Below are 57,671 nucleotides of genomic sequence, written 5' to 3' on the forward strand. Positions count from 1 at the left end.
TGCCAGCTGGGCCAACGCGAAGTCGTCCGTCACATCCTCGAGCGTCTCGACCGCACCGCCCCACGCGTTGGACTTGGTCGGGACGTAGTGCAGTGCGAGGTACTTGTCGAGCGACGGCCGCTGTCCGATCGTCATGACCGGCTTCCCGGCGGAGCTGAGGTCCTTCGCGGTCGGTACGGTCGCCGCCTTCACCAGCGAGCGCAGTGCGCCGCGAGCGTCGAAGTTCGTACCACCGAACGCGTAGATGCCGGCCACAGCAGGCGCGGACGGGTCGCCGGTCATCACCGACGTACTGCCGGACGCATGTGTCCAGCGGTCCCAGATGCCGTCGTTCTGCGTGGCCTGGTTGAGCAGCGATTGTGCGATGTCCCCTGCCCGCTCCGGATCGAGCAATGTAACTAGTTGCAGCTGCGACCTGTAGACATCCCACCCAGAGAACGTCGCGTACTGCGCCACCTGTCCGCGCGACACGCGATGTGGCTTCTGGTCGAAACCCCAGTACTGCTGGTTGACGTCGCTGAACACGTTCGGGTGCAGCGACGCGTGGTACAGCGCGCTGTAGAAGGTCGTGCGCTGGTCCGTCGTACCGCCGGTGATCTCGATCCGGTCGAGCTGCTTCCGCCAGGCCTGCTTGGCTTTCGCGGCGGTCATCGCGACCGACGTACCGCGCGGGTTCTCGGCCCGCAGGTTCGCCAGGGCGTTTGCGGTGCTCACGTAGGAGATGCCGATCCGCATCGTCACGTTGTCGTTGTCGAATCCGACGTACCCGCCGGACCCTTTGTTCGGCGGCATCCAGCCATCCGTGCCGTACGTCGTACCGCCGCTCGCCTGAGTGCTCCCCGGCGTGACCGTGGTGTCGGTCCAGGTGCCCTGGTTCTTGAAGGGCTGGTCGAACTCGGCGACGAAGTGCAGCGTGTAGTAGCTGCGCTGCCCGACGCTGGCCAGATAGCCGCAGAAGTTGCCGCTCGTCACCGATCCGCTGACCGTACGGTGCGCCGGGTCGATGCTGATCTGTGCGTCGCTCGATCCGACCTCGGAGTTCGACGTACGGAACATCAGCGTCTTGGCCTTGTCGGCCGGGAACGTGAACGCCGCCGACCCGGTCCGCGTCGTCGCGGCCAACTCAGCCGTCACACCGGAGTCGAGGCCAACCTTGTAGTACCCGGGCTTGGCGACCTCGTTTGCGTGGCTGAACGTCGACGCGTAGGTCTCGTCCTTCGCATCACTCTGCGGCGAGCTCGTCACCTCACCCGCCAACGGGAAGATCGGGATGTCCCCCGAACCACCCGCACATCCGGTCCCGCTCATATGCGTGAGACTGAACCCGCGGATCTTGGTCGCGTCGTACAGATACCCACCGGGCGCGGCCGTCCGATAAGCATTCCCCCGACTCGTCTCCGGACTGAACGAAAACATCCCGAACGGCAGCACGGCGCCCGGAAACACGTTCCCGGCATTCGTGGACCCGATCAACGGGTCCACGTGCTCGGTGGGATCCAGGGAGCTGGTGGTGATCCGGCTGCTCCCGACGGCGTCGGCCCGGAACCCACTGACGGCGGGATCAGGCGGTGTCGCGGTCGTCGGATGGGCGCCGGAGCCGGCCGGTGATGGAGTCGGCACGGCGTGGGCCGTGGGAGCGAGAGCTGCGATCAGGACGCCGGCAAGCAGCAAGCTCGCACGACGGGACCGCAAAGCGGGACGGGACAGCAGGGCGCGACTGGACAGCACAGGACGACGCATGGGCGGGACCAACCTTGGGCGGAGTGAGGTGGCGTGACATCGTTGTCAGCAACAGATACCCTCACCCACCGCAGCGGGTCAAGACCTCCGCGTAGTTCCGGTACTTCAGCGGTCCTTCGCCGGCCACGGGGAGTCGGCGGGGCGGAGGGTGTCGAAGCCGGGGCCGTTGAGGGCGGTCCAGGTGGCTAGCGAGCCCATGACGAGGATCGGGTTCTGGAGTTGGCCGGCCAGGACGGCGCCGACCACGTCGATGAGCGGCGCCCAGACGGTCTCCATGTCAGCCTCCTCGTGGAGGCGTTCGAAGGACTCGTTGGCGGGCGACAGGTCGCGGGCCAGGAAGATCCGGACCGCCTCGTTGGTGAGGCCGGGCGAGGTGAACGCGTCGACCAGGATCCGCCAGTCGGCGGCCTTGGTCGCGGTCTCCTCCCACAGCTCGCGCTCGGCGCCCAGGCGGTACTGCTCCCCCTGGACGTCCAGCAGCCCGGCCGGCGGCTCGAGCAGCTTGTAGCCGACCGGATGCCGGTACTGGCGCACCAGCAGCATCCGGTTCGCCGAGTCCAGCGCCACCACCCCGACCGCACCGGGATGTACGACGACGTCCCGGACGAACGGCTCGGCACCAGCCGGGGCGACAGTGTCCCGGCGTACCGAGATCACCCGGCCGGTCTCGTGCACAACCTCGGACGAGGAGACCGGCCAGTGCTCCGGCTGATCGGCGAGCCCCGCGCCGAACCGCAGCTCGGGATGGTCCGTCATCGGGTCTTGACCGGCGTCTTCTTGGCAGCAGCCGCCTTCGGCTCCTCGACCGGGAGCCGGGACTCGCGCTGCCGGTCCAGAGCCGCCGCGACCAGGCCGGAGAACAGCGGGTGCGGCTTGGTCGGCCGCGACCGCAGCTCCGGGTGCGCCTGCGTGGCCACGAAGTACGGGTGAACGGACCGGTCCAGCTCGATGAACTCGACCAGCTCGTGGTCCGGCGACAGACCGCTGAACACCAGGCCGGCGGTCTCCAGCTTGTCCCGGTACGCGTTGTTCACCTCGTAGCGGTGCCGGTGCCGCTCCTGGATCGACGGTGCGCCGTACAGGCCGCGGACGATCGAGCCGTCGGCCAGATTCGCCGGGTAGAGCCCGAGGCGCATCGTGCCGCCCATGTCGCCGGTGCCGGAGACGATGTGCTTCTGCTCCTCCATCGTCGCGATCACCGGCTGCTCGGCGTCCGGGTCGAACTCGCTGGAGTTCGCGTCCACCAGGCCGGCCAGGTCGCGGGCCACCTCGATCACCATGCACTGCAGGCCCAGGCACAGCCCGAGGATCGGGATGCCCTGCTCGCGGGCGAACCGGATCGCGCCGATCTTGCCCTCGATACCGCGCACCCCGAAGCCGCCGGGGATGCAGATCGCGTCGACGTCACCGAGCAGCCGGGCCGCGACCTCGGGCGTGGCGCACTCGTCGGAGGCGATCCAGCGCAGGTTCACCCGGGCGTCGTTGTCGAACCCGCCCGCGCGCAGCGCCTCGGCGACCGACAGGTACGCGTCCGGCAGGTCGATGTACTTGCCGACCAGCGCGACGGTGACCTCGTCCTTCGGGTGGTGCACGACCCGCAGCAGCTCGTCCCAGCGGGTCCAGTCGACGTCCCGGAACGGCAGGTTCAGCCGGCGTACGACGTACGCGTCGAGGCCCTCGGCGTGCAGCACCTTGGGGATGTCGTAGATCGACGGCGCGTCCGGGGCGGCCACCACGGCCTCCTGGTCGACGTCGCACATCAGCGAGATCTTCCGCTTGACGCTGTCCGGGATCGGCCGGTCCGCCCGGCAGACGACCGCGTCCGGCGCGATACCGATCGACCGCAGCGCGGCGACCGAGTGCTGGGTCGGCTTGGTCTTCAGCTCACCGCTCGGCGCCATGTACGGGACCAACGAGATGTGCAGGAAGAACACGTTGTCGCGGCCGACGTCGTGCCGGACCTGCCGCGCGGCCTCGAGGAACGGCAGTGACTCGATGTCACCGACCGTGCCGCCGATCTCGTGCAGTACGACGTCGACGTCGGCGCTCGCCATCGCGAGCATCCGTTCCTTGATCTCGTTGGTGATGTGCGGGATAACCTGCACGGTGTCGCCGAGATACTCGCCGCGACGCTCCTTGGCGATGACGCTGGAGTAGATCTGTCCGGTGGTGACGTTGGCGACCTGGGAGAGGTCGCGGTCGAGGAAACGCTCGTAGTGCCCGATATCCAGGTCGGTCTCGGCGCCGTCGTTGGTGACGAACACCTCGCCGTGCTGGAACGGGTTCATCGTGCCGGGATCCACGTTCAGATACGGATCCAGCTTCTGCATCGTGACGCGGATGCCCCGAGCCGTCAGCAGACTGCCGAGGCTGGACGCTGTCAGTCCCTTTCCGAGACTGGATGCCACGCCACCGGTGACGAATACGTGCTTGGTCTGCTGGGAAGTCGAAGCCCTGTCCACGGGTCTCCAGCCTACCTCTTGTCAACCACCGGTCGCGACGAGACCCGCGTAGATGTCGAGCAGATTCTTCGCCACCGCGTCCTCATCCATCCATCGGGAGGACAACTCCCGGCCTCGTGTCCGCATAGCGTTCGCGGTCTCCGGCTCGGCCAGGACCGCCCGGACCCCGTCCGCCAGCCCGTCCGCATCCCCCGGAAACGCCAGTACGGCGCTGTCCCCGACCAGCTCGGGTACGCCGCCGACCGCGGTCGCCACGACCGGTACGCCGACCTGCATCGCCTCCTGGAGGACCAGCGCGCGAGCCTCCCAGTGCGAGGTGAGCAAGAACACATCGGCCGCACCGAGCAGGTCAGCCACGTTGTTGCGGTGACCCAGCAGCCGGACCGGTAGCTGCTCGGCGTCGATCCGCGCCTGCAGGTTGTCCCGCAACGGTCCGTCACCCACTACGACGAAGACGGCGTGCGGAGTGGACTCGTGGACCCGCGCGGCGACCGACAGCAGCGTCGGATAGTCCTTCTGCGGCGCCAGCCGACCGATGGTGAGCACCATGGGCCGGTTGCCGACACCTAGCTCGTCCCGGACCTCTGCGCGCGGCGTACGGATCCTGGGCATCGCAGGAGCGGCCACCGGAGCCAGCTGAGCGTTGCGAGCGCCAAGGCTCTTCGCCAGCTCCACCAGGTCGCTGGAGGCGCCCAGCGTCAGATCCGCGCCCCGGGCAACCAATCGCTGCCCCATCCGCATCATGAGGCCACGCGGCCCGGGCGCGATCACCGCGTTGTGCCAGGTGACGACCAGGGGACGCAGTCGCGAACGGTCCCGCAGCGCAGTCATCCCGGCGCGGTAGCCGTGTGCGTGGATCACGTCGCAGCCGCGCAGCCCGGCCGCCTGCGTGACGACCGTCGCCGGACCGAACTCGAAGTGCTCGGCCGTGCCGGGCGGCGCGCACAGGATCACCTCGTGACCGGCGCTCACGAACCGCGGCACCAGCGAGGCGACGTGCTGCCCGATGCCGCCCCGCGACTCCGCGAGCAGCAGCCCGATCCTCATGGCTTCTCCCGTCGAACCAGTGCGCGAGCGTCCGCGCGATCCAAGACAAGCACCACACCGGCGTACACCAGGACGACGGCCAGGCCGGAGAGGAGTGCGAACACGACTGCCTTCGCCGGTCCTGCGTCGCCGGCCGGCACCGAGACCAGCCAGCCTGCCGCTCCTGCCAGAGCGGCTCCGACCAACGCAGCAAGGGTCGCACGGGCGAATCCAGCCAGCACAGTGGGGCCCGCCTCCCGTCGCAGTACTCCGAGCAGCACAACCGCGCCGATCACCATGCCGACCGACATCGCTGCCGCCAGTGCGGGCACCGCAGCCCACCGCGCAGTCAGCGCCACACCGGCAAGGGCCACCAGTACCCAGGCCGCAGACGTCACAACAGCAACCTCGCGACCGCAGTGCCGCGCATATAGAACCCGGCCGACATGCATCAGTACTGCGAAGCCGATCGCCGCTGGAGCGAACAACAACAGCCCGTCGACGAGCAGGGTGGCTCTGGCCTCCTGTACGGCGCCGTCGTCGTACGCGAAGATCCTCGCGACCGGTACGGCGGTGCCGACCAGCAGCGCAGCACCCGCGCCGCCCGCCAGCATCACCGCGCGGGTGGAGGTCGCCGCGTAGTGCTCGAACCGCTCCCCCGCGTCGAACGCGGCCGCCAACCGCGGGAACACAGCGGTCGTGATCGGAACGGCGAGAACCGCGTAGGGCAACAGGTAGACGGCGTTGGCCCACGTGTAGACCGCGATGCTGCCCGGCACGCCGCGATGGTTGGCGAGGTACGTCGTCACGACGAAGGTCAGCTGCTGCGCGACGAGTACGGCGAGACCCGCGAGCGCGAGCCTGCGCAGGACCGGGCCGACGCCGGGATCCAGGCGCAACGTCGGCCTGATCGGAAGCCGGAGGAACAGCATCGGGATCAGCACCGTGAGGGCGAGCGCCGCGACGCCGGCCGTCGTACCCCAGGCCAGCAGGTCGGTCGCTGCACGCGCGGCCGCGTCGGCGTCCGGAGCGGTCGCCGCGAAGACGAGGTAGGTGGCGACGACCACCAGGCTCGAGATCAGCGGCGCCATGGCACCGGCCGCGAAACGCTTGTGGGACTGGAGAACCGCGGTCGCGATCACTGCCACGGCGTACCCGAAGACCTGCGGCACGAAGATCGCCAGCATCCGGGTCGCGGTCGCCGTCGTGCTGCTGCAGTCGGCGCCGGGGTCGAGCATCGCGTCGGTGTAGCGGCCCGCCAGAAGCCAAGCCAGCAAGGCAACCGGCGTCAGCAGGACGAACGACCAGGACAGCAACGCCCCGATGATCCGCCCCTGCGCGGCCCGATCTCCACGAGCCACCGGCCCCGCGAGGACAGGGATAACGGCCCCGGCCAGCGCTCCGCCGGCGACGACTTCGAAAAGGATGTTGGGTAGCTGATTCGCCGTTGTGTAAGCCTCGGCCAGGCACCCGGCACCGACGGTCTTCGAGAACACCAACCACCGAGCGAACCCGACCACCCGCGCCAGAACAGTGATCGCCGCGACAACCAGCGCGGCGCGGGCGACCCGACTCACCTGGGTCGTCGGCCCCACTGGTCGATCTTGTCGAGGACCGGGGTGTCGGCGATGACCTTGGTGAAGCTGACCTTCTCGCTCGCGAGGTTCAGCCCGACGACCGCCGCCAGGACGAGGGTCTTCAGCGGGCGCGGCAGCGACGCGGCCAGCGCCGTACCGGTGATCGCGCCGAGGCCGTTCGCGCCGCAGTCGCCGAGCATCGAGCGCTCGCCGAGGTCGGAGGGTGCGGACGCACCGGCGGCGCCGACAACGGCGCCGGCCGGACCGCTCACGACAGCGAGCGGAGCGTTGATCGCCGTGACCGCTTTGAGCGCACGGCCCGGACGCAGGTCGAGCAGGTTGGTGAGGTTCGCAGTACCGGCGATCAGCGCGCCGTCGGCAACGACTCCGGCGAAGGCCTTCACACCGCGGGACTTGCGCGGCAGCAGCGCAGCGGCCGCGAGACCGGCGGCGCCGACGCCGAGGATCTTCACCGCGCCGCTGGTCACCTCGCCGCGCTTCAACGCGCTGAGGTGGCCGCGGAAACCCTTGGCCTGCGTGGTCCCGCGGAGATCGTCGTAGGCACCGACCGCACCCGACACCGCTCCGGCGACCAGCGCGGCGGCCTTCACCTTGCCGTTGCCTCGCGACGCGGCGACGCCCGCAAGCGCGCCGAGAACCGCGACCGGGCCCTCGAGCAGCGTCACCGACTCACCGCGGTGGTTGGTGCGCTCGAACGGCGCCCGGTTCTCCTTCGGCAGCTTCTCCGCTGCACGCTCGAGCCCGGTAGTAGCGGCCGCCGCAACGACGGCGCTCAGAATTCCCACGTCAGTTGTCCTTCGTCTGTACGGCCGACGGCGCGATGCCGTCCTTCGCGTTGATCGCGCCGTACTGCCCCGCCTTCCCGGTGGCCTGCTCGGCCAGCGCGAAGACGACCGTCATCTGCCCGGCGGGGAGATCGGCCACGTCCACCGAGGAAACGATCTTGGTGGCCTCGGAGTCACTCCGCAAGGCCTTGATCAGTCCGCCGTCGGCCGCGCTGGCCGGCGTACCCGCGAGGACGACCCCGCCGCTGCCGATGTCGAGGCCCTTGATGAAGTCGACCGCGTCGTTGTACGTCGAGTTGTCCGGCGTCGGGGTCGGCGGCTTGGCGGCGATCACCACGATCAGGCTGGCCCGGTCCTTGGGCTGCGACGGCTTCAGCGACAGCAGCTTCGCGCCGGTCAGCCCGCTGAGCACCTTGGTCGAGTCCGCGTCGGCGGTCCTGCCCTCTTCCTTCGCCGCGATCCCGCGCGCCAGCAGCAGACCGGCCCGCTGGTACGTCGTGCTGTCCTTCGGGAAGTCCATGTCCGCGGTGACGAGCTGGTTGACCAGCGACTCGACCAGCTGGCGCTGACCGGTGTCGAACAGCTTCGCGTCCAGCGCGACCTTCGTGTTCACCACGCCGCCGGCCTTCTCCAGCTCGCCCTGCACACCGTCGCTCAGGTCGCTGTCGGCGTTCGGCATCGTGACGATCGCGATCTTCTTGTTCGCCAGCTTGCCGTGGGTCAGCCCGGCGGTGACCTTGGCGACGTAGTCGTCGCGGTACTTGTCCAGGGCCTTCATCTGGGTCAGCTCGTCCCGCGCGTCGGCGAGTTGCTGGCGGTCCTTGTCGGCCTGCGCCGCGACGACCTCGCTGGCGGTGCCCTTCAGCGGGCCGGCGCCGAGCACCACACCGGCGCCCAGGGCGAAGAAGATCGCCACGATCGAGACGATGTGGTAGCGAAAGTCGATCACGTGAACAGCTCCCGGATCCAGTAGACGAAGTCGCCCCAGCGCGCCCGCAGGATCGACCAGAGCACGTCGTCGGCGCCGATCGCGACCAGCGCCATGCCGAGTGCGAACAGACCGGCCGCGGCGAGCGCGACGACCTGAAGAGTAGAGACCCGGCTTCGGTACAGCCGGCCGACGCCCTTGGCGTCCACCAACTTGGCACCGACCCGCAACCGGGTGATGAAGGTGCTGGCCATCCCGGAGCGGCCCTTGTCCAGGAACTCCACCAGCGAGTTGTGGGTGCCGACCGCGACGATCAGCGAGGCGCCCTTGGAGTCGGCCAGCAGCATCGCGACGTCCTCGCTGGTGCCGGTGGCCGGGAACTCGATCGACTCCACCCCGAGTCGTTCGAGCCGCTCCGAACCGGGCGCGCGGCCGTCGCGATACGCATGCACAACCACTTCGGCGCCGCTCTTCAGCGTCTCGTCCTTGACCGAGTCCATGTCGCCGACGATCAGGTCCGGGACGTACCCGTTCTCGACCAGCGCATCCGCGCCGCCGTCGACGCCGATCAGGACCGGCCGGTACTCACGGATGTACGACTTCAGCGCGACCAGGTCGTCGCGGTAGTCGTACCCGCGGACCACGATCAGGACGTGCTTGCCCTCCATCGACGTGTGAATATGCGGTACGCCGACACCGTCCAGCAGCAGGTCCTTCTCGCGCCGCAGATACTCCAGCGTGTTCGCGGTGAAGGCCTCGAGCTGGGTCGACAGCCCGGCGCGGGCGTCGTCCATCAGCTCCGCGACCGACATGCTGTCCTGGGCCATGCCCTTCGCGACCGCTTCGCTACCGCGGTACAGCGTGCCGTCGTCGAGCCGGACCTGCTCGCCCTCGTGCAGGACCGAGAACACCTCGCGGCCGACGCCGTCGACGAGCGGGATACCGGCCTCGACCAGGATCTCCGGGCCGAGGTTCGGGTACCGGCCGCTGATCGAGTCGGCCACGTTCACCACGGCGGCGACCTTGCAGTCGACCAGCGCCTCGGCGCTCACCCGGTCCAGATCGACATGGTCGATGACCGCGATCTCGCCCGCTTTGAGACGTTTGGTGAGATTCTTGGTACGTCGATCCAGCCGGACCACTCCGGTGACGCCGGGCAGTTCAGTGGGTCGTGCTCTCCGCAGGCTGGGCAGTTTCATCGCCCTCTCATCCTGCCATGTCAAGAGCCCCCTTCCGGTTCATTGACCCGGGCAGGCCCTTGTTAACGCACTGAAATAACAGTGACTGTGCGTCAAATCATCCTTTGGAACGACTCTTCTTGCGTGGTTTGTGCCGTTCGGCGGCCAGTGCGAGCAGCTCCTCGGCGTGGGCCTGGGCGGCGTCGGAGTTCTCCAGACCGGCCATCATCCGGGAGAGTTCCTTCAACCTGGCGTCGTCGTCGAGCGCTACCAGACCGCTGGTGGTGACCGAGCCGTCGTCGCTCTTCAGCACCACCGCGTGACGGTCCGCGAACGCCGCGACCTGCGGCAGGTGCGTGACCACGATCACCTGTGCCTTCTCGGCCAATCGCGCCAACCGCTTGCCGACCTCGACCGCGGCACGCCCGCCGATGCCGGCGTCGATCTCGTCGAACACCAACGTGGGCACGGGATGCGTGTCGGACAGGATCACCTCGAGCGCGAGCATCACCCGCGACAACTCACCGCCGGACGCGGCCTTCTGCAGCGGGCGGGCCGGGCTGCCCGGGTTCGCCGCGAAGCAGAACTCGACCTCGTCGATGCCGAACGGTCCGGCCGCGGTCTCGTGCACCTCGACCGAGAGCTTCGCGTGCGGCATCGCCAACCCGGTCAGCTCTTCGGACACCGCGACGCCGAGTCGTTGCGACGCCTCGACCCGCGCTTCCCGGATCTGCGTGCCGAGGTCGGCGAGCTTCGCGTCCAGCTCAGCAAGCTCTGCGGTCAGTTGCTCGACCCGCTCATCGCTGCCGTCAAGATCGGCGAGTCTTGCCGCGGAGCGCGTCGTCCACTCCAGTACTTCGTCCACGGTGCCTTGCTCTGCGCCGTACTTGCGCACGAGCCCATGCAGCAAGGAACGTCGCTCGCTGACCACGGCCAACCTCGCCGGATCGGTGTCCACATCAGCGGCGTACGACGACAGCTCCTGCGCCAGATCGGCCGCGAGATACCCGAGCTCGCCGGCGCGGTCGGCCAGCTCGGCCAGCTTCGCGTCGTGGTCGCGCTCGCCGTCCAGCACCTGCTTCGCCAACGCCAGCAGGCCGAGTACGTCGTTCGGCCGGGAGGAATCGAGGTCCTCGGTCGCCAGCGCATCGCCGGCGTTCGTGGCCGCGGTACGCAGACCGTCGGCGTACGCGAGGCGCTCTTCCTCGGCGGCGAGCTCGGTGTCCTCGCCGGACAACGGCTCGGCCTTCGCGATCTCGTCCAGACCGAAGCGCAGCAGGTCGGCCTCGGCCAGGCGGTCACGCTCGCGCGTGGTCAACTCGGTGAGCTCGGCCTCGACCTCGCGGTGCCGCTTGTAGGCGCCGGAGTACTCCTGCAGGGGGACGAGAACCGCCTTACCTGCAAAGGTATCCAGCGTTTCGCGCTGCCGTGCGGGCTGCAGCAACCGCCACTGATCGGCCTGCCCGTGGATCGCGACCAGGTCGCTGGAAATCTCACCCAGCACGGACACCGGGACCGACGCGCCACCGAGGAACGCCCGCGAGCGCCCCTCGGACGAGAGCTCGCGCGCGATCAGCAACTCGTCTTCGTCCAGCTCACCACCGCGGTCCTCGGCCTGCTGCACGATCGCCCGCGGTACGGCGCTCGCGCGGCCCTCGACCCGCGCCCGGCGGGTCCCGTGCCGCACCAGACCGCTGTCGGCGCGACCGCCGAGCAGCATGTTCACGCCGGTCACGACCATCGTCTTGCCGGCACCGGTCTCACCTGTGACGGCAGTGAATCCGGGGTCGAGGTCCAGCGTCGCGTCCTCGATCACGCCCAGCCCGGTGATGCGGATCTCTGACAGCATGGCTCTAGTGTCCTGTTCCGTTTCCGTTGCGTTTGCGTTCGGCGGCTCCGCGCCAGCCGAGCACCGGGAGGTCGAACTTCGCCACCAGCCGGTCGGTGAACGGGGCCTCGTGCGCCCGCGCCAGCCGGACCGGCGTCGTGCCCCGCCGGACCGTGATCTCGGCGCCGGGCGGCACCTCGACCATCCGCCGGCCGTCGCACCACAGCACTCCGCGCCCGTTCCAGGAGGGGACCAGCTCGATCGACAGCCGCGACGTCGGCGCCACCACGATCGGCCGGGAGAACAACGCGTGCGCGCTCAGCGGGACCATCAGGATCGCCTCGACCTCGGGCCAGACGATCGGCCCGCCCGCGGAGAACGCGTACGCCGTACTGCCGGTCGGGGTCGCGACGACGACACCGTCGCAGCCCCAGCGGGACAGCGGGCGGTCGTCGACCTCGACCAGGACCTCGAGCATCTTCTCGCGGGCGGCCTTCTCGATACTGGCCTCGTTCAGCGCCCAGGTCTCGAAGATCAGGTCGTCGTCCAGCCGGACGTCGACGGCCAGCGTCATCCGCTCCTCGACCGCGTAGCTGCGGTTGACGACCACCTGGACGATCCGCTCGAGGTCGTCGACCTCGGCCTCGGCCAGGAACCCGACGTGGCCCAGGTTGACCCCGAGCACCGGCGTGCCGTGCGGGCGGGCCAGCTCGGCGCCGCGCAGGATCGAGCCGTCGCCGCCGAGGACCATGATCAGCTCGACGTCGTTGGCCGCCTTCTCCGGGTCGTCGACCACCTCGACCGGGTCCAGCTTGAGCGCCTCGGCCTCGACGTCGAGCAGCCGGACCTGCATCCCGGCGCCGGTCAGCAACCGATGCGCCTCGCGGGCGACCTCGACCGCCTGCTCCCGGCCGGTATGCGTCACCAGCAGCACGCGCCGCGGCTCGTGCTCAGCCACCCTGCCCCCTCATCACTGTGGACCGTTCTCGATCGCGCTCTGCAGCATCGTCTCATCGAGAACCGGCGCTTCCCGGCGTATCCACAGGAAGTATTCGACATTTCCTGACGGACCAGGCAGTGGGCTGGCCGCCACCCCTTCGATTCCCCACCCCAGGTCGTGAGCCTTCGCTGCCACCGAGCGTACGGCGTCCGCCCGCAGCGCCGGGTCGCGGACCACGCCGCCCTTGCCGAGCCGGTCCTTGCCGACCTCGAACTGCGGCTTCACCATCAGCACCAGCTCGCCGTCCGGCTTGACCACGCCAATCAGCGCCGGCAGCACCAGTGTGAGGCTGATGAAACTCAGATCGCTGACAACGAGATCCACCGGTTCACCACCGATGTCGTCCAGCGTCAGCGTCCGGACATTGGTCCGGTCCATCACCGTGACCCGCTCGTCGGTCTGGAAGGCCCACACCAGCTGGCCGTACCCGACATCGACGGCGATGACATGCGCGGCCTCGTTGCGCAGCAGTACGTCGGTGAACCCGCCCGTCGACGCACCGGCGTCGAGAGTGCGGCGGCCCTTGACCTGGACTGCCGGGAACGCCTCGAGCGCGCCGATCAGCTTGTGCGCACCGCGACTCGCGTAGCCGGGGTCCTCGTGCTCGGACGTGTCGACGACGATCGGTGCATCCAGACCAACCCCAGTCGCAGGCTTGCCGGCGACGGTGCCGGACACCTTCACCTTGCCGGCCGCGATCAGCTCGCTCGCATGCTCACGTGACCGCGCCAGGCCACGTCGTACCAGCTCGGCGTCGAGCCGCGAACGCTTGGCTGCCTTGGCCACTCAGCTCCGGTCGCCCTGCTCGGCGTCCGCCTCCACCAAGGCACTCTGCAGTCGGTCGTGCAGGTCGGCGTACACCTCGCCGTGCTCACTCACCGGCCGGTCGCGCAGCTCGTCGAGCCGGGACATGGTCTCCTCGACCAGCGGGTGACCGCCCTCGTTCTCAGCCGGGTCCTCCGCCGATTCGGCTTCGAAGGAGTGCTCGTACTCCTGCCCCGGCGGCCGCGCGAACTCCGGCCCGAACTCCACCGCGGCCGGATCCACGTGCTCGTGCTCGGCTGTTTCCGTGTGCTCGGCAACGTCCTGGGCGCCGGGCTCCGTGTCGTAATCCGGGTGGGCCGGCGTCTCTTCGGACGGGTCGAAATCGGGCTCGACGTCAGGGTCGACGTCCGGCGGGAACTGCTCGCCAGGATGCTCGGTCATGTCAGGCCTTCTTCGCGGACTTCTTGGCAGCCTTCTTCGCGGCGGCCTTCTTGGCCAGCGGCACAGCCTTCTTGGCCGGCACCTTCTTCGCGGCCTTCTTGGCAGCTGCCTTCTTCGCCAGCACCGGCGCCTCCCCGACCAGTGGGTCGTGAACCGGACCGGCGGCGTGCGCCTCGGCCAGCTCGGTCTCCAGCGCTTTCACCCGGCGGGTCAGCGCAGCAACCTCTTCAGAACGAACGAACCCGAGCCGCGCAACCGCGCCCTCGACCTCGTTCGCCACGATCGCCTGCAGCAGCTGACGATTGCTCTTGCTGGTGGCAACGATCTCGTCGGCCAGGTCGCTCACCTTGCTGGTCAGCGCATCCGCCCCGGTCTGCTGCAGCAACGCTTTCGCAGCTGCCTGGGCCTTCTGCTTGGTGACCTCGGTCAACCCGCTCGCCAGCTGTACGTAGCCACGTACTGCGTCCATCACCATGACTGTCTCCTCGCATCGTTCCCAGCAACGGTATCGCCTCGGACGTGGGATACCAGCCAGCAGCACCTACTTGTCGAGACCCACGCGGTGCAGGGCCGCATCGATCGCGATGGAATCCGGCGTGGGAGCGGGCTTCGGGCGGGGACGCCGGGTGCGGCCCGCAGCCTTCGCAGGCTTGGCCGGTTCGGTCGGCGCGTCGACGGCGGCCCACACCGCGGACAGGATCGCGCGCAGTCCGTCGTACGGCTTGCCCTCGCCCTTGACCGCGACCGCGTTGTTCACGATCTCGGCGGTCCAGCCTTCACAGGAATGCTTCCCGCCGTCGACGGTCACGCCGGGCTGCTTCTCGGCCAGCGCGCTGAGCCCGGCAGCGACGTACGTCGGGCGCTGGTTCTTCGGCGCCCGCGCCAGGTCGTACGGATCGTTGACGCCGGTCGCGACCCACAGGCTCGCGATCCCGACCGCGTTCGCGCCCTGGATGTCGGAGTCCAGCCGGTCCCCGATCATCAACGGGTGCTTGGCTTTCAGCCGTTCGATGCTCGTCTCCAGCAGCGGCGGCTCGGGCTTGCCGGCGACGACCGGATCCACGTCGACCGCGGCCCGGACCGCCTGCACGAGCGTCCCGTTCCCGGGCGCCTTGCCGGCCGCGGTGGGGATGGTCAGATCGAGGTTGGTCGCGAACCACTTCGCGCCTTCATGGATCGCGTGCGCGCCGTCCGCGAGCATCACCCAGTTCACGTCCGGGTGGAACCCTTGTACGACGGCGACCGGGCGCGCATCGCTGCTGCGGACCGGCGTCAGGCCGTACTCCTCGAGCGCGACGACCAACCCCTCGCCGCCGACCACGAGGACCGGCGAGCCCTTTGGGTACTCGCTCGCGATCAGCTTCGCGGCCGCTTGCGCGGACGTCACCACGTCGTCGGCGATCACGTCCAGTCCGAACGATGCGAGGTGCTCGGCAACAACCCGCGCCGGCCGGCTCGCGTTGTTGGTGATGTACCCGATCCGCATGCCTTCCTTGGCAGCTTTCCGCAGGTTCTCGGGGGCGTCCGGGACCGGGTCCGGGCCGACGTACACGACGCCGTCGAGGTCGAGCAGGGCCACGTCGTACTGGCTCGCGAGCGGTTCGTCACACGCCGACAGCGGTTCCGGCGCTTTACGTTCCGCGCTCATGCTTCACCCCGTACGATTCCGCGCATGCCGGATACGAGCGGGAGCGTGCTGAGGCTCGAGCCGCTGCGCGCGTGGCGGTTCGTGGCCGGCAAGGTGAGCGCGCTCGGCGCGGTCACGTCACCGCCGTACGACGTGCTCGAACCCGCCATCGTCCGGCGGCTGACTGACTCTGATCTGCACAACATGGTGAGGCTCATCCTTCCACGCGACCCGGACCTCGGCCCGGGCCGGTACGACGAACCCGCGCAGCGGCTCGGCCGGTGGCAGCGGGACGGCGTGGTCGTGCAGGACCAGCGCCCCGCGCTGTACGTCTACGAGCAGCGGCTGGGGAACGCCCTACTGTGCGGGCTGGTCGGCTCGCTGCGGCTGGATCCGGCACGCACAGTGGTGCTGCCGCACGAGGAAGTCATGCCGCACTGGGTCGACGACCGCCTCCGGCTTATGGAAGCGACCGACGCTGATCTGGAGCCGATCCTGCTCGCGTACGCCGGCGGCAGCGTGGCAAGCGATGCCGTGGACGCGGCGCGGGCCGGGGAGCCGTGGCTGGAGGCCGAGACCTACAACGGCGCCGAGCACCGCATCTGGCGCATCGACGACCCAGAGGTGCTCGAGGCGATCGCAACGGAGCTGGCGAAGCATGAGGCCGTGATCGCGGACGGGCACCACCGGTATGCGGCGTACCTGGAGAGGCAGCTGCGGGAGCCGTACCGGCCAGGTGCAGAGGTCGGTCTGGCGATGCTGGTGGACTACATCCGCCATCCGCTGACGCTGGACCCGATCCACCGCGTCGTACCGGGTCTGAATCTGGAGACTGTGCGGACACATACGCCGACCGGCTGGCAGATGCAGCCTGGTCGGGTGGAGGGCGATCCGGACCGCATCTCGATCACGGACGGCACCAGTTGGCTGACGCTCCACTCCGATGGCGAGACGCCTACGGTCGCGCTACTGCATGAGGTACTACTGCCGGCCTGGGGTGTCGTGGAGGAGGACATCAGCTTCCACCACACGCTGGCTGACGCACTGGCGTTGGCTGGTCCTCAGCAGGCAGCTGTGGAGCTCGCAGCGCCCCGGATGGACCAGGTACTGCGTTCTGCCGCGCAGGGCGTCGTACTGCCGCAGAAGGCCACGTCATTCGGGCCGAAGCCGCGAGTGGGGCTGCTGTTCCGGATGCTCTGAGGGGTCAGGGCCGGTGGTAGAGGCTCAGGAACTGCTCACGGAGGGGCTTGCGGGCCGCGCGGTGGCGTTCTGTGAGCCGTCCGAGGGTGAAGGAGAGCTCCGGGTCGTCCTGGGCAGCTGCATCGGCAGCCATACCGGTCAGAGCGTCAGCCGCGGCGCAGTGGTCCTGGTGCTGGCCCAGGAGCTCCTGGTAGGTGGCTGCTTGGGTCGCCGTGGCTTTTGCTTCTTCGCCGAGTACGGCGGCGGTGGTGTCGGCGGCGTACCGGACTCGCTTGGCCAGGAGGCGGACCTCGTGCCAGTCGTCGTCGTCGGTCCAGGGCTTGAGTTTGCCAGCTTCCTGGGCGAACTTCGCGGTGGCCGACTGGAGGAGCTCGGGTAGTACCTCGCCGCAGGGCCTGTCTGCCTTGGGCGTCAGGTCCGGGGCTGCGGCGACCGACTCGATCGTGGTGAGCAGGTCCTTGGTGGTCTCGCCCAACACGATCTCCGCGGAGCGCGCGGAGGCGCGGTCGAGTCCGAGGGTGAGCGTCGTGAGAATCGTGTCGACGTGTTCCTCGTTGTCCTCGCTGGTGGCGTTCTCGCGGACGAGGGCGGCGATCACTTCCAGATCGCGCGCCTCACCACACGCTTGTGCGAGCGCCGCCAGATCGGCTCGGAGCTCGGGCGCCCAGTCGCCGGCCAGGAGTTTGCGGAACAGCTTGAGGTCACTGCGCAGCCGCCGGCAGGAGACGCGCACCTGGTGGATCGCGTCGTTCTCCCCCGCCGACACCATCGCGACGGACTTCTCGAGCCGGCGCGCCCCCTTCGCGAGGGCGACGCCGACAAGCACGCCGACCGGGCTCTCAGCCACCACCAAGTCCCGGTCAGCCACAGCCCTACTCCTCAGCGCTCTTGGAAGTCTCTTCGGCCGAGTCCTTCACGCCCTCAGCCGCACCGTCGAACTCGTCGACCCCATCCTCATCCAGGTCGTCCCCGGCTTCATCCTCAGCCTCGTCAGCCGCATCCTCAGCTTCGTCGGCCTCGTCCTCAGCTTCGTCAGCCTCATCCGCGGCCTCATCGGCCTCGTCTTCCGACTCGTCGGCTTCGTCCTCGGACTCGTTGTCCGCGTCCTCCGCCTCGTCTACGGCGTCGTCATCGCTGTCGTCTTCTGTGTCGTCTTCGGTGTCATCTTCAGACTCGTCGAGGTCGGCTTCGTCCGCCAGGTCCTCGTCGTCCTGCTCGACCTCGTCCTCCTCTTCGAAGTACTCGTCGTCGAGGACGGTGTCATCTTCGTCGAGGTCGGTGAACTCAAGACCTTCCAGCCGCGCAGCACGCTCGGCGGCACCGGTCAGCCCGTCGCCGTCGGCACCAGCCGCCCGGTGGAACCAGACGAGCGCCTCGTCCGTACGACCGGCTTCCTCCAGCGCGTCGGCATACGCGTACCGCAGCCGCGGGAGCCATTCGGCCCGCGTCCGCTTGCTCAGCTCCGGCACGTCGAGCGTCTGGATCGCCGCCGCGGTCTGCCCCATGTCACGCCGTGCACCAGCCGCAACGATCAGCAGCTCGATCTGCGTCGGCTCCGACAGCTCGCTGACGTGCTTGTCCTTGGTCAGCGCCAGCGCCTTGTCCGGCCGGCCGAGCGCGCGTTCGCAGTCAGCCATCATCGCGATGACCTCGTGATTACCCGTCATCCGCCGTACGGCGCGGAACTCGGTCAGCGCCTCGTCGTAGTGCTCAGCCAGGTACGCCGTGATCGCCACAGCCTCACGCACTCCGCCGAGCCGCGATGCCAGCCGCCGGGCAACTCGCGCATGCTGGTACGCGAGCTCTGGGTCGTCGTCGAGGAACCGCCCCGACGCCACCAGATGCTGCGCCACCAGATCCGCCAAAGTCCGCGGCAGCGACCGCAGCTCGGCCTTCACACCACGATCGAGCTCGGCACCCGTGATCCCTTCCGGAATCTTCGGGTCGTCCCGACGAGGCCCAGCCTTCTCCTCGCGGTCTTCCCGCCGAGGCCCACCACGCCGCTCCTCGCGACCCGCAGATCCCCGCCGATCATCCCGCCCACGCCCCCGCGAGTCCCCAGCCGGCCCCCGCCCACGCGAGTCACCGCCACGGTCGTCTCGCCGGAACCCACTCCGAGCATCGCCACCTCGGTCGTCACGGCTGTACCCGCCCCGGTCGCCGCCAGACCGGTCATCCCGATTGGCACCACCACGTGTGTCACCGGAGCGCTCATCCCGCCGGTTTGCACCGCGGGCATCGCCCGCACGGTCATCCCGCCGGAATCCACCACGCGAGTCGCCACCACGGTCGTCGCGGCTGTATCCACCGCGGTCGTCGCCGGAGCGCTCGTCCCGCCGGTACCCGCCGCGATCGTCCCGCCGAGCGTCGCCGCCGCGGTCATCCCGCCGGAACGCTCCACGCTCTCCACGCGCCGGCCCACCACTGCGAGCCGCACCCGGGCCCCGCCCACGCGAATCACCGCCACGCGAGTCACCAGGCCGATCGTCCCGCCGGTATCCACCGCGTGAATCGCCCGACCGGTCATCCCGGTTGTACCCACCACGCTGATCGCCCGACCGCGCGTCCCGCGAACCACCACGGTCGCCACCAGCCCGGTCATCACGCCGGTACCCGCCACGCTCATCGCCGGACCGGTCGTCACGCCGGTAACCACCACGGTCCCCGCCGGAGCGGTCATCGCGCCGGTAGCCGCCACTGCTTGCCCCGCCGCGGTCGTCCCGCGAACCTCCGCGGCTGCCTCCACGATCATTCCGCGGGTACGAGCCGTCGCCACCACGGTCATCCCGTCGAGGCCCACCACGCTCATCGCGCTGGTATCCACCGCGGCCACCGGACCGATCATCACGTCGGTCGTCGCCACGGTCGTCTCGCCGGTAGCCGCCAGACTGGTCACCGCGCCCAGCGCCGCGACCACCGTCTCCGCTCATCTGACCACGGAACGGATCCCGCTGACTCTTGTCATCACCACGGGACCCGACATACCCACGCCTGTTCTCCGAACCGCCCTCATCCCGGTACGACGAGTTGCCGCCCGAACGCGGCCCACCGGACCGTCCGCCCGAACCACCCGAACGCCCGCCGGCAAACCCACCCGGACGACTAGGCGCACCACCAGAACGACCGCCGGCACCGCCGCGACCGCCCCCAGCACCCGCACGACCCGAACCCGAGCCACCCGCTCCAGAACCCGAGCGTCCACCGCCCGAGCTCGAGCGACCCGCTCCAGAGCCCGAACCGCCGCTGTAACCGGAACCCCCGGCACCAGATCGACCGCCACCGGAACCCGACCGACCAGCTCCGGAACCAGAACGGCCGCCGGACTCGGGACGTCCACCTCCGCTGCGGCCGGAACGGCCGGCGCCTCCGGAGGAACCGCGGCGGTCCCCTGAGCCGGAGCGAGGATTGCGAGGTGGCGTCGCCACGGGTGACTCCTAACGAAGCTGAAGAGCAGTAATCGGACAAACGTTACCGCGTCTGCAGCGGGGGTGAGGCCCTGGCCGCCAGTCAGACACCGACGGTGGCACAAGGCAGGACAACGGGCCAGAAGAACTGGCCATACATATGTTAAGGGCCACCCCGTGTGGGGTGGCCCTTAACAGTGTGAATGTCCGGCGGCGTCCTACTCTCCCACGACCTCCCGGTCGCAGTACCATCGGCGCTGGCGGGCTTAACTTCCAGGTTCGGAATGGAGACTGGGTGTTTCCCCGACGCTATGGCCACCGAAACAATATGAGAACACTATCAACCAACCAAGACCACAAACCCCCTCAGGGAGGGTTTGGTGCTGGGGTGACCGTATTCCGGGAACCGTACAGTGAACGCGAACATCGTTACAAGTAGCGCAGGCTCTTCAAAGTCTGACAACACGCTCCCTATGGGGGGTGTTGTGTGTGTGACAAGCCCTCGGCCTATTAGTACCAGTCAGCTCCACACCTTGCGGCGCTTCCACTTCTGGCCTATCAACCCAGTGGTCTACTGGGGGCCTTACCCGGTTAACCCGGTGGGAGACCTCATCTTGAAGCGTGCTTCCCGCTTAGATGCTTTCAGCGGTTATCACTCCCGAACGTAGCCAACCAGCCGTGCTCCTGGCGGAACAACTGGCACACCAGAGGTTCGTCCACCCCGGTCCTCTCGTACTAGGGGCAGCCCTTCTCAAGTCTCCTGCGCGCGCAGCGGATAGGGACCGAACTGTCTCACGACGTTCTAAACCCAGCTCGCGTGCCGCTTTAATGGGCGAACAGCCCAACCCTTGGGACCTACTCCAGCCCCAGGATGCGACGAGCCGACATCGAGGTGCCAAACCATCCCGTCGATATGGACTCTTGGGGAAGATCAGCCTGTTATCCCCGGGGTACCTTTTATCCGTTGAGCGACGGTGCTCCCACATGCCACCGCCGGATCACTAGTTCCGACTTTCGTCCCTGCTCGACATGTCTGTCTCACAGTCAAGCTCCCTTGTGCACTTACACTCGACACCTGATTGCCAACCAGGCTGAGGGAACCTTTGAGCGCCTCCGTTACCTTTTAGGAGGCGACCGCCCCAGTCAAACTACCCACCAGGCACTGTCCCTGATCCGGATAACGGACCAAAGTTAGACAGCCAGAACAATCAGAGTGGTATTTCAACGATGACTCCACCCGAACTGGCGTCCGAGCTTCACAGTCTCCCACCTATCCTACACAAATTGTACCGACCACCAATACCAAGTTGTAGTAAAGGTCCCGGGGTCTTTCCGTCCTGCTGCGCGTAACGAGCATCTTTACTCGTAATGCAATTTCGCCGAGTCCACGGTTGAGACAGCGCCCAAGTCGTTACGCCATTCGTGCAGGTCGGAACTTACCCGACAAGGAATTTCGCTACCTTAGGATGGTTATAGTTACCACCGCCGTTTACTGGCGCTTAAGTTCAAAGCTTCGCCGGCCTAAGCCAGCTAACCTGTCCCCTTAACGTTCCAGCACCGGGCAGGCGTCAGTCCGTATACATCGAATTACTTCTTCGCACGGACCTGTGTTTTTAGTAAACAGTCGCTTGGGCCTGGTCTCTGCGACCATCACCGCTTCCCTTAGCAAGTAAGGTAACGGATCCGGTCCCCCTTCTCCCGAAGTTACGGGGGCATTTTGCCGAGTTCCTTAACCATGGTTCACTCGATCGCCTTGGTATTCTCTACCTGATCACCTGTGTCGGTTTGGGGTACGGGCGGCTCTAACACTCACTGCGAAGTTTTTCTCGGCAGCATGGGATCATCCACTTCCCCTGAACGGGTCCGCCTCGGCTCTCAGGCTATGTGAGACACGGATTTGCCTATGCCTCGCCCTACCACCTTGCCCGCGGATCAGCTTGCGCCTACCATCGCCGCGGTTGGACTACCCTCCTGCGTCACTCCTCAATGCACCTACTACCACCTCGGGTCAAAATCTCCACTCCTCCGTCCGAAGACATCAGAGCTTCAATCCCTTAGCATCAGCGGGTTCGGTCGGGTCGTGTTAATGCCGGTACGGGAATATCAACCCGTTGTCCATCGACTACGCCTGTCGGCCTCGCCTTAGGTCCCGACTTACCCAGGGCAGATTAGCTTGACCCTGGAACCCTTGATCATCCGGCGGACGGGTTTCTCACCCGTCATTCGCTACTCATGCCTGCATTCTCACTCGTGCAGCATCCACAACTCCATCACTAGGCTGCTTCACACGCTGCACGACGCTCCCCTACCCACCCACACACCTGGACCAACAAAGTTGGCCGGGTACTTGTGTGAGTGCCACAGCTTCGGCGGATTGCTTGAGCCCCGCTACATTGTCGGCGCGGAATCACTTGACCAGTGAGCTATTACGCACTCTTTCAAGGGTGGCTGCTTCTAAGCCAACCTCCTGGTTGTCTGGGCAACTCCACATCCTTTTCCACTTAGCAATCGCTTAGGGGCCTTAGCTGGTGATCTGGGCTGTTTCCCTCTCGACTACGGAGCTTATCCCCCGCAGTCTCACTGCCGCGCTCTCACTTACCGGCATTCGGAGTTTGGCTGATTTCGGTAAGCCGGTAAGCCCCCTAGACCATCCAGTGCTCTACCTCCGGTAAGAAACACGCGACGCTGCACCTATATGCATTTCGGGGAGAACCAGCTATCACGGAGTTTGATTGGCCTTTCACCCCTATCCACAGGTCATCCCCCAGGTTTTCAACCCTGGTGGGTTCGGTCCTCCACGCGGTCTTACCCACGCTTCAACCTGCCCATGGATAGATCACTCCGCTTCGGGTCTAGAGCATGCGACTAAAGCGCCCTATTCAGACTCGCTTTCGCTACGGCTACCCCACACGGGTTAACCTCGCCACACACCACTAACTCGCAGGCTCATTCTTCAAAAGGCACGCCGTCACACCCACAAAGTGAATGCTCCGACGGATTGTAGGCAACCGGTTTCAGGTACTATTTCACTCCCCTCCCGGGGTACTTTTCATCTTTCCCTCACGGTACTAGTCCGCTATCGGTCACCAAGAAGTATTTAGGCTTAGCGGGTGGTCCCGCCAGATTCACACGGGATTTCAAGAGTCCCGTGCTACTTGGGAAAACACTCAAGAGTCACTGTCTTACGCCTACAGGGCTATAACCCACTACGGCTCAACATTCCAGAAGATTCGACTTCAACAGTGATTGATAACTCTTCGACACCACGGCATTAGTGTCAGAATGCTCCCACGACCCCACATGCGCAACGCACGCCGGCTATCACACGCACATGGTTTAGCCTCATCCGCTTTCGCTCGCCACTACTCACGGAATCACTTTTGTTTTCTCTTCCTGCGGGTACTGAGATGTTTCACTTCCCCGCGTTCCCTCCAGAACCCTATGTGTTCAGGCACTGGTAACTGGCTTTAGAATGCCAGCTGGGTTTCCCCATTCGGACACCCCCGGATCACAGCTCGGTTGCCAACTCCCCGGGGCTTATCGCAGGCTCCAACGTCCTTCATCGGCTCTTGGTACCAAGACATCCACCGATTGCCCTTAGTAGCTTGTCACAAAACAAACATACAAAAAGCAAAATTACGCTACAAAGAGATGCTCGCGTCCACTATACAGTTCTCAAAATACGGGCAGGAAAACCAGCCCCAAACCACCACTTACAGCACAGAACCCCACCCCCAGGGAAACAACACACCCAGAAGAAGAACCCCACCGCAGTATGGTGAGAGCCGGCCCCAGCCACCCATCACACCCTCACGAGTGTGACTGTGACCCAGAAGAAACAGTCCCCGATCCCCAGGACAAATCCTGTGAACCCAGGGCCCGATTCCTCAGGACCCAACAGCGCGCCTCGGCGATCCACTCGGCCACTCCACGTTCCACGCCCACAAGTGAGCAGTACTAGTTTCAGCGACTCCGCTTCAACACCTAATGGTCAATGTTCCACATTCCGAAGCACCATCGCCCAAGAACATTCGCCTTGGAAACGATGAATAGGCACCAAGACTCTGACGAGCCGGCGCCGAATGCTCCTTAGAAAGGAGGTGATCCAGCCGCACCTTCCGGTACGGCTACCTTGTTACGACTTCGTCCTAATCGCCAGCCCCACCTTCGACGGCTCCCTCCACAAGGGTTAGGCCACCGGCTTCGGGTGTTGCCGACTTTCATGACGTGACGGGCGGTGTGTACAAGGCCCGGGAACGTATTCACCGCAGCGTTGCTGATCTGCGATTACTAGCGACTCCGACTTCATGGGGTCGAGTTGCAGACCCCAATCCGAACTGAGACCGGCTTTTTGGGATTCGCTCCACCTTACAGTTTCGCAGCCCTTTGTACCGGCCATTGTAGCATGCGTGAAGCCCTGGACATAAGGGGCATGATGACTTGACGTCATCCCCACCTTCCTCCGAGTTGACCCCGGCAGTCTCCTATGAGTCCCCACCATCCCGAAGGACGTGCTGGCAACATAGGACGAGGGTTGCGCTCGTTGCGGGACTTAACCCAACATCTCACGACACGAGCTGACGACAGCCATGCACCACCTGTATAGGACCCTTACGGACCCCGCATCTCTGCGAGATTTCCCTATATGTCAAACCCAGGTAAGGTTCTTCGCGTTGCATCGAATTAATCCGCATGCTCCGCCGCTTGTGCGGGCCCCCGTCAATTCCTTTGAGTTTTAGCCTTGCGGCCGTACTCCCCAGGCGGGGCGCTTAATGCGTTAGCTGCGGCACGGAGGACGTGGAATGTCCCCCACACCTAGCGCCCAACGTTTACGGCGTGGACTACCAGGGTATCTAATCCTGTTCGCTACCCACGCTTTCGCTCCTCAGCGTCAGGTAAGGCCCAGAGAGCCGCCTTCGCCACCGGTGTTCTTCCTGATATCTGCGCATTCCACCGCTACACCAGGAGTTCCGCTCTCCCCTGCCTACCTCTAGTCTGCCCGTATCGGAAGCAGGCTCGGGGTTAAGCCCCGAGTTTTCACTCCCGACGTGACGAACCGCCTACGAGCCCTTTACGCCCAATAATTCCGGACAACGCTCGGACCCTACGTATTACCGCGGCTGCTGGCACGTAGTTGGCCGGTCCTTCTTCTGCAGGTACCGTCACTCTCGCTTCGTCCCTGCTGAAAGAGGTTTACAACCCGAAGGCCGTCATCCCTCACGCGGCGTTGCTGCGTCAGACTTTCGTCCATTGCGCAATATTCCCCACTGCTGCCTCCCGTAGGAGTCTGGGCCGTGTCTCAGTCCCAGTGTGGCCGGTCGCCCTCTCAGGCCGGCTACCCGTCGACGCCTTGGTAGGCCATTACCCCACCAACAAGCTGATAGGCCGCGAGCCCATCCCCAACCGCCAGAACTTTCAACCACAAACCATGAGGTTCGCAGTATTATCCGGTATTAGACCCCGTTTCCGAGGCTTATCCCAAAGTTGAGGGTAGGTTGCTCACGTGTTACTCACCCGTTCGCCGCTCGTGTACCCCCGAAGGGGCCTTACCGCTCGACTTGCATGTGTTAAGCACGCCGCCAGCGTTCGTCCTGAGCCAGGATCAAACTCTCCGTTGAAAAATATGACAAACCGGAAAACCGGTGAGTCGACAATCGGAAAAGCGATCCTTTGAATCAGAAACAAAACCATTACTGGCTTGTCATCCGTATTAATTTCAAAGGAATCCGAACACAGACAACAAACAACCACCCACCAAAACCCTCCAAGAAGGCCCTGGCAGCAGATCATTCGAAGCCCATGCACGGGGTTAATGCATCTTTCGGCATTGACTTTCGGCACGCTGTTGAGTTCTCAAGAATCGGACGCACACCGCAGCATGACCTTTCGGCCAGGCTCCCGGGGCAACCTGCGTTACTTTACCGGACCAGATCCACCGAGTCAAGACCCAGTTTTTCTGACCTTCCACCCGCATCCAAGCTACCGCCCCGGATCAGACAACCCGGTTCGGCTCAGCTAGCCTTGGGGGGTTCGGAGCGTTCGGCCGCTTTCGCGTCCCGCGCTTCGCTCCAACAAGAAGAACATTACGTGGCTCCCAGGTGGCCGGTCAAATCGGTTCCCGGTGGGCTGAATCACAGGCCTGTAATTTGCCTTCGGCAACCCGGATGTGGGAGTGGAGCCCACCCCCGCACTCGAGCTCTCAGCCGTGGGCGGGTGATGCCAGAACCCCTGCAAATGAACGCTTCCCGCGCCGCAGCACCAGCACGCCGCCCGGCAGCAGGTCGTCCGTGCCAGGCACGTACTCCGCGTCCTTCACCTTCTCGTTGTTCAGGTACCCGCCGCCCTCGGCCACCGTCCGCCGTGCAGCCGACTTGCTGGCGACCAGTCCGGACTTCACCAGGAGGTCGCCGTAGGTTGGCATCGGTTCGCCGGCGCCCAGCTCCACATGGGGTGCTTCTCGTAGTGCTGCGACCAGCGTGGAGCCGTCGAGCGACCCCAACTCCCCCTGGCCGAACAACGCCTTCGAAGCCTCCTGCACGCGCCGGGTCTCCTCAGCGCCGTGCACCAGCGTGGTCACGTCCTCCGCGAGAACGCGCTGGGCTTCGCGAGCCTGTGGCCGTTCTGCGGTCGCCTGCTCTAGCGCGGCGGTCTCCTCCGGCGTACGGAAGGTGTAGTACTGCACCAGCTGCATGACGTCTCGGTCGTCGCTGTTGAACCAGAACTGGTAGAAGGCGTACGGCGAGGTCAGCTCGCTGTCGAGCCACACTGTGCCCGACTCGGTCTTGCCGAACTTGGTCCCGTCGGCCTTGGTCACCAGGGGGGTGGCCAACGCATGCGCCTTCCCGCCATCGCTGCGGCGGATGAGCTCCACGCCGGCAGTCAGGTTCCCCCACTGGTCACTGCCGCCGGTCTGCAGTGTGCAGTTGTGCCGGCGGTAGAGCTCCAGGTAGTCCAGCGACTGCAGCAGCACGTAGCTGAACTCCGTGTAGCTGATCCCCTGCTCCAGCCGCGCCTTCACCACCTCGCGGCCGAGCATCCGGTTCACCGGGAAGTGCTTCCCGATGTCGCGCAGGAAGTCGAGGGTGTTGAGGTCCTTGGTCCAGTCGTAGTTGTTGACGATCCGGGCCGGGTTCGGCAGCGACTCGTCGAAGTCGACGAACTTCTCCACCTGGGCACGGACCTTCTCGACCCACTCCTGGACGAGATCCTTCGGGTTCAGCACCCGCTCCGACGTCTCCTTCGGATCACCGATCAACCCGGTGGCGCCACCGACGAGCCCGATCGGGTTGTGGCCGGCCAGCTGGAGTCGCCGCAGCGTCAGCAGCTGCAGCAGGTTCCCCATGTGCAGACTGGGCGCGGTGGGGTCGAAGCCGACATAAGAGGTGATCGGTCCCGCTGCCATCGAGGCCCGAAGGGCGTCCGGGTCAGTGGAGTGGGCAATCAAGCCACGGCTCTCCAGGTCATCCAGTACCTGGGTGCGGCGTTCGGTCACTTGGTCTCTCCTCGAGTACGTCGGTCACCTCTAGTGTCCCGTACGCGTCCTGGCTCGAGCGATGCCGGTGTCCAGGCGACGCTCAGGTGGGTTCCGGACGTGCTAGCACGTCACGGAGCTGCGGACGGAGCGCGTGTCCGTCCGGGCCCTGCACGGTGACCGCGGTCGGGCGGTGCGGGTCGTGGGCGCCTGGGTCCGGGTTCGGCACGGGCAGACCGTGTGACAGGACCTGCTCGGCCGGAGTCAGCTGGCGGATGCCGATAGCCAGGACATGATCCGGGTGCGACTGCGCGAAGTCGCCGTACAGCTGGGGGTCGTGCTGGCCGTCATCGCCGATCAGCACCCAGCGCACATTGGGGAACTCGCGCGCCAGCCGGCGCAGAGCTGTCCGCTTGTGCTCCTGGCCGCTGCGGAACCAGCCGGTGTTCGTCGGCCCCCAGTCCGTCATCAGCAACGGCCCCGGCGGGTACCCGTGCCGCGCGAAGAAGCGGGTCAGCGTCGGTGCGGTGTTCCACGCTCCCGTCGACAGGTAGAACATCGGAGCACCGGGGTGGTCCGCCAGCAGTTCGTCGTACAGCCCGGCCATCCCTGGTACGACGCGGCGCGCCTGCTCGTCGCGGACGAAGGTGTTCCAGGCGGCGATCATCGGACGCGGCAGCATCGTGAGGATGACCGTGTCGTCGATGTCGCTGACCAGTCCGAACGTGGCGTCCGGGTCCGGTACGAAGATGCGCGCGCGGGCCTGGCGCTCGCCGTGGACGCCGAGCATGATCTCGTGCCACCCCGCCGGCAGCACCTCCGGAACGGTCAGGTCGATGAACCCGCCGCGGTCGGTGACAGCGTCGTACGTCCGGCCGTTGATGGCGACCGACACCAGCACCTTGGTCGCCGGCGCCGTGACGAAAACCCGCCAGCCGCGCACCACCTGGTCCTCGTCGTACCGCGGCTGGTTGCGCGGGTCCCGGCCGAGTACGACGCGGGCCAGCACCCGGACGAACTCCGTGTTGCCGTAACCGACCTGCGGGATGATCCGCTCCTGCCAGCCACGACGCCGCAACACGGCCTGCACCCCAAGGTTGAACCAGTCCTCGAGACGGGACGCGTAGTGCGGACGGGCCATACCAGAAACCTACCCGGAGCATGGTCCCCTAGTCGTCCTCACTCGCGCGCGGCGAGAAGCTTTGACCCGCAGTTCACGAACTGTCGGCGGCGTCTCCTAGGTTCTCCCCATGACCGCTATCGGAATGTGCTTCCCGCGTACCTTCCCGGCCGCCCTGGTCACCGACGTGGCTCGGCGTCTCGACCGTGGTGGCGCGGATGAGCTGTGGATCATCGAGGACTGCTTCTTCACGGCCGGTCCGTCGCTGGTGTCGGCCGCGCTGACGTCGACCGAGCGGTTGACCGTCGGGCTCGGCATCGCGCCCGCGGTTGCGCGTACTGCGGCGGTCACCGCGATGGAGTTCGCGACGCTCGAGGCGCTCGGGCCGGGGAGGTTCCTGCCCGGGATCGGCCACGGCGTGCAGTCGTGGATGGCGCAGATGGGTGTCCGGCCGAAGTCGCCGCTGACAACTCTCGAGGAAGTCACCACGACGGTCACCCGGTTGCTCGCCGGCGAAGAGGTCAGCTTCGAGGGCAAGGCGGTGTACCTGAAGGACGTGAAGCTGGACGCGCCGCCGGTCACCCCGCCGCCGATCCTGCTCGGAGTGATGGGTCCGAAGTCGATGGCACTGGCGGGGCGGGTCGCCGGCGGTGTCGTGCTTGCGGAGCCTGCGACTCCGGCGTACGTGCGTCAGTCGGTGGAGTACGCCGGATCGCCTGAGGGCTTCGTGGTCGCGGTCTTCGCAGCGATGTGCGTGCGGGAGGACCGCAAGACGGCGTACGAGTGGACTGCGCCGTGGCTGGGCTGGCGGATCGGCGACAACCACCCGGGCGTGACTGCGTTGCCGTTCTTCGACGACATGAAAAAGCTGTTCGACGAGTCCGGCGTCGAGGGGCTCGTGGGGATGCCGACGGACTGGTGGACGCAGATCGGTGCGATCGGGACGCTCGACGATGCCGCTGCGCATGTTGATGCGCTGGAGGCGGCCGGGGTGCATCACATCGGGCTGTTCCCGGATCCGGAGGTGGAGCACGGGCTTCCACAGTTGGACTACGTGCTGGAGCTAGCGAAGCGTTAGGCCCGGCGCTTCGGGACGTGTGGGCGGTACGGCGAGACCGTCGCGTCGCCCGGGATCCAGAAACGCCAGGCGCGGTCGGCTGCCTCGCGGAGGCCGACGCGTGGACCGGTGGACGGCTCGCCGTCGAAGCCGGGGCCCGGCAGGAGTTGGATCGGTGAGTCCTTCGCGAGCAGGTCCGTGCCGTTGCCTTCGCCTCTGATGCCGAGGGCAACACACAGGCGGGCCGGGCCGCGGCCGAGATCGCGGTCCGGGTCGGCCTTCGGGCGCTTGACCACCGGGCCTTGCCTGACGCCGGCTTGGTTGAACGCGACCTTCTCGACGGCTGGTTGACCGCGGCGGTCGCGGGCCAGTTCGACGCCTTCGATGATCTCGCCGGCGCGCAGGAGGACGGCCGACGGTTTGCCGGGCGGGCCGACGACGACGTTCATGCAGAAGTGCATGCCGTAGGTGAAGTACACGTACAGGAAGCCGGGCGGGCCGAACATGATCGCGTTGCGCGGGGTTTCGCCGCGGTAGGCGTGCGAGCCCGGATCGTTCGGCCCGTCGTACGCCTCCACCTCGGTGAGGCGCGCGACGACGGTGCCCTCGTCGGTGGTGCTGCTCACCAGCATCCCAAGCAACTTCGGCGCCACTTCCAGCACAGGACCATCAAGCAGAGAGCGGCGCATGCCCAGCACCCTAAGCGACCGCCGGGCAAGCCGGCCCTGCGGCCGGCTCGCCCGGCGGGGTGGCCGGAGAGAGCAGCGGCTGGAGGGCGGCGGCTGGAGGGCGGCGGCAGGCGGGCGGCGGCAGGCGGGCGGCAGGCGAGGTGGCGAGCGGGCGGCGCCGGGTCAGGCGAGGCGGGTGGCGTGGGTGGCGGCTCGGGTGCGGAGCTCCGTCAGTTGGAGTTCTACTTGTGGTTGGGCTGTGCCGCCTCGGGTGTTTCTTGAGGAGAGGGAGCCTTGGACGGTCAGGACTGAGCGGACTTCCGGCGTCAGGTGAGGGGAGATGGCGGCCAGGTCGTCGTCGGAGAGGTCCCAGAGTTCTATGCCGCGTTTTTCGCAGGCCTGGACGCAGGCGCCGGCCAGTTCGTGGGCTACGCGGAAGGGGACCTGCTGGCGGACCAGCCACTCGGCGATGTCGGTTGCCAGGGAGAAGCCCTGCGGGGCGAGCTCTTCTAGGCGGGCGGTGTTGAAGCGGAGGGTTCGGATCATCCCGGTGAACGCGGGTAGCAGGACCTCGAGCGTGTCGATCGAGTCGAAGACCGGCTCCTTGTCCTCCTGGAGGTCCCGGTTGTACGCGAGCGGCTGCGCCTTGAGCGTCGCGAGCAGACCGCTCAGGTTGCCGATCAGGCGGCCGGCCTTTCCGCGGGCGAGCTCGGCGATGTCCGGGTTCTTCTTCTGCGGCATGATGCTCGACCCGGTCGAGAACGCGTCGTCCAACTCGACGAAGCCGAACTCCTTCGTCGCCCAGATGATCACCTCTTCGGCCTGCCGGGACAGGTCGACGCCGATCTGCGCGGTGACGAACGCGAACTCCGCGACGAAGTCCCGCGACGAGGTCCCGTCGATCGAGTTCGCCGACGAGTTCGTGAAGCCCAGCTCCTGAGCGACGAACACCGGGTCCAGCCCCAGCGAGCTCCCGGCCAGAGCTCCCGAGCCGTACGGCGAATCCGCGGCAACCCGCGCGTCCCAGTCGGCCAGCCGATCCAGGTCCCGGATCAGCGGCCAGGCGTGTGCGAGCAGATGATGCGACAGCAGAACCGGCTGCGCGTGCTGCAGATGCGTCCGGCCAGGCATGGCCACACCCAGGTGCTGAGCAGCCTGATCCGCCAGCGCGTTTACCTGCTCCAGAACCAGCCGGCCGACGATCCGGCCGTGCTCACGCAGGTAGCTCTTGAACAGCGTCGCCACCTGGTCGTTACGCGAACGCCCCGCGCGCAGCCGACCACCAAGCTCAGCACCGAGCCGATCGAGCAGCCCGTGCTCCAGCGCGGTGTGCACGTCCTCGTCTGCTTCGGCCGGCAGGAAACGGCCGGCGAGTACGTCGTCGAGGAGCGCATCCAGACCGGCAAGCATCGCGGCCAGGTCCTCGTCGGTCAACAGACCCGCGCGGTGCAGCACCTTGGCGTGCGCCTTCGAGCCGGCGATGTCGTACGGCGCGAGCCGCCAGTCGAAGTCCGTCGACTTGCTCAGCGCCGCCAACGCATCCGCCGGGCCACCGGCAAACCGGCCGCCCCATAGTCCAGCAGTACTCACAACAGTTCCTTACTTCGGTTCACGGGCAGCCAGGGACAGGAAGCGGGCGGCGAGGGCCTCGCCGCCGACCGGGTTGCGGGACACGACCATCACGGTGTCGTCGCCGGCGATGGTGCCGAGTACGTCGTCCAGTCCCACGTGGTCGATCGCCGACGCGAAGTACTGGGCCGCACCCGGCGGGGTTCGCAGGATCACCAGGTTGGCGCTGCCCTCGGCCGACACCAGCAGCTCGGACGCCACCCTGGCCAGACGTGCCTCGAAAGCAGCCGCCTCGCCGGCTCGCGGCGTACGGTCACCGCCTTCACCCGGTACGGCGTACACGAGCTGTCCGGACGAATCGCGCACCTTCACCGCACCGATCTCGACCAGGTCGCGCGACAGCGTCGCCTGCCCGACGACCAGCCCGGACGCAGCGAGCAGATCAGCCAGCTCGGTCTGCGACCGCACCGGCTGCCGACCGAGCAGATCCACGATCCGTTGCTGACGCGCAGTCTTCGTAGTCGGTACGGCGACACTCATTCCCCGAAACTCCTTGCCAACAGCCACGACAGCAGCGCCTTCTGCGCGTGCAGCCGGTTCTCGGCCTCGTCCCAGACGACCGACTGCGGGCCGTCGATCACGGACGCGTCGATCTCCTTGCCACGGTACGCGGGCAGGCAGTGCAGCACGATCGCGTCCGGCTTCGCCTTGGACAGTAGTTGCTCCGTCACGGCGTACGGTACGAACGGCGCCTCCCGCGACGCAGCCTCGTCCTCCTGGCCCATCGACACCCAGGTGTCGGTGGCAAGCACATCCGCTCCGTCGGCCGCCGCGATCGCGTCCGCGGTCCACGCCACCGATCCCCCGGTCGACGCGGCGATCTCGCCGGCGCGTGCCAGGATCGCAGGATCCGGCTGGTACTCCGCCGGCGATCCCACGACGACGTGCATGCCCGCGGTCGCGCCACCCAGCAGATACGAGTGCGCCATGTTGTTGGCGCCGTCGCCCAGATAGACCAGCTTGAGCCCGGCTGTCGAGCCCTTGTGCAGCCGGACGGTCTGCAGGTCCGCGAGGATCTGGCATGGGTGGAACTCGTCGGTCAGCGCATTGATGACCGGCACCGAGGACGCCGCCGCCATCTCCTCGATGCGCGCTTGGCCGAACGTCCGCCACACGATCGCCGCGACCTGCCGGTCCAGCACCTTGGCCGTGTCCGCGATCGGTTCGCCGCGGCCCATCTGCGACGTCTGCGCGTCGATGATCAGCGGTACGCCGCCGAGCTCGGAGATCCCGACCGCGAACGAGATCCGGGTCCGCGTCGAGGTCTTGTCGAAGATCACCGCGACCGTCTTCGGCCCGCTCAACGGCTTGTGCCCGTGCCGGTCCCCCGCGAGCTGCGCGGCCAGCGTCAGTACTTCGTCCTGCTCGACCGGCGAGAGGTCGTCGTCCCGCAGGAAGTGCCGAACCATCAGACCTCCACCTTGTCGAGCAGCCCGGGAAGGGCCGCGACGAAACTGTCCGCATCAGCCTTGCTCAGGATGTACGGCGGCGCCAGCCGCAACGCGTTCGGGATCGGATTGTTGATCACGAAGCCGCCCTCCAGCGCCAGCGCCGCCACCTGGTCCGACACCGGCTCGGTCAACTCGATCGCCAGCAGCATGCCGCGCCCGCGGACGCCCGCGATCATCGGGTGGTCGAGGGCAATGATCGACGACGCGAGGTGGTTGCCCACGGCATTCACCTGGGCGAGCAGGCCGTCCCGCTCAATTACGGTCAGCACCGCGAGGCCCGCGATCGATGCGACCGGGTTGCCGCCGAACGTCGTGCCGTGGTTGCCCGGCTGGAGCAGGTCCGCGGCCGCGCCCAGACCGATGCAGGCGCCGATCGGGACGCCCGCGCCGAGGCCCTTCGCGACCGTCACGATGTCCGGCGTGATGCCCTCGGGCTCGAAAGCGAACCACGTCCCGGTCCGACCGATCCCGGTCTGGATCTCGTCGAGCCACAACAGTGCGCCATGCTCGGACGTGATGCTCCGCGCGGCCCGCAGGTAGCCAGCCGGCGGTACGACGACGCCGTTCTCGCCCTGGATCGGCTCGAGGATCACAGCCGCCGTCTCGTCGTCGACCGCCGCGGCCAGCGCTTCCGCGTCGCCGTACGGGACGAACTCCACGTCGCCGGGCAGCGGCGCGAACGCTTCGCGGTACGCCGGTTTCCACGTGACCGCGAGAGCGCCCATGGAACGCCCGTGGAACGCACCGACGGTCGAGATGATCTTGGTCCGGCCGGTCCGCCGGGTGATCTTGAACGCGGCCTCGTTCGCCTCGGTGCCGGAGTTGGTGAAGAACACCTTGCCCGGAGCATCGAAGAGACCGAGCAGTTTCTCGGCCAGCGCGATCTGGGGCGCGGAGGCGAAGAAGTTCGAGACGTGGCCGAGGGTGGCGAGCTGCGAGGTCACCGCGGACACCACGAACGGGTGCGCGTGACCGAGGCAGTTCACCGCGAGGCCGCCGAGCAGGTCGAGGTACTTGTTGCCATCGGCATCCCATAGGTACGCGCCCTCGCCGCGGACGAGGACACGCTTCGGCGCACCGAAGGTGTTCATCAGGGCGCCGGTGTAGCGCTCAGTCAGTGCAGCCTGCGTGCCATCGACGGTCAGCAGTTCACTCATGACGGGATCACCTGGGTTCCACTTCCGGCATCGGTGAAGATCTCGAGGAGCAGCGAATGCGGGACGCGACCGTCGATCACGGTGGCACGGGAGACGCCCGACTCGACCGCGCGCAGGCAGGCTTCCATCTTCGGCACCATGCCCGACGCCAGCGACGGCAGCAACTCGGCCAGCTCGGCCGCGTCGATCTGCGTGATGATCTCGTCGCTGTCCGGCCAGTTCCGGTAGAGCCCGGCGACATCGGTCAGTACGACGAGCTTCTCGGCGCCGAGCGCGACCGCGAGCGCGGCGGCCGCGGTGTCGGCGTTGACGTTGTGCGCCTGGCCGTCCTCGTCCGGCGCGATCGTCGACACCACCGGGATCCGGCCGGCGTCGATCAGGTCGACCACCGCCTCCGGACGTACTTCGACCACGTCGCCGACCAGCCCGATGTCGACGTGCTCGCCGTCCACCAACGCCGTACGGCGCTCCGCGGTGAACAGGCCGGCGTCCTCGCCGGACATTCCGACCGCGAACGGACCGTGCGCGTTCAGCAGACCGACCAGCTCGCGGCCGACCTTGCCGACCAGGACCATGCCGACGACGTCCATCGCCTCCGGCGTGGTGACCCGGAGCCCGCCGCGGAACTCGCTGTCGATGCCGAGCCGGCCGAGCATGTCGCTGATCTGCGGTCCGCCGCCGTGGACGACGACGACCCGCACCCCGGCGTACCGGAGGAAGACGATGTCGGATGCGAATGCCTGCTTGAGCTTGTCGTCGACCATGGCGTTCCCGCCGTACTTCACGACGACGGTCTTGCCGTGGAACTCCTTGAGCCAGGGCAGGGCTTCGGTCAGTACGGCGGCCTTCTCGACCGCATCTGCGTGACTGTTCACGAGGAGTAGGCCGAGTTCTCTTCGACGTAGGCGTGGGACAGGTCGGTGGTGAGGACGGTCGCGGAGGCCGGGCCGGCGTGCAGATCGATCAGTACGTCGATCTCCAGGCCGCTGAGGTCCGCCTCGGAGCGATCGACGCCCTTGCCGCCGGCAACACAAATCGCAGCGCCGTTCAGCGTGATGTCGAGCAGCGACGGATCGAAGGCCGTGGGTGCGTTGCCGACTGCCATCGCGATCCGGCCCCAGTTCGGGTCGGAGGCGAAGAACGCGGTCTTGCAGAGGTTGTCCTCGGCAACGAGCTTGGCGGCGGCCAGGGCCTCCGCCTCGGTCGCGGCGCCCTGGACGGTGATGCTGACGTGCTTGGTGACGCCCTCGGCGTCGGCCTGCAACTGCTTCACCAGGTCAGCAGCCAGCACTGTCAACGCCGCCTCGAAGGCCTCGGGGGTGACGTTCACGCCTGAGGCTCCCGAGCTGAGCAGGAGCACGGTGTCGTTGGTCGACGTACCGCCGTCGACGTCGAGCCGGTTGAAGGTCTTGGCGACCGCGTTGCGTAGCGCGTGATCGAGGTGCGGCTGGTCGAGGACGGCGTCGGTGGTGATCACGCTCAGCATCGTCGCCATGTTCGGCGCGCACATCCCGGCGCCCTTCGCGAACCCGCCGATGCTCCAGCCGTCCGCGTGCTTCAGCGCGGCCTGCTTCGGAACGTTGTCGGTGGTCATGACTGCGGTCGCTGCGGCGAGCCCGTGCTGCGGGTCATCGCCCAGGTCTGCAACGGCCGCGTCGATCCCGGAGAGGAGCGCATCCATCGGGAGGCGTTCGCCGATCAGGCCGGTCGAACAGACGCCGATCCCGGCGGCCCCGACCCCCAGAACGGATGCCAGCTTCTCCGCGGTCTTGTGCGTGTCCTGGAAACCTTCCGGCCCGGTGCACGCGTTCGCGCCGCCGGAGTTCAGGACGACGGCCTTCAGCGCCCCGGCGGTCAGGACCTGCTGGGACCAGAGCACCGGCGCGGCCTTCACCTTGTTCGTGGTGAAGACGCCGGCGGCGACGTCGTACGGGCCGTCGTTCACGACCACGGTGAGGTCCGGCGTACCGGCGGGCTTGATCCCGGCGATCACCCCGGCCGCGCGGAAGCCGGCCGGCGCGGTGACCCCGGCGCTCCGATCGACTTGAGTGTCCGGGGTGACTGCAACGGTCACGGTGCGACTCCTACGAGGGGCAGGGCCAACGGCTCGTCGAGTCCGAGGGCCAGGTTCATGCACTGCACGGCTCCGCCGGCGGTGCCCTTGGTGAGGTTGTCCATCGCGGCCACGATGACGGCGCGGCCGGTGCGCTGGTCGAGGGCTACTTGCAACTGCACGGTGTTCGCGCCGAGGGTGGATTGCGTCTGCGGCCACTGCCCCTCGGGCAGCAGGTGGATGAAAGGCTCGTTGCGGTAGGCATCTTCATAGGCCCGCCGGAGTTTCACGAGATCGGTGCCATCGGCAATCGGGGCGCTGCAGGTGGCGAGGATGCCGCGGGCCATCGGGACAAGCACCGGTGTGAACGAGACGCTCACCGGCTGATCGGCGTACGGCGTGAGGTTCTGCTCGATCTCCGGCGTGTGACGGTGGACTCCGCCGACGCCGTACGCCGACGCCGACCCCATCACCTCCGCGCCGAGGAGATGCGCTTTCGGGGCCTTGCCCGCGCCCGACGTACCGCTGACGGCGACCACCACCAGCTGGGTGGGGTCGACCAGCCCGTTCTGTACGGCGGGGAGCAGGGCGAGGGTGGAGACGGTGGGGTAACAACCCGGCACGGCGACCCGGTTCGAACCGCGGAGCTTGTCCCGCTGTCCGGGGAGCTCCGGGAGTCCGTACGGCCACGAGCCGGCATGCTCGCCGCCGTAGAACTCGACCCACACCTCGGCCTCGGTCAGCCGGAAGTCCGCGCCGCAGTCGATCACGGTGACGTCCTCGCCGAGCTGGTCGGCGATTCCGGCGGACTGTCCGTGCGGCAGGGCCAGGAACACCACGTCGTGACCGGCGAGATTCTCCGCCGTGGTCTCGACCAGGATGCGCCCGGCCAGCGGCACGAGGTGTGGGTGGTGCACGCCGAGCGCCGTACCGGCGTTCCCGCCGGCGGTCAGGGCGCCGATCTCCACCTCGGGGTGGCTGCTCAGCAACCGGAGCAGCTCGCCGCCCGCGTACCCACTGGCCCCGGCCACTGCCACCTTCACGCTCATGTGAATGAGTATGCCATTAACCGGATGAATATCCAACCGAGTTCGCGTCGTGGATGAAAGAGTCCCGCCCCTCGCTCCGCTCGGGGCGGGAGGAAGAGAGGGAGTCGGTCTTGCCGGCCAACCACGGGTTGTGATGCGGGTCATGTCACACGGTGTGTGGTGGCGCGTGTCCTGGGGGTTGACGACGGACTCTGGAGGGTGACATGGCGCGGATCGGACTGGAGCACGAGCGGGGATGGTTTGTGCGGGTGGCGGAGTGGGGTAGCCGGCGGAAGTACGGGGCGGTGCTGGAGCCGGGGCAGGCGGCGTTGCACAACCGGCGGGTGCTGGTGTCGATGCTGCTGCTGGAGGGGTCTGCGGCTCGGTGGAACAAGCTGGACCCGGAGCTGAAGGCGCTCGCGGTGATGGTGACGTCGGCGCGGATCGGGTGCAGCTGGTGCATGGACTTCGGCTACTGGGAGTTCCACCACCAGGGTGTCGACCAGGCGAAGCTGCGCGATGTGCCAGGGTGGCGGGACAGCGACGTCTACTCGGATCTGGAGCGCGCGGTGATGGACTACGCCGAGGCGATGACGGCGACCCCGCCGGAGGTCACCGACGAGCAGGTCGAGCGGTTGCGCGCGGACCTCACCGACGAGCAACTGGTCGAGCTCACCTCGATCATCTCGCTGGAGAACTACCGCTCCCGCACGAACGCGGCCCTCGGACTGACGAGCCAGGGCTTCAAGGAGACCTGCGAACTGAGGTCGGTCAAATGACCGAGGAGCAGTTGGCGAGCGAGTTCGCCGAGCATCGATCCGTGCTGGTCGGCGCGGCGTACCGCGTCGTCGGCAGCGTGAGCGATGCGGAGGACGTCGTCCAGGAGGCGTGGTTGCGATGGACCGGCGTCGACCACGACGAGGTGCGCGACACCCGCGCCTACCTGATCCGCATCACCACCCGCCTGGCCCTGAACCGGCTGCGCGAACAGAAGGCCCGGCGGGAGCAGTACGTCGGCCCGTGGCTGCCCGAGCCGCTGGCGACCGACGACGATCCCGAGGCCGCGGTCGAGCTGGCGGACTCGGTCAGCATGGCGATGCTCGTCGTACTCGAGACGCTGTCCCCGCTCGAGCGGGCCACGTTCGTACTGCGTGAGGTGTTCGACCTCCCGTACGACGAGATCGCGGACACGCTCGGGCGATCCGAGACCGCCGTACGGCAGCTCGCCCATCGCGCTCGCGAGCACGTCCACGCGCGGCAGCCGCGGCATCACGTCGACAAGGCGCGCCACGACGAGGTGACGATGCGGTTCATGCAGGCGGCCGGGTCGGGCGACTTCGACCAGGTGGTCGCGTTGCTCGCGCCGGACGCCGTACTGATCAGCGACGGCGGCGGCAAGAAGAAGGCGGCGCTGCGGCCGATCCACGGTGCGGACAAGATCGCGCGCTGGCTGTTCGCGGTGATCGCGGAGAACCCGGGCTTCGAGATCCGGATGGGCACGCTGAACGGCGAGATCGCCTACATCGCGTACGACGGGGACGCGCCGGACACGGTCGCGTTCCTGAAGACCGAGGGCGGGCTGATCAACGAGCTGTACCTGATCCGGAACCCGGACAAGCTGGAGCACATCCACTGAGCCGTAGACTATCTGCAACTCAGTCGCAGATGGAGGTGCGGTGAAGTACCTGGTAATCGACTCGGACGAGGCGCTCGATCCGAGGTTGCGAGCAGACCTGTTGGACACCTGGGTCGCGGCGACGAACGCCGGCGGCGCGGTCGGGTATACGCCGCCCGCGCCGGTCGAGCAGATCGCCCAGAACCTGGACGGCGCGCTCGGCCGGGTCGCGGCCGGGCTGGACCTGCTCGGCGTGCTGCACACCGGTGAGCGGTACGCCGGGATGGGCATGCTCGTGAGCTCCCCCAGCTGGCTGAATGCGCACTGGCGCACGGTGTTGCGGGTGATGGTCCACCCTGAGCACCAGGGCAACGGCGCCGGCCGCGCGCTGATGGAGGGGCTGCGCGGCTCAGCGGTCGACCTGGGGCTCGAGCAACTCCAGCTGACGATCCGCGACGGGCTCGGCCTGGAGAAGTTCTACGGGCCGCTCGGCTACCGCGTCGTCGGCACGCACCCACGCGCGATCCGCGTCACGCCCGACGACTACCGCGACGAGATCATGCTGGTCCAGGACCTCTAGCGGATCCCCAGGCCATCACAATCGCCGAGGTCGGGCGACGCGCCGCCTGGAGCGCCCGGCCGGCCAGCATTGTGATGGCCTGGCGATCCGCATCCGGTCAGCGGCGGGTGCGGGCTATGGCCAGGAGGGTGCCGCCCAGGGCTGCGAGCAGCGTGCCGAGGGTGAGGATGATTGCGGGTGGGCCGCCGGTGGGTGGGATTTCGTCGCGGCTGGTTGTGCGGACGTCTTCGGTGGGCTGGGCGCCGACGATGACCTTGACCGGGGCGGTGGCTTCGCCGATCTGGTAGGTCGCCTTCGCGGTGCCGGTGAAGGCTGCGACCGGTTTGAGGGTGACCGTTCCGTCGCCGGCGACCGACCAGGTGCCGGCGCCGTCGGTGAGGTGCTTCGCGCAGGTGCCGGTGCTTGTGCGCAGACAGACCGAGCTCGGTGTGATCGTGCCGCTGTCGTTGAGGAGCGGGTTGACGGCGACCGGGTTGCCCGGCGTACCGGTCGCCGTGTCGGGCACCGCCTTGGCGAGCAACGGTCCGGCGACCGTCACGTCGAGCAACGCCGTGTCGGACGTGCCGTTCGCATCGGTCACTCGGTAGGCCAGTGATCGCGTCGTACCGATGAAACCCTTGACCGGGGTGAACCTGACGGCACCGTCTGCACCAACCAGGTACGAGCCTTCGTGCGGCACGGCGACGGACTTCTTCTCCTTGCCGTCGGCCGGGTCGCGCAGTACGACGGAAGCCGGTCGGAGCGGCGCGGACGGGTCACCGGGTTTGTCGTTGTCGAGGACCGGCACCACAACCGCGGTGCCGAAGGGCGTGTCGGCGTCGTCATCGACGACGACCGGACGCACCGGCGCGACTGTGACGGTGACGGTGGCGCGGGCCGAGTTCTGGTTCGTGTCCTTCACGTCGTACGCCGCCGGTCGCGCGGTGCCCGTGAATGTTGCCACCGGACGGAACGTGATCTTGCCGCTGGCAACGACATACGTACCCTGTCCTGCAACAGTCACCTGGTCGACCAGCGCGCCGGCAGGTCCGACCAGGAGCAACGAGTCCGGGTCGAGCGTCGCGCCCGGCCCCGGCTTGTCGTTCGCGAGCGGGTCGATCGTCACCGCGACATGCTGCCTGGTCGGCGCCACGTCCGGCACTGCGACCGGGCGATCCTGGACCGTGATCGTCAACGTGCCGGCGCCGACCGTCCCGTTGCGGTCGGCAACCTGATACCCGACAGGAACCGCCACGCCGGCGAACCCGTCCACGGGCGCGAACTGGATCGCCCCGGTCGGCTGCACGGTGAACGTCCCCTCCCCCGGCACAGCCAGCGTGGCCACCGGATCACCGGTCGCCGGATCAACCAGCTGTACGCCGCCCAGCGGCGCACTCACATCGCCCGGCTTGTCATTCGCAAGCACGTCGACCGTCACCGGAGTCCCGTACGGCGTCGTCGCCGCGTCGTCCGCGATCACCGGTGTGACCGCTGCGACCGTCACCGTGACCGACGCGCTCGCCTTGTTCCCAGTGGTGTCGCTGACCCGATAAGCGACCGACACGACACCGCGGTACGCCCGCTCGGGATCGAACACGAGCTTCCCGGAGACCACCGCGAACACACCCTGCCCCGGGATCACCACCTTGCCGCTCCACGAACCGCCGTACACCTGCAAGCTGGTCCGATCGAGCTGCGCGCCCGTCCCCGGCTCGTCGTTCGCGAGCGGATCGACGGTGACCGGCACGTTCTGCTTGGTCTGTACAGCGTCCGCCACCGCCGACGGCCCCTTGCCGACGGTCAACACCAGCAGACCTTCGGCGGTCGTCCCGTTGCCGTCGGCAATCCGGTACGTCGCCGGCGTCGTCGCGCCCTGGAACCCCTTCGCCGGCGTGAACGTGACCGTCCCGTCGTCGTCGGCGCGGTAGCTTCCCTCGCCGGCCCGCGTCATGGTCTTGCCGTAGTGCCCGGCCGCATCCTTCAGCACGAGACTCGACGGAACCAGCGGCGCCGACGGACCGCCCGGCTTGTCGTTCGCCAGCACGTTCACCGCGACCGCATGCCCGTACGGCGTGATCGCCGAGTCCCCGACCGCGACCGGCCGGACCGGCGTCACGGTCATGCTCAACGTGGTGGTCGCGTAGTTGCCGTCCGAGTCCGCGACCCGGTAGCGGATCGCGAGCGCCTTGCCCTGGAACGCCGGCAGCGGATCGAACTCGATCGCGCCGCTCGGCTGCACGGCGTACGTCCCCTGCTTGGCAACCGTCAGCTTCTTGACGTACCCGGTCCCGTCGAGCAGGCCGACCGAACCAGGGTCGAGCGTCGCGTCGGTGCCCGGGACGTCGTTGGACACCACGTTCACCGTCACGGTCACGTTCTGCAGAGTCGACGCTGTGTCGGCGATGGCGACCGGCGGCTTGCCGACCGTGACCGTCAACCGAGCGGTCGCCTTGGTCCCGTTGCTGTCGGCCACCTGGTACGTCAACGGCGTACCAGGACCGCGGAAGGTCGCTGCCGGATCGAACCGGACCACTCCCCCGGCCGCCGTATACACACCTTCGTTCGGGATCCGCACCGATGCCTTCGGCAACCCATCGGCAGGGTTGACGAGGACCAGGCTGCCCGGCACCAGTGGCGCCGACGGATCGCCCGGCTCGTCGTTCGCGAGCACCTTGACCGTGACGGTCTTCCCGTACGGCGTTCGCGCCGCGTCGTCGGCGGCGACCGGCGTGATCGGGGTGATCGTGACCGTGATCGTGGACCGTGCGATCTGACCGAACCAGTCCGAGATCCGGTACGTCACCTTGGTCGCCGTACCGGTGAATCCTGGCAGCGGGTCGACAGCGACCGTGCCGTCGGGATTGACCTGGTAGTCGGCCTGTCCCGGGACCTTCACCAGCTTCTTCAGCGAACCATCTGCCGGATCCACGAGCGTGAGGCTGAGCGGATCGAGCCCGGACCCACGCCCGGCGGTGTCGTTGGCCAACGGGTTCACGCGTAGCGGGAGGTTCTGCTTGCCGGTCGCCGTGTCGGGCGTGGCGGTCGGCGCGGGCGGCTTGGCAACCGTGACAGTCAGCGCTGCCGACGTCGTCGTACCGTTCACATCCGAGACGCGGTAGGTGACCGCCGTCGCGACGCCGGTGAACTTCGGCATCGGGTCGACGACGACCTTGCCCTCTGGAGTGGTCGTGTACGTCGCCTGGCCGGCGATGACCACCGTTGCCTGAGGCTCCTTCGTCGTCGGGTCGATCAGCTGCACGCTGCTCGGCACCAGCGGGACGGACGGATCACCGGCGTCGTCGTTCGACAGCACCGGCACAGTCACGTCCGTGTCGTACGCCGTACTCGCGGTGTCGTCGGACGCATCGGGCTGCACCTTCGTCACCCGCACTGTCAGCGTCGACTTCCCGACCGCATCGTTGCTGTCAGCAACCTGATAAGGGATCACGGTCGCGGTGCCGTTGAAGGTCGGCACTGGCTCGAACAGCACCTGGCCGTCCGGCTTGACCGTGTACTTGCCCTGACCGGCGACCACGAGAGTAGTCAACGGATCCCCGTCCGACAGCGCCAGCAGCCGAACACTCTTCGGCTTCAGCGCAGCACCGGTTGGACCGGGCTTGTCGTTGTCGAGGACCGCGATCACCACCGCTCGACCTTGGAGCGTGGTGATCGTGTCCGGGTTCGCCACCGGCGGGCCGGGCGCGTCGACGGAGACAGTGAGTACGGCGCGCGCCGGCGTACCGTTCTTGTCGAGCACCTGGTAGGTCAACGGCGTACCGACACCTTTGAACCCGTGCACCGGCTGGAAGGTCACCTCGCCGGCGGCGGCCAGATAGACGCCCTGCTGCGCGATCGTCACCTTGTCGACGAGCTGCCTGGTGACCGGGTCGACGAGCCGCAACGTGCTCGGGACGAGAGGCGCGTCGGGCGAACCGGGCAGGTCGTTGTCGAGCACGGGTACGACGACATCGGTGTCGAACGCGGTCGAGCTCGAGTCGCCGTTGGCCGTCGGCGTGACCGGCGTGACCGTCACGGTGAGCGTCGACTCGGCCGTCTGGCCGGTGGTGTCGGTGACGCGGTAACCGATCGACGTACCGACGCCGATGAACTGCGGTTGCGGAACGAAGTCGACGCTGCCGTCGGGCTTCACGACGTACTCGCCCTCGCCGGCGATCACCAGCTTCTTCTTGAAGGTTGCGTCGGCCGGATCACGCAGTACGACGGAGTCGGGGTCGAGCTGCACGCCCGCCGCGGCGCGGTCGTTGGCCAGCGGCTTGACGGACACACTCACGTTCTGCGGAGTCGTCGCGGTGTCGGGCATGGCCACCGGTCGATCCGGGAGCGACACCGTCAGGGTGAGCTCGGCGGTCGCGGCGATGCCGTTGCTGTCGGCAACGCGGTACGTGACCGGCTTGGCCGGACCCACGAACCCTGGCACGGGCTCGACGCGGATCGTGCCGTCGGGCTTGGCGACGTACTTCGCCTGGCCGACCATGTTGACCATCTCGACGCACTTGCCGCCGTCAACCAAGCAGAGGGACGCGGCGGCGAGCGGCGCCGACGGATCGCCCGGCTTGTCGTTGGCGAGCACCGGAACGATGACCGCGGTGTTGAAGGCGGTCGTCGCGGTGTCGTCGGTCAGCACCGGCGGAGGCGGCGGTGTGATCGCGAACGGGTAGTCCTCGACCTCACCAGAGTCAGCGGCCCCGGCCGGCTTCTCGATCTGTACGTCGTTATAGCCGACCCGCACGCGCGCATACGACGCCCCTGCCTTGGGCGCGAGCTCTGACCACCTCAGCGTGACGGTCGTCTGCTTCGCGGCGAAGGGGGCACAAGCTCGCTCACCTGGCTCGAACGTCCCGTTGACGTTGAAGTCGATCCACGCGCACGCGCGACCGGCCTTTGACGTACCGGTGAGCTGCAGGTCGGCGGAGTAGGTCGTCTGGTTGGTGCGAAGCGGCTTGAAGACCACGCCGTCATCGGCCTGATCCGGTGTCGGCGGACCGGTCGTGCCGTTCGCAACGTCGACATTGTCCTCAGTGACGTCCTTCCCGAGCTGTACGTCGCTGAGCACCGACCACGCGGTGCCGTACGACGCCGGGGCGTCACCGAAATCCTCGGGCGTGGACGCGACGATCGAGAACGCATCACCGGAGGACGCGTTGTTGATGGCCGGGAGCTTCGGGTGCTTCGTGAACTGCGCGGTGACGGCGAAGGTGAGCTTGTTGACGATGCCGTTCACGCGGACCGATCCGCACGCGGCAGTCGCGGAGGTATCGAGACCGGACGGGGACTTGGTGTTGACGCAGTTCGGACCGGCGTCGTGATCGGCCGCGCTGATCGTGTCGCTGGTGACGGCGAGGTTGTTGCCCTGCCCAAGCTTCGTCAGGCTGAGGCCGGCGGTCGTCAGCTTGAGAATCGAGTGCACCTCGGACTGGGCGATCGGCTTGCCGCTGTCGGTCCGGGTGACGGAGCCGCCGATGCCGCCGAGGTGCAGGACCGGGTTGCGGACGGGCTGGGAGAACCCGATCGTCACCATGCCGCGATCGCCGCAGCCGCCGGTGGACGCGCAGTCGCCGGTGTTCACCACGTCGTCCTGCGCCGGGACGTTCTTGCCGATCGCGGGCTGATAGGTGGTCGGGCCGATGCCGCGGAAGCCCGCGGTGGTCGGATCGCCGAGCTCCGTCTTGCCGCTCGCCGCGATCGTCTGGCGCAACCCCGAACCGGGCATCACCGCAGTGGCAGCTGAGGTGAACGGCGTGGCCGGCACCTCATAGGCAGTTGCAGTGACGGTCCCCAGGCTCAACAGGCCGGTGGCAAGAAGAATGGCCCCCGGTCGGGTAGCCCGCATGTGTCCCGCCCTCCCGAGCAATCAGGGTGCCGAAGTGCATCGGCCGCGGGCGGGCGGACCTGCGTAGACGTAACGGTCTGCGCCGACACAATGTTACGGGAGGTTCACTCTCCGAGTTCGTAGATCAGGACCTTGCCGATGCTGTGTCGGCGTACGGCGAGCTGGTCGAGTGCGGGCGAGACCGGGCCGTTGCGCGTGTCGGCGTACAGCCAGCGGACGTCGTACTCGCTGCGCAACTGTCGGAGTACTTCGGTGGTCGGTGCGGTGAGGGCCTGGTTGGTGAGGGCGACGCGGTCAGGCCAGGGCGACGGCTGCTCGGTGTAGCGGCGGCCGCCGTTGCCTTGTTTGGCCATCGCCTGGTTCGTGTACGCCCAGCCTTCGATCAGCGTGCGTCGACCGGCGATCCCGCTCACGAGATACCCGCGCGCATCGCAGCCCGGCGCCGTCGTACCGGCCGGACGGCACCAGGTGTTGGTCGCGACGACATCGGTCGGCGCCGAGTTCTCGCCGAGCCAGAGCGCTGCCTCGGCCTCATCCGGATAGACCCACCAGCGCGCGGCCCGATAGGTCGGCGCCTTCTCGGTGTCACCGCGTACGGCGCTCTGCAGGAACGAGCTGATCGGTGCCGTCGACAACAGCACGAGTACGACGAACATGCCGCCGCCCGCTTGCCGGAAGAACAACCGCCACGCCACGAGCAGTACGAGCGTGATGCCGAGTACGACGAGCAACATCCGCGTGCTCAGCCACAGCTGCCGACCGGTCGACGCGGCCGGCACACCACGGGCCCAGACCAGCATTCCGGCGTACACGATCGAGAGCGCAAAGGCGGCGATCGCTATCGGGATCGGGCGACGAGCCGCGCGTGCGCTGGTCGCTGCGAACCACCCGGCGCCGGCCAGGCTGAACGGCGCGGCGGTGTAGACGAAGTACGACTCGCTGACCGATGGATGGTCGATCAGCAGATAGCCGGCCCAGCCCGCGATCATCGCGCCGAGCAGGAACCACGCGACCGGATCCTTGCGACCGACGACACCGAAGCCGGCCCAGGACATCGCCTGCAGGGTCAGCAATAGGCCGAGCAACAGGCTGAGTGTGCCGATCACATGCCCGTGCGCGAGCGCCGGCAGGATCAGACCGCCGTCGCCGGGTTGTGTTTTGTCGCCGGTGGCCGCTGTGTAGACGGGCAGCGACTTCAGCACGGCAAGGAACTGCAGCCGCGATCCACTGGTGCTTCCGGCCACGGTGAGGAAGGTCAGTGCACCTGCCACGAGCAGTACTGCCGCCGTACCGATGAGGCGCCACGGCAGTCGTCTAGTGGTGACAAGCAAGTAGAGCGCGGCAAGACCGACCGCGGCGACTAGTAAGGGCAGCACAGTGGGCTTGGACCCGCCGCCGACAACAGCGACCGGCACGATGAGCAGCCAGAGCCATCTAGTGCCGCCCTTGAACAGCAGCTCGATCAGGAAGATCGCTACCGCGACAACGGCGACCATGCCGAACGTCTGCGACGGACTGAGCAGGCTGACCGGCGGCGCGAGGTTCACGCTCGTGTCGACGAGCAGGAACAGTTGCGGCGCGGCCAGTGCGAGAGCTGCGAGTACGCCGGTCCACCAGGTGCGGCTGACGATGCGGGCGAGTGTCGCGCAGACCAGCAGTGAGATGACCAGCCACGGCAGGACCCACAGTCGGAACAGCACGACCATCGGAGTCAGTCGGGTGGTGTCGACTGCGGCGGCCATGTCGGCGTTCGCGAACCAGTGGTACTCGAGCCGCTCCCCCACCACCTGCGGGATCTCGGGCGGCACCGTCCGGGTCAGCTCGTTCACCATCGACAGGTGGTAGAGGAGGTCCGGGTAGTACGCCTCGCCGTGCGGCGGCATCGGGTGGTACGCCATCACGCCGAAGGTGGCCGCGCCCATCATCACCGCCGCCGAGACGGCCAGTCCCCAGGTCCACGCTGTGGGCAACGGCTTCGGGTCGGCGATGCGCCAGTAGCTGCGGCCGAAGATCGCGAAGCCGAGCAAGACGAGCGCCGGCCAGACGATCAGCCACTGTTGCCAGCCGAGCGCGGTGAAGATCGCCCAGCCGATCAGCTGCCAGGTCGCGCCGACGACCGAGCCGAGTCCGAGATCCTCGGCCCAGTTACCGGTACTGCGCCAGGCCGCGCGGAGCAGGAGCGTGCCGGGAAGCGCGATCGCCAACGCGAAGTACGCGGCGTACTTGATGAGCGGACCCGGTCCGACATCGCCCAGCGAAACGAACCCGCCGGCTGCCACCAGGATCGGCAGCAGCCACGGAAGCGACCTCTTCATCTGTCAGACGGGGCCTTGTGGTGCAGGGGCTCCTGGTGTCCGTGGTCGCCGAGACTGTCGTAGCCGACGAGGAACTGCGGTCTGCGCTGACTCGACTGGAACAGGCGCGCGACATACTCGCCGAGCAGCCCGAGGCACAGCAACTGGATCGCGCCGATCACGCTGACCGCGAGCACGGTCGACGTCCAGCCGGGAATGCTCCGGCCGGTCAGCTTGATCACCAATGCACCGACGACGAACAGGCCGGACATCGCGCCACCGAGCAGCCCCAGCCAAGTCGCCAGCCGCAGCGGTGCTGCCGAGAACGCGGTCACGCTGTCGAACGCGAGCCGCAGCATCTTCGAGAAGCTGTACTTCGTCGTGCCGGCGGCTCGCTCTGCCCGGACATATCGCACCTCGGCGCTCGGGAAGCCGAGCCACGGGATCACCAGGCGGAAGACCCGTCCGTCGTCCGGCAGCGCGTTCACCGCATCGACCACGCGCCGCGTCACCAACCGGAAGTCGGCCGCGTCGAACGGGATGTCCTTGCCGACCAGGCGACACATCAGGCGGTAGTACAGCCGGGCGCTGGTCCGCTTGGCCCACGAGTCGCTCGAGCGGTCGGAGCGTACGCCGTACACGACGTCGACGTCCTGCTCGTTGACCGCTTGGAGGAACTCCGCGATGACCTCCGGCGGATCCTGGAGGTCGGCGTCGATCGTGACGACGTACTGACCACGGGCGCGACGGAAGCCGGCCGACTGCGCGGCCTGGTGACCGCTGTTGCGGAGCAGCCGGACCACCCGGAGCTGCGGCCAGTCCTCGGCGGCCGCGAGCAGCAACGCCGCGGTCTTGTCCCGGCTGCCGTCGTCGACGACGAGCAGCTCGTAGGTGATGCCCAGGCCGTCGAGCAGCGGGTGCATCCGCTCGAAGAAGATCGGCAGCACCTCCTCCTCGTCGTACATCGGTACGACGACGGAGAGCTCGGGATGGTCCCGCATCGGGTCACCTTTCGGGTCTGAGGTGGCTGACCTTAACAGCGTGCGGTCAGGGGGAAATCGCGACCGCGCCGGTTCGGCGGGGGTCGCCGACAGCCAGCAGGCCGTCGGTCGGGTCCCAGAACGCGGCCGCGACGCCGCCGAAGTACATCGAATGAGGCGGCATCGGGCGGGTCGGGAGGGCGGTCGAGCCGGAGACCGGGAGGTCGTCCTCGTAGTCGACGACGACGTCTTCGCGGACACGGACATGCAGGCGCGGGTGCTCGACGGCTTCGCGCAGCGACAGACCGCCGTGGGTGTACAGGGCGTAGACCTGAGCGAGCGCGGTCGGGATCCGGTCGGAGCCGGGTGAGCTGATCGCGAGGACGGCGCCGTCGCTCTCTCGGCGGGCGACGCTCGGCGCCATGTTCGAGGTGAGGCGGGTGCCCGGCGCGAGGCTGTGCGGGCCGCCGTGCAGGAGCTCCTGCTCACCGAGCGCGTTGTTGAGCCAGATGCCGGTGCCCGGGGTGAGCACGCCGGATCCGTAGCCGGACGAGACGGTGATCGCGCAGGCGTCACCCTCGTCATCGACGACCGAGACCGTTGCCGTGCTGGGCGAGGTCAGCGCGCGCAGGTCGCCGGCCGCGGCCAGGTCGAGCAGCCTTTGGCCTTCGAGCCGCCGTACATCTTCTTCGTCGAGCTCCGCGAGCCGGCGACCGAGCACCGCGTGCTGCACGTCGACCAGTCGCTCCAGCTCGGACTGATTCCAACTGCCGTCGGCCGGTACGCCGTCGAGCAGCGCGAGCATCGCGGCGGCCGCGACTCCCCCTACGGCGGGCGGCGGGTTGGTCGCGAGGCGCCATCCGTTCTGCTTGACGACGAGAGCCGGACGTACGACGGCCTCGTACGCAGCGAGGTCTTCGGCGGTGAGGATGCCGTCGTTCGCGGCCATGTCGTGGATCAGGAGTTGCGCGAGCCGACCCGTGTACATCGTCTCGGCGCCCTCGCGGGCGATCAGCTCGAGGGCTTCGGCGAGCTCGGGGATCACGACCGTGCTGCCGGCCTTGAGCACGTCGCCGTCCTCGTCGTGGACGACGCCGTGGCTGGGCTGGTGCCAGCCGAAAATGATCTCGTGGGTGAAGCCCAGGTAGTACGCCGACGTGCGGCTCAGCGGGAAGCCGTTGCGGGCGACATCGATCGCGGGCTGGACGACCTCGCGCCACGCCGCCTTACCGGCCCGGCGGTGGGCCAGGTCGAGGGCCTTCATCCCGCCGGGCGTGGCGACGGAGCCGTGGCCGACGGTGGTCGTCGTACCGCCGCCGTAATCGGTGGTGATGTCCCAGACGCCTTGGCCGAACCGCTCGCTCGACAGGCCGCGGCCGGGCATCTCGACCCAGCCGTCGATGGTGATCGCCTCACCACCCGCGACCTGCAACGTGACGAACCCGCCCGAGGCCGGCGACACCACGCCGATCTCGTTCACCATCGTGACCAGGGTGGCCGCGATGGCGGCATCTACTGCGTTGCCGCCCTCGGCAGCCACCCGCACCCCAGCCTCGGCCGCGGCGGCGTTCGGCGCCGCTACCGCCACCCTGGGGTGATGGCCACTCATGACGTCAGCCGACCCGTTGGACGGCGTTGAAGCGATCGACGGTCACTTGGACGGCGGCCTGCCGCGCGTCGGCGACCTCGTTCTCCTTCAGCGTCCGGTCCGGCGCCCGGAAGCGCAGCGCGAACGCGAGCGACTTCTTGCCTTCGCCGATCTGCTCGCCGGTGTACACGTCGAACAGCCGCACCGACTCCAACAACTCACCCGCGCCCTCGGCCAGCGCAGCCTCCACGTCCGCCGCCGCCACGTCCGCCGCGACGATCAACGCCACGTCCTCCTTGGCCACCGGGTACGACGAGAAGGGGTGCGCCGTGATCGACTCGGGGCCGGCCGCGATCAACGCTTCGAGATCGAGCTCGACGGCACTCGACCGGGTCGGCAGACCGAATGCCTGGCAGACCTTCGGGTGCAGCTCGCCCGCGTAGCCCACGACCTTGCCGCCGATGGCGAACTGAGCGCAGCGGCCGGGGTGCCACGGCGCGAGCTCGACGTTCGTCACGACCGGCTCGACGCCGACCGCCGACGAGATCAGCCGTGCGATCTGCACCGCGTCGGCCCAGCCGGCCGGACGGCCCTTGCCCCACCAACCGGTCGGGGTCAGCGAGCCGGTCAGCACGACGCCCACGTGGAGCGGCTGGTCCGGGAGGGCGTCGTACAGCGACTGGATCTCGGCGTCGCTCGGGCGGTGCGCGACCGACGGGAGCGGCGCGGGCTTCGTCTCCGCCTTCGGGAGGAAGACGAGGCCGGTCTGGAAGATCGCGAGGTCCGTGGCCCCGCGGCCGACGTTGCGCTCGGCGGTGCGGAGGAGCGTCGCGAGCAGCGTGGTCTGCATCGACGGCTCTTCGTCGGAGATCGGGTTGACCAGCTTCACCGTCGTACGGCGCGGATCGTCGGCGGGCAGACCCATCGCGTCGAAGTCGGCCTCACCGGTGAACGGGTACGACACCACTTCCGTCAGCCCCGCACCAACCAGCGCGGTCGCCACCTTCCGCCGCCGCTTCTGCGAAACAGTCAACCCCTGCCCACCCGGCGCCGCCGGCAACACCGACGGCACATTGTCAAACCCAAACAACCGAATAACCTCTTCAGCAAAGTCGTTAGGGTCCCGCAAATCCGGCCGCCAAGACGGCGGGGTAACCGTCAGCAGGTCATCACCTTGTACGTTGGTCGCACCAACAGTTGTGGTGCCAACCGCGGCTAACACTGGAGCATGTACGCCGGCAGCCAGCGGAGCTGCAGTTGCACCCGCCACAGCAGCCTCGACCGTGCAGCCCACCGACTCCAGATGACGAACGGTTTCCTCGAGCGTGATCGGCGCACCGGCTACACGGGCTGCGTGGTCGGCTCGGAGGGTTACGGGGGCGGGGAGGGGGTGGGTGTCTACGACGGTTTCTTCGGGGAGGATCGCGCCGCCGGCGTACTCGGCGAGGAGGTCGGCTACGCGCTGGGCGGCGTACCTCGGGAGCAGCGGGTCCACCTCGCGCTCGAACCGGCGCGATGCCTCCGACGACAGCTTGTGCCGGCGGGACGCGCGCGCGATCACGATCGGGTCGAAGTGCGCGGCCTCGATCACCACGTCTGCGGTCGCGTCCGAGATCTCCGTGGACGCACCACCCATCACCCCGGCGACGCCGATCGCGCCGGAGTCGTCGGTGATCAGCAGGTCCTCGACGTCCAGCTCACGGGTCTGGTCGTCGAGCGTCATCAGCTTCTCGCCGGCGTTCGCCCGCCGTACGACGATCTCGCCGGACAGGCGCGCCTTGTCGTAGGTGTGGATCGGCTGACCGAGCTCGAGCATCACGTAGTTCGCGACGTCGACCCCGATCGAGATCGGCCGCATCCCGGACGCGAGCAGCCGCTTCTGCATCCACCGCGGCGACAACGCCTTCGCGTCGATCCCGGTCACCGTCCGCGTGACGAACACGCTGCACGCCTCGGCATCGTCGACCCGCACCGGGTACCCACCCGCACCGGACCCGTCCAGCGCCAGCTCCGCCGGATCCTTCAGCGCAACGCCGTACGCCGTCGCGGCCTCGCGCGCGACGCCGCGGATCGACAGGCAGTACCCGCGATCCGGCGTCACGGCGATATCGAGCACGTCGTCCTTCAGCGCGAGCAGCTCGATCGCGTCATCACCCGGCGTGCCCTCGCCCGGCTCCAGCACGACTATGCCGTGCGTACCGTCGTCGCCCAGGCCGAGCTCCTGGCTCGAGCAGATCATCCCGTTGGAGACATGCCCGTACGTCTTCCGGGCCGAGATCGCGAACCCGCCGGGCAGCACCGCACCCGGCAGCACGACGACCACGAGATCGCCGACCGCGAAGTTGTTCGCGCCGCAGACGACCCACTGCGCCTCGTCCTTGCCGATGTCGAGCGAGCACCAGCGGATCGTCTTGCCGTTCTTCTGCGGCTCGTCCTCGAACGTCAGCACCTTGCCGACCACGAGCGGGCCGCTCAGGTCGGACTCCTCGACGGTCTCGACCTCGAGGCCGGCCCGGATCAGCTTCTCCCCGACGTCGCGGCCGGTCACCCCGGCCGGGACCTCGACGTACTCACGAAGCCATGACAGTGGGACCCGCATCAGATCTCCATCCCGAACTGGCGGCTGAACCGCACGTCACCCTCGACCATGTCCCGCATGTCCTCGACGCCGTTGCGGAACATCAGCGTCCGCTCGAGGCCCATGCCGAAGGCGAAACCGGAGTACCGATCGGTGTCGATGCCGTTGGCCTGCAGGACCCGCGGGTTTACCACGCCGCAGCCGCCCCACTCGATCCAGCCCTCGCTGCCGCAGGTGCGGCACGGGCGGTCCGGGTTGCCGACGGACGCGCCGCGGCAGACGAAGCACTTCAGGTCGACCTCGGCCGACGGCTCGGTGAACGGGAAGAAGTTCGGCCGGAGGCGCGCCTCGAGGCCCTCGCCGAACATCGAGACGACGAAGTGGTCGAGCGTGCCCTTGAGGTGCGCGAGCGTGATGCCTTCGTCCACGACCAGGCCCTCGACCTGGTAGAAGACCGGCGTGTGGGTCGCGTCGAGCTCGTCGGTGCGGAACACGCGGCCCGGGCAGATCACGTAGATCGGGGGCTTGCGGCTCAGCATCGAGCGCGCCTGGACCGGCGAGGTGTGGGTGCGCAGGACCTTGCCCGAGCCGGCCGGCTCGACGAAGAACGTGTCCTGCATCTGCCGCGCCGGGTGGTCGGGCTGGAAGTTCAGCGCGTCGAAGTTGAGCCACTCGGCCTCGACCTCGGGCCCCTCGGCGACGTCCCAGCCGAGCGCGGTGAAGACATCCGCGACCTGCTCGGAGATCAGCGAGAGCGGGTGCCGGGCGCCGAGCTCGGGCGTGTGCCACGGCAGCGTCACGTCGACACGCTCGGTGGCGAGCATCTGCTCCTCGTGCTCGGCCTCGAGAACGGTCAGCCGGGACGCGAAGCCCTCGTTGATCGCCTTCCGGGCCGCGCCGATCCGCTGACCGGCCTCCTTGCGGGCCTGCGGCGGCAGCGCGCCGATCTCCCGATTGGCCAGCACGATCGGCGACTTGTCACCGAGGTGGGTGGACTTGGCCTCCTGCAGGGCGGCCAGATCGGCCGCCTCGGTAAACGCCGTCAGCGCCTCGTCGCGGGTCCGCTCCACCTCTTCGGCATGCAGCGGCGTCACTTCGACCGGGTCGTAATCAGTGTTGGGACCGGACATGGCTCGCTCTCAATTCGGAACTTCTGCGAATTGCAGTCTAGAAACCCGAACCCCAAGAGCGTGAATCGGCTGTCCACAACCCTGTGGATCAGCCCATTTTGTATCTGCCCCGGACGATGGCGCCGAGGACCGCCAGCGCGGCCAGCAGGGCGCCGACGCCGACCGGGAGCAGGAAGATCGGGTACGCCGAAGGTCCGGCGGCACGGTCTTCGAGGATGAGGCAGGCCGCCGCGGTCACGACGTACCCGAGGGCCAGCATCGTGGACACGACGCCGGCGGCCTGCGCCCATTTGAGGGTGAACCGGTGCGATCTGCGCCAGCCGATCGCGAACGTCACGAGCGCCACCGGGATCAGCACGAGCGTGCAGGAGAGCATCAGATTCACGATTCCCTGCGCGTCACTCCCCTGCAGCATGCGCACATCGTGTCAGTGCCCAGTGTCAGCGGACTGCGTCGTCGACCGATGCCGGAGTGGAGTCCTGGGCCTTGGCCTCGGCGCGCGGGAGGAGCAGCAGCGCGACCACGGCGCCCGCGATCGCGCCGCCCGCGCCGACGGTCATCGAGATCGACATCGCGTCGATGAAAGCGTGCTTGGCGGAGGCGAAGAAGTCCGGGCCTAGCGCGAGGGTGTCTGCGATCGACTTCCGGGCCGCTTCGGGCACGGAGTCCGGCAGCGCCGAGGAGTACGCCGCGGCGAGCACGCTGCCCAGTACGGCAACCGAGAGCGCTGCACCGGTCTGCTGCACGGTGTCGTTCATCGCCGAACCGACACCGCGGTGCTCCGCCGGAACGGCCTGCATCAACAGCGTGTACGCCGCGGGTCCGGCCAGGCCACCGCCGATGCCCATCACCAGCAGGCCGATGATCAACAGCCCGTACCCGCTCGAGTCGGACACCTGCGTCAGGATCCCGAAGCTGCCCGCGATGATCAGCAGCCCGAGGCTGATCAGCGTCCGGTCCTCGACCTTCTTGCCCAGCGCGGCTCCGAGTCCGTTGAACGCTGCCGCCGCAACGGCGTACGGAATCAGCGCCAGCCCGGCCTTCAACGGGCTGTATCCGAGGACGAACTGCAGGTACTGCGTCAACGCCAGCAGCAGCCCGCCCGCGGTGAACGACAACAGCACGATCGAGAAACTCGTACCGCTGAACCGGCGATCGCGGAACAGTGCGAGCGGGACCATCGGGTGCTCACTGCGCTTCTCCCACAGCGCGAACGCGGTCAACGCGACCACTCCGACCGCGAGACCGCCGAGGACCCGCGCGGAGCCCCAGCCGTCCGCCGGGATCGACACGATGGCCCAGACGATCGACGCCATCCCGACGATCGTCAGCACTGCGCCGACCGGGTCGACGTCGCGCGCCGGGCCCTTCGACTCCGGGATCAGCGCCAGTGTCCCGATGATCGCGAGCGCGGCGATCGGGACGTTCAGCAGGAAGATCGAGCCCCACCAGAAGTGGTTCAGCAACACGCCGCCGACGGTCGGGCCGGCGACGACGCCGAGCATCGCGACCATCGACCAGCCGGCCATCGCCTTGCGCTGCTCCTCCGGTGGGAACACGGTGAACAGCAGCGACAGCGTGCTCGGCATCAGCAGCGATCCGCCGACGCCCATCAGGAAGCGGCAGGCGATCAGTTGCCACGGATTGTCGGCCATGGTCGCCAGCAACGAGGCTGCGCCGAAGACCACCAGGCCGAGCAGCAGCATCTTCCGCCGGCCGAACCGGTCGGACAGGCTTCCGGCGGTCAGCAGGAGCCCGGCGAACGCCAGGATGTACGCGTCGATCACCCACTGGATGTCCGCGGGCGTCGCGCCCAGGTCGCGCATCAGCGACGGGATCGCCAGGTTGAGGACGGTGTTGTCGACGACCAGGACCATCAGGCTCAGGCACAGGATCAGCAGGATCCACCAGCGACGCGGGTGACCGGTCGCTGCGGCAGTCCCCATTGACTCAGATTCGGACGACTCGAACGGTGTACTAGTCACTCGCACACTGTACGACAAACTCGTACGATGTGCGAGTGCTTTGTAGGATGGGCGCATGAGGGAAACGATCTGGACCCGGCAACGGTCGGCCGCACCGGCGCGCGAGACGCTCAGCCGCGAGCAGATCGTGAAGACCGCGATGGAGGTGCTCGACTCTGAGGGGGTCGGCGGGCTGAGCATGCGCAAGCTCGCGGCCAGGCTCGACGCCGGCGCGACCAGCCTCTACTGGCACGTGCCGACCAAGGACGATCTGATCGACCTGCTGATCGACCAGATCTGGGCGGAGATCGACGTACCCGAGCCGGAGCTGGCCGGGTGGCGGAGCGGGGCGCTGCTGTTCGGGCACAGCCTGCGATCCGCCGTACTGCGGCATCCGTGGCTACCCGAGGTGATGTACACGCGGCCGAGCATCGGGCCGAACGCGATGGGCCTCGGCGAGCGCGGTCTGGTGCTGTTCGGAGCGGCCGGGTTCGGCACACCGCACGAGGTCGATCTGGCCATGGGCAGCGTGATGTCGTACGTGCTCGGCACGGTCAGCGCCGAGGTCGCGACCCGCGAGATGGTCCGGAAGTCCGGCCGCTCCGAGGAGGCCTGGGTGAGCGAGATGCTCGAGCAGGCGCAGTCCGTCTCCACCGACTACCCGCAGATGCAGCAGTCGGTACGTCGCCGTACCTCGGTGGACCTGGACGCCGAGCTCACGGAGAACTTCGTCTTCGGCCTCGACGCCCTCCTCGACGGCCTACAGGCGCGGGTCAAGAAGTAAGGCCGAACCACGGCTCCTTGGCGAGCTCCTCGTCCAGCACCTTCCGGTCGCCGTCGTTCGCGACGAGCTTCGTCAGTTCTCTCGCTTTCTCCAACTCTGCGCGTGCGGCAGCTGTTTGACCGGTCGCTGCGAGCGCCCGAGCCAGGGCCTCGCGGGCGAACGGCTCGTCCCAGTCGCTCATCTGCTCGCGATGCGTCTCGATGAGTTCCAGGCAGCGCCGCGCGTGCTGCAGTCCGACCTCGGTGCGTCCGATCCGGAGCGCGACGCGCGCGATCAGGTGCTCGCTGCGGGCGTGATTGGCCTCGTTGCCCGCCTCCAACCAGTGCAAGCAGGCGGCGTAAGCGCCGTACAGCAACCGCTCCTGGTCTCCCACCGGGCTCGTCTCGTCGATCTCTTCGAGCAGGTCCCAGGTCTCGTTGTTGAGCTCGACACCGAAGTACCGGTGCAGCTCGCGGCCTTCCACCAGCTCGGTCGCGACCTTCTCCATCAGCTCCGGCCAGCTGGCCAGGCCGTACTCCCGCGCGATCGTCAACTGCGCATCCCGCAGTGTGAAGGTCGCTTCGTCGTACGCCGGGTGGTGCTCGCGGGCCCGCTCGATCGCATCGGGCCTGCCTTTGGCGACAGCCTTGCGGAGTTCCTTCGCCCGGGCGCGCAGCTGGCTCAGACTCGCCTTGGCGGGCAGCGGTGTAGTCGACATCAACGGTCCTTCCAG

At 67.7% G+C, this 57,671-nt stretch carries 42 protein-coding genes and 3 rRNA genes (1 of these 45 only partly in view); 6 read left to right on the plus strand and 39 right to left on the minus strand.

Features of this window, described 5'->3' with window-relative positions:
* The 14 genes from ACQPYH_RS32970 to ACQPYH_RS33035 form a co-directional block, all read right to left on the minus strand.
* A protein-coding gene (locus ACQPYH_RS32970) for a GH92 family glycosyl hydrolase (protein WP_432879409.1) crosses the window boundary here: on the minus strand, positions 1-1,740 show its 5' portion. The gene continues 1,659 nt to the left of window position 1, outside the view; 1,740 of the gene's 3,399 nt are visible here — the first part of the coding sequence; its start codon is at positions 1,738-1,740; its stop codon lies off the left edge, out of view.
* Positions 1,741-1,845: 105 nt separating this feature from the next.
* Positions 1,846-2,496, minus strand: a complete 651-nt coding sequence (locus ACQPYH_RS32975; protein ID WP_432879411.1) for an NUDIX domain-containing protein — start codon at positions 2,494-2,496, stop codon at positions 1,846-1,848.
* Positions 2,493-4,202 carry a CTP synthase gene (locus ACQPYH_RS32980; RefSeq protein WP_432879414.1) on the minus strand — a complete coding sequence of 570 codons (1,710 nt, stop codon included), beginning with the start codon at positions 4,200-4,202 and terminating at the stop codon, positions 2,493-2,495. The genes ACQPYH_RS32975 and ACQPYH_RS32980 overlap by 4 nt, the downstream gene beginning before the upstream one ends.
* Before the next feature lie 21 nt (positions 4,203-4,223).
* Positions 4,224-5,249, minus strand: a complete 1,026-nt coding sequence (locus ACQPYH_RS32985; RefSeq protein ID WP_432879416.1) for a glycosyltransferase family 4 protein — start codon at positions 5,247-5,249, stop codon at positions 4,224-4,226.
* Complete coding sequence (gene murJ, locus ACQPYH_RS32990; RefSeq protein ID WP_432879418.1) at positions 5,246-6,823, minus strand: murein biosynthesis integral membrane protein MurJ; 1,578 nt, start codon at positions 6,821-6,823, stop codon at positions 5,246-5,248. The genes ACQPYH_RS32985 and murJ overlap by 4 nt, the downstream gene beginning before the upstream one ends.
* Positions 6,802-7,611: a hypothetical protein gene (locus ACQPYH_RS32995; RefSeq protein WP_432879421.1), complete on the minus strand. Its 810-nt coding sequence runs from the start codon at positions 7,609-7,611 to the stop codon at positions 6,802-6,804. Before ACQPYH_RS32995 ends, murJ begins: the two co-directional genes overlap by 22 nt.
* Position 7,612: 1 nt before the next feature.
* Entirely contained in the window at positions 7,613-8,560 is a 948-nt protein-coding gene (locus ACQPYH_RS33000; RefSeq protein ID WP_432879424.1) for a copper transporter, read from the minus strand.
* Complete coding sequence (gene steA / locus ACQPYH_RS33005; protein WP_432879426.1) at positions 8,557-9,738, minus strand: putative cytokinetic ring protein SteA; 1,182 nt, start codon at positions 9,736-9,738, stop codon at positions 8,557-8,559. Before steA ends, ACQPYH_RS33000 begins: the two co-directional genes overlap by 4 nt.
* Positions 9,739-9,835: 97 nt before the next feature.
* Complete coding sequence (recN, locus tag ACQPYH_RS33010) at positions 9,836-11,566, minus strand: DNA repair protein RecN (RefSeq protein WP_432879428.1); 1,731 nt, start codon at positions 11,564-11,566, stop codon at positions 9,836-9,838.
* A gap of 4 nt (positions 11,567-11,570) precedes the next feature.
* Positions 11,571-12,503, minus strand: a complete 933-nt coding sequence (locus ACQPYH_RS33015) for an NAD kinase (protein WP_432879430.1) — start codon at positions 12,501-12,503, stop codon at positions 11,571-11,573.
* A 12-nt stretch (positions 12,504-12,515) separates the two neighbouring features.
* Positions 12,516-13,331 carry a TlyA family RNA methyltransferase gene (locus tag ACQPYH_RS33020; protein ID WP_432879433.1) on the minus strand — a complete coding sequence of 272 codons (816 nt, stop codon included), beginning with the start codon at positions 13,329-13,331 and terminating at the stop codon, positions 12,516-12,518.
* A complete protein-coding gene (locus ACQPYH_RS33025; protein ID WP_432879436.1) occupies positions 13,332-13,751 on the minus strand; it encodes a hypothetical protein in 420 nt (139 codons plus the stop codon). It lies immediately after the preceding gene.
* Position 13,752: 1 nt separating this feature from the next.
* Positions 13,753-14,220 (minus strand): phasin family protein, encoded by a 468-nt coding sequence (locus tag ACQPYH_RS33030; RefSeq protein ID WP_432879438.1) that lies wholly within the window; start codon positions 14,218-14,220, stop codon positions 13,753-13,755.
* A 72-nt stretch (positions 14,221-14,292) separates the two neighbouring features.
* Positions 14,293-15,399, minus strand: a complete 1,107-nt coding sequence (locus tag ACQPYH_RS33035) for an HAD-IIA family hydrolase (RefSeq protein WP_432879439.1) — start codon at positions 15,397-15,399, stop codon at positions 14,293-14,295.
* Between the two features lie 24 nt (positions 15,400-15,423).
* Here ACQPYH_RS33035 and ACQPYH_RS33040 point away from each other — a divergent pair, with 24 nt between their 5' ends.
* On the plus strand, positions 15,424-16,578 hold the full coding sequence (locus tag ACQPYH_RS33040; protein WP_432879441.1) for a DUF1015 family protein: 1,155 nt from the start codon (positions 15,424-15,426) through the stop codon (positions 16,576-16,578).
* 4 nt (positions 16,579-16,582) lie between these two features.
* Here the strand turns inward: ACQPYH_RS33040 and ACQPYH_RS33045 are convergent, their stop codons facing one another.
* The 8 genes from ACQPYH_RS33045 to ACQPYH_RS33080 all read right to left on the minus strand — a co-directional run bounded on the left by ACQPYH_RS33045 (position 16,583) and on the right by ACQPYH_RS33080 (position 28,594).
* Complete coding sequence (locus tag ACQPYH_RS33045) at positions 16,583-17,446, minus strand: CHAD domain-containing protein (RefSeq protein ID WP_432879443.1); 864 nt, start codon at positions 17,444-17,446, stop codon at positions 16,583-16,585.
* A 4-nt stretch (positions 17,447-17,450) separates the two neighbouring features.
* On the minus strand, positions 17,451-18,476 hold the full coding sequence (locus tag ACQPYH_RS33050; RefSeq protein ID WP_432879446.1) for a hypothetical protein: 1,026 nt from the start codon (positions 18,474-18,476) through the stop codon (positions 17,451-17,453).
* Positions 18,473-19,495: a hypothetical protein gene (locus ACQPYH_RS33055; RefSeq protein ID WP_432879449.1), complete on the minus strand. Its 1,023-nt coding sequence runs from the start codon at positions 19,493-19,495 to the stop codon at positions 18,473-18,475. Before ACQPYH_RS33055 ends, ACQPYH_RS33050 begins: the two co-directional genes overlap by 4 nt.
* A 692-nt stretch (positions 19,496-20,187) precedes the next feature.
* A 5S ribosomal RNA gene (rrf, locus tag ACQPYH_RS33060) occupies positions 20,188-20,305 on the minus strand.
* A gap of 167 nt (positions 20,306-20,472) precedes the next feature.
* Positions 20,473-23,593 (minus strand): 23S ribosomal RNA (locus tag ACQPYH_RS33065).
* A 482-nt stretch (positions 23,594-24,075) separates the two neighbouring features.
* Positions 24,076-25,600, minus strand: a 16S ribosomal RNA gene (locus ACQPYH_RS33070).
* The 16S, 23S and 5S rRNA genes sit together here, the layout of an rRNA operon.
* Positions 25,601-26,181: 581 nt before the next feature.
* Complete coding sequence (gene tyrS, locus ACQPYH_RS33075; RefSeq protein WP_432879451.1) at positions 26,182-27,474, minus strand: tyrosine--tRNA ligase; 1,293 nt, start codon at positions 27,472-27,474, stop codon at positions 26,182-26,184.
* 82 nt (positions 27,475-27,556) lie between these two features.
* Positions 27,557-28,594 carry an App1 family protein gene (locus tag ACQPYH_RS33080; RefSeq protein WP_432879454.1) on the minus strand — a complete coding sequence of 346 codons (1,038 nt, stop codon included), beginning with the start codon at positions 28,592-28,594 and terminating at the stop codon, positions 27,557-27,559.
* Between the two features lie 109 nt (positions 28,595-28,703).
* Here ACQPYH_RS33080 and ACQPYH_RS33085 point away from each other — a divergent pair, with 109 nt between their 5' ends.
* Complete coding sequence (locus tag ACQPYH_RS33085) at positions 28,704-29,651, plus strand: LLM class flavin-dependent oxidoreductase (protein WP_432879456.1); 948 nt, start codon at positions 28,704-28,706, stop codon at positions 29,649-29,651.
* Here ACQPYH_RS33085 and ACQPYH_RS33090 read toward each other — a convergent pair.
* The 8 genes from ACQPYH_RS33090 to argC form a co-directional block, all read right to left on the minus strand.
* Positions 29,648-30,319, minus strand: a complete 672-nt coding sequence (locus tag ACQPYH_RS33090; RefSeq protein ID WP_432879459.1) for a DNA-3-methyladenine glycosylase — start codon at positions 30,317-30,319, stop codon at positions 29,648-29,650. The two genes, ACQPYH_RS33085 and ACQPYH_RS33090, sit on opposite strands and share 4 nt — an antisense overlap.
* Positions 30,320-30,481: 162 nt before the next feature.
* Positions 30,482-31,888 (minus strand): argininosuccinate lyase, encoded by a 1,407-nt coding sequence (gene argH, locus ACQPYH_RS33095; RefSeq protein ID WP_432879462.1) that lies wholly within the window; start codon positions 31,886-31,888, stop codon positions 30,482-30,484.
* A 9-nt stretch (positions 31,889-31,897) separates the two neighbouring features.
* Positions 31,898-32,407: an arginine repressor gene (locus ACQPYH_RS33100; protein WP_371404073.1), complete on the minus strand. Its 510-nt coding sequence runs from the start codon at positions 32,405-32,407 to the stop codon at positions 31,898-31,900.
* Complete coding sequence (gene argF / locus ACQPYH_RS33105; protein ID WP_432879465.1) at positions 32,404-33,336, minus strand: ornithine carbamoyltransferase; 933 nt, start codon at positions 33,334-33,336, stop codon at positions 32,404-32,406. The genes ACQPYH_RS33100 and argF overlap by 4 nt, the downstream gene beginning before the upstream one ends.
* Positions 33,336-34,535 (minus strand): acetylornithine transaminase, encoded by a 1,200-nt coding sequence (locus tag ACQPYH_RS33110; RefSeq protein WP_432879467.1) that lies wholly within the window; start codon positions 34,533-34,535, stop codon positions 33,336-33,338. The genes argF and ACQPYH_RS33110 overlap by 1 nt, the downstream gene beginning before the upstream one ends.
* Positions 34,532-35,410 (minus strand): acetylglutamate kinase, encoded by an 879-nt coding sequence (gene argB / locus ACQPYH_RS33115; protein WP_130439369.1) that lies wholly within the window; start codon positions 35,408-35,410, stop codon positions 34,532-34,534. The genes ACQPYH_RS33110 and argB overlap by 4 nt, the downstream gene beginning before the upstream one ends.
* A complete protein-coding gene (gene argJ, locus ACQPYH_RS33120) occupies positions 35,407-36,609 on the minus strand; it encodes a bifunctional glutamate N-acetyltransferase/amino-acid acetyltransferase ArgJ (RefSeq protein WP_432879470.1) in 1,203 nt (400 codons plus the stop codon). Before argJ ends, argB begins: the two co-directional genes overlap by 4 nt.
* Positions 36,606-37,637, minus strand: coding sequence for an N-acetyl-gamma-glutamyl-phosphate reductase (gene argC, locus ACQPYH_RS33125; protein ID WP_432879472.1), 1,032 nt, complete (start codon positions 37,635-37,637; stop codon positions 36,606-36,608). The genes argJ and argC overlap by 4 nt, the downstream gene beginning before the upstream one ends.
* A 203-nt stretch (positions 37,638-37,840) precedes the next feature.
* On the opposite strand from argC, the gene ACQPYH_RS33130 reads away from it, so the two are divergent.
* Genes ACQPYH_RS33130 through ACQPYH_RS33140 form a run of 3 tightly spaced genes read left to right on the plus strand, consistent with a single transcriptional unit; the run spans position 37,841 to position 39,811 of the window.
* Positions 37,841-38,395, plus strand: a complete 555-nt coding sequence (locus tag ACQPYH_RS33130) for a carboxymuconolactone decarboxylase family protein (RefSeq protein WP_432879474.1) — start codon at positions 37,841-37,843, stop codon at positions 38,393-38,395.
* Positions 38,392-39,252, plus strand: coding sequence for an RNA polymerase sigma-70 factor (locus ACQPYH_RS33135; protein ID WP_130439377.1), 861 nt, complete (start codon positions 38,392-38,394; stop codon positions 39,250-39,252). The genes ACQPYH_RS33130 and ACQPYH_RS33135 overlap by 4 nt, the downstream gene beginning before the upstream one ends.
* Before the next feature lie 40 nt (positions 39,253-39,292).
* A complete protein-coding gene (locus ACQPYH_RS33140; protein ID WP_432879476.1) occupies positions 39,293-39,811 on the plus strand; it encodes an N-acetyltransferase family protein in 519 nt (172 codons plus the stop codon).
* A 97-nt stretch (positions 39,812-39,908) separates the two neighbouring features.
* Here ACQPYH_RS33140 and ACQPYH_RS33145 read toward each other — a convergent pair whose 3' ends face one another.
* The 8 genes from ACQPYH_RS33145 to ACQPYH_RS33180 all read right to left on the minus strand — a co-directional run bounded on the left by ACQPYH_RS33145 (position 39,909) and on the right by ACQPYH_RS33180 (position 56,157).
* Positions 39,909-45,641 (minus strand): Ig-like domain-containing protein, encoded by a 5,733-nt coding sequence (locus ACQPYH_RS33145; RefSeq protein ID WP_432879479.1) that lies wholly within the window; start codon positions 45,639-45,641, stop codon positions 39,909-39,911.
* Between the two features lie 104 nt (positions 45,642-45,745).
* Positions 45,746-47,956 (minus strand): hypothetical protein, encoded by a 2,211-nt coding sequence (locus ACQPYH_RS33150; RefSeq protein WP_432879481.1) that lies wholly within the window; start codon positions 47,954-47,956, stop codon positions 45,746-45,748.
* On the minus strand, positions 47,953-48,936 hold the full coding sequence (locus ACQPYH_RS33155) for a glycosyltransferase family 2 protein (RefSeq protein WP_432879483.1): 984 nt from the start codon (positions 48,934-48,936) through the stop codon (positions 47,953-47,955). Before ACQPYH_RS33155 ends, ACQPYH_RS33150 begins: the two co-directional genes overlap by 4 nt.
* A gap of 46 nt (positions 48,937-48,982) precedes the next feature.
* Positions 48,983-50,524: a gamma-glutamyltransferase gene (locus ACQPYH_RS33160; protein ID WP_432879485.1), complete on the minus strand. Its 1,542-nt coding sequence runs from the start codon at positions 50,522-50,524 to the stop codon at positions 48,983-48,985.
* A 4-nt stretch (positions 50,525-50,528) separates the two neighbouring features.
* Entirely contained in the window at positions 50,529-53,102 is a 2,574-nt protein-coding gene (locus tag ACQPYH_RS33165) for a phenylalanine--tRNA ligase subunit beta (RefSeq protein ID WP_432879488.1), read from the minus strand.
* Positions 53,102-54,211, minus strand: coding sequence for a phenylalanine--tRNA ligase subunit alpha (gene pheS, locus ACQPYH_RS33170; RefSeq protein WP_130439391.1), 1,110 nt, complete (start codon positions 54,209-54,211; stop codon positions 53,102-53,104). Before pheS ends, ACQPYH_RS33165 begins: the two co-directional genes overlap by 1 nt.
* Positions 54,212-54,299: 88 nt before the next feature.
* Positions 54,300-54,626 carry a hypothetical protein gene (locus tag ACQPYH_RS33175; RefSeq protein WP_432879491.1) on the minus strand — a complete coding sequence of 109 codons (327 nt, stop codon included), beginning with the start codon at positions 54,624-54,626 and terminating at the stop codon, positions 54,300-54,302.
* Positions 54,627-54,651: 25 nt separating this feature from the next.
* Positions 54,652-56,157, minus strand: a complete 1,506-nt coding sequence (locus ACQPYH_RS33180) for an MFS transporter (RefSeq protein WP_432879493.1) — start codon at positions 56,155-56,157, stop codon at positions 54,652-54,654.
* Between the two features lie 94 nt (positions 56,158-56,251).
* Here ACQPYH_RS33180 and ACQPYH_RS33185 point away from each other — a divergent pair, with 94 nt between their 5' ends.
* Complete coding sequence (locus tag ACQPYH_RS33185) at positions 56,252-56,959, plus strand: TetR/AcrR family transcriptional regulator (protein ID WP_432879496.1); 708 nt, start codon at positions 56,252-56,254, stop codon at positions 56,957-56,959.
* Here ACQPYH_RS33185 and ACQPYH_RS33190 read toward each other — a convergent pair.
* Positions 56,949-57,656, minus strand: a complete 708-nt coding sequence (locus tag ACQPYH_RS33190; RefSeq protein ID WP_432879498.1) for a hypothetical protein — start codon at positions 57,654-57,656, stop codon at positions 56,949-56,951. The two genes, ACQPYH_RS33185 and ACQPYH_RS33190, sit on opposite strands and share 11 nt — an antisense overlap.
* Positions 57,657-57,671 lie beyond the last annotated feature (15 nt).

This window comes from Kribbella sp. CA-245084, assembly GCF_050942355.1.
In the GTDB taxonomy this organism is placed as follows: Bacteria; Actinomycetota; Actinomycetes; order Propionibacteriales; family Kribbellaceae; genus Kribbella.

Excerpts from the sequence above, each read along its gene's own strand:
- ACQPYH_RS33185 (WP_432879496.1), top strand. The coding sequence starts at position 56,252 with ATGAGGGAAACGATCTGGACCCGGCAACGGTCGGCCGCACCGGCGCGC.
- ACQPYH_RS33180 (WP_432879493.1), bottom strand. The coding sequence starts at position 56,157 with ATGGGGACTGCCGCAGCGACCGGTCACCCGCGTCGCTGGTGGATCCTG.
- ACQPYH_RS32985 (WP_432879416.1), bottom strand. The coding sequence starts at position 5,249 with ATGAGGATCGGGCTGCTGCTCGCGGAGTCGCGGGGCGGCATCGGGCAG.
- ACQPYH_RS32975 (WP_432879411.1), bottom strand. The coding sequence starts at position 2,496 with ATGACGGACCATCCCGAGCTGCGGTTCGGCGCGGGGCTCGCCGATCAG.
- ACQPYH_RS33190 (WP_432879498.1), bottom strand. The coding sequence starts at position 57,656 with ATGTCGACTACACCGCTGCCCGCCAAGGCGAGTCTGAGCCAGCTGCGC.
- ACQPYH_RS33080 (WP_432879454.1), bottom strand. The coding sequence starts at position 28,594 with ATGGCCCGTCCGCACTACGCGTCCCGTCTCGAGGACTGGTTCAACCTT.
- ACQPYH_RS33135 (WP_130439377.1), top strand. The coding sequence starts at position 38,392 with ATGACCGAGGAGCAGTTGGCGAGCGAGTTCGCCGAGCATCGATCCGTG.
- ACQPYH_RS33030 (WP_432879438.1), bottom strand. The coding sequence starts at position 14,220 with ATGGACGCAGTACGTGGCTACGTACAGCTGGCGAGCGGGTTGACCGAG.
- recN (WP_432879428.1), bottom strand. The coding sequence starts at position 11,566 with ATGCTGTCAGAGATCCGCATCACCGGGCTGGGCGTGATCGAGGACGCG.
- ACQPYH_RS33040 (WP_432879441.1), top strand. The coding sequence starts at position 15,424 with ATGCCGGATACGAGCGGGAGCGTGCTGAGGCTCGAGCCGCTGCGCGCG.
- ACQPYH_RS33110 (WP_432879467.1), bottom strand. The coding sequence starts at position 34,535 with ATGAGTGAACTGCTGACCGTCGATGGCACGCAGGCTGCACTGACTGAG.
- steA (WP_432879426.1), bottom strand. The coding sequence starts at position 9,738 with ATGAAACTGCCCAGCCTGCGGAGAGCACGACCCACTGAACTGCCCGGC.
- argC (WP_432879472.1), bottom strand. The coding sequence starts at position 37,637 with ATGAGCGTGAAGGTGGCAGTGGCCGGGGCCAGTGGGTACGCGGGCGGC.
- ACQPYH_RS33035 (WP_432879439.1), bottom strand. The coding sequence starts at position 15,399 with ATGAGCGCGGAACGTAAAGCGCCGGAACCGCTGTCGGCGTGTGACGAA.
- ACQPYH_RS33160 (WP_432879485.1), bottom strand. The coding sequence starts at position 50,524 with ATGAGTGGCCATCACCCCAGGGTGGCGGTAGCGGCGCCGAACGCCGCC.
- pheS (WP_130439391.1), bottom strand. The coding sequence starts at position 54,211 with ATGTCCGGTCCCAACACTGATTACGACCCGGTCGAAGTGACGCCGCTG.
- ACQPYH_RS33150 (WP_432879481.1), bottom strand. The coding sequence starts at position 47,956 with ATGAAGAGGTCGCTTCCGTGGCTGCTGCCGATCCTGGTGGCAGCCGGC.
- ACQPYH_RS33090 (WP_432879459.1), bottom strand. The coding sequence starts at position 30,319 with ATGCGCCGCTCTCTGCTTGATGGTCCTGTGCTGGAAGTGGCGCCGAAG.
- ACQPYH_RS33130 (WP_432879474.1), top strand. The coding sequence starts at position 37,841 with ATGGCGCGGATCGGACTGGAGCACGAGCGGGGATGGTTTGTGCGGGTG.
- ACQPYH_RS33165 (WP_432879488.1), bottom strand. The coding sequence starts at position 53,102 with ATGCGGGTCCCACTGTCATGGCTTCGTGAGTACGTCGAGGTCCCGGCC.
- argF (WP_432879465.1), bottom strand. The coding sequence starts at position 33,336 with ATGGTTCGGCACTTCCTGCGGGACGACGACCTCTCGCCGGTCGAGCAG.
- ACQPYH_RS33085 (WP_432879456.1), top strand. The coding sequence starts at position 28,704 with ATGACCGCTATCGGAATGTGCTTCCCGCGTACCTTCCCGGCCGCCCTG.
- ACQPYH_RS33175 (WP_432879491.1), bottom strand. The coding sequence starts at position 54,626 with ATGCTGCAGGGGAGTGACGCGCAGGGAATCGTGAATCTGATGCTCTCC.
- ACQPYH_RS33100 (WP_371404073.1), bottom strand. The coding sequence starts at position 32,407 with ATGAGTGTCGCCGTACCGACTACGAAGACTGCGCGTCAGCAACGGATC.
- ACQPYH_RS33145 (WP_432879479.1), bottom strand. The coding sequence starts at position 45,641 with ATGCGGGCTACCCGACCGGGGGCCATTCTTCTTGCCACCGGCCTGTTG.
- ACQPYH_RS33025 (WP_432879436.1), bottom strand. The coding sequence starts at position 13,751 with ATGACCGAGCATCCTGGCGAGCAGTTCCCGCCGGACGTCGACCCTGAC.
- ACQPYH_RS33155 (WP_432879483.1), bottom strand. The coding sequence starts at position 48,936 with ATGCGGGACCATCCCGAGCTCTCCGTCGTCGTACCGATGTACGACGAG.